The organism is Chelativorans petroleitrophicus, from assembly GCF_025398195.1.
Classification (GTDB): Bacteria; Pseudomonadota; Alphaproteobacteria; order Rhizobiales; family Rhizobiaceae; genus Chelativorans; species Chelativorans petroleitrophicus.
Genome location: NZ_JAODNV010000014.1, coordinates 56,917 through 114,587, shown reverse-complemented (window position 1 = coordinate 114,587; position 57,671 = coordinate 56,917). Strand labels below are relative to the sequence as shown.

At 62.6% G+C, this 57,671-nt stretch carries 42 protein-coding genes and 1 riboswitch (2 of these 43 only partly in view); of the genes, 28 read left to right on the top strand and 14 right to left on the bottom strand.

Annotated features, from left to right (window positions below):
• From NYR54_RS13820 to metE, 3 genes are all read left to right on the top strand, one after another.
• On the top strand, window positions 1-1,445 hold the 3' portion of the coding sequence (locus NYR54_RS13820) for a ribonucleoside-diphosphate reductase subunit alpha (protein WP_261516276.1). Its footprint begins 1,348 nt before the window's first position; 1,445 of the gene's 2,793 nt are visible here — the last part of the coding sequence; its start codon lies beyond the left edge, outside the window; its stop codon occupies window positions 1,443-1,445.
• A 290-nt stretch (window positions 1,446-1,735) separates the two neighbouring features.
• Window positions 1,736-2,848, top strand: a complete 1,113-nt coding sequence (locus NYR54_RS13815; RefSeq protein WP_261516275.1) for a ribonucleotide-diphosphate reductase subunit beta — start codon at window positions 1,736-1,738, stop codon at window positions 2,846-2,848.
• 364 nt (window positions 2,849-3,212) lie between these two features.
• Window positions 3,213-3,411: riboswitch (cobalamin riboswitch) on the top strand.
• A gap of 93 nt (window positions 3,412-3,504) precedes the next feature.
• Window positions 3,505-5,829, top strand: a complete 2,325-nt coding sequence (gene metE / locus NYR54_RS13810) for a 5-methyltetrahydropteroyltriglutamate--homocysteine S-methyltransferase (protein WP_261516274.1) — start codon at window positions 3,505-3,507, stop codon at window positions 5,827-5,829.
• Here the strand turns inward: metE and NYR54_RS13805 are convergent.
• Window positions 5,811-6,557 carry a sulfite exporter TauE/SafE family protein gene (locus tag NYR54_RS13805; protein WP_261516273.1) on the bottom strand — a complete coding sequence of 249 codons (747 nt, stop codon included), beginning with the start codon at window positions 6,555-6,557 and terminating at the stop codon, window positions 5,811-5,813. The genes metE and NYR54_RS13805 overlap by 19 nt on opposite strands.
• Before the next feature lie 89 nt (window positions 6,558-6,646).
• Window positions 6,647-8,368 carry a thiamine pyrophosphate-requiring protein gene (locus tag NYR54_RS13800; protein WP_261516272.1) on the bottom strand — a complete coding sequence of 574 codons (1,722 nt, stop codon included), beginning with the start codon at window positions 8,366-8,368 and terminating at the stop codon, window positions 6,647-6,649.
• Window positions 8,369-8,553: 185 nt separating this feature from the next.
• On the opposite strand from NYR54_RS13800, the gene NYR54_RS13795 reads away from it, so the two are divergent.
• The 16 genes from NYR54_RS13795 to NYR54_RS13720 all read left to right on the top strand — a co-directional run bounded on the left by NYR54_RS13795 (window position 8,554) and on the right by NYR54_RS13720 (window position 29,812).
• Window positions 8,554-9,510, top strand: coding sequence for a TAXI family TRAP transporter solute-binding subunit (locus NYR54_RS13795; RefSeq protein WP_261516271.1), 957 nt, complete (start codon window positions 8,554-8,556; stop codon window positions 9,508-9,510).
• Between the two features lie 18 nt (window positions 9,511-9,528).
• Window positions 9,529-11,460, top strand: a complete 1,932-nt coding sequence (locus tag NYR54_RS13790) for a TRAP transporter permease (protein ID WP_423738616.1) — start codon at window positions 9,529-9,531, stop codon at window positions 11,458-11,460.
• Entirely contained in the window at window positions 11,457-12,239 is a 783-nt protein-coding gene (locus tag NYR54_RS13785; protein WP_261516269.1) for an IclR family transcriptional regulator, read from the top strand. Before NYR54_RS13790 ends, NYR54_RS13785 begins: the two co-directional genes overlap by 4 nt.
• Before the next feature lie 169 nt (window positions 12,240-12,408).
• Complete coding sequence (locus NYR54_RS13780; protein WP_261516268.1) at window positions 12,409-13,425, top strand: amidohydrolase family protein; 1,017 nt, start codon at window positions 12,409-12,411, stop codon at window positions 13,423-13,425.
• Window positions 13,426-13,767: 342 nt separating this feature from the next.
• The gene (locus NYR54_RS13775) at window positions 13,768-14,646 is read left to right on the top strand and encodes a methylenetetrahydrofolate reductase (protein WP_261516267.1); all 879 of its coding nucleotides are present in this window, start codon (window positions 13,768-13,770) and stop codon (window positions 14,644-14,646) included.
• A gap of 55 nt (window positions 14,647-14,701) precedes the next feature.
• Window positions 14,702-16,111, top strand: a complete 1,410-nt coding sequence (gene ligM, locus NYR54_RS13770; protein WP_261516266.1) for a vanillate/3-O-methylgallate O-demethylase — start codon at window positions 14,702-14,704, stop codon at window positions 16,109-16,111.
• A 151-nt stretch (window positions 16,112-16,262) separates the two neighbouring features.
• A complete protein-coding gene (locus tag NYR54_RS13765) occupies window positions 16,263-16,994 on the top strand; it encodes a GntR family transcriptional regulator (protein ID WP_261516265.1) in 732 nt (243 codons plus the stop codon).
• Window positions 16,995-17,153: 159 nt separating this feature from the next.
• Window positions 17,154-18,251 (top strand): Zn-dependent alcohol dehydrogenase, encoded by a 1,098-nt coding sequence (locus tag NYR54_RS13760; RefSeq protein WP_261516264.1) that lies wholly within the window; start codon window positions 17,154-17,156, stop codon window positions 18,249-18,251.
• A gap of 15 nt (window positions 18,252-18,266) precedes the next feature.
• Window positions 18,267-19,481, top strand: coding sequence for a mandelate racemase/muconate lactonizing enzyme family protein (locus NYR54_RS13755; protein ID WP_261516263.1), 1,215 nt, complete (start codon window positions 18,267-18,269; stop codon window positions 19,479-19,481).
• 1,137 nt (window positions 19,482-20,618) lie between these two features.
• Window positions 20,619-21,413 carry a DUF7507 domain-containing protein gene (locus NYR54_RS13750; RefSeq protein ID WP_261516262.1) on the top strand — a complete coding sequence of 265 codons (795 nt, stop codon included), beginning with the start codon at window positions 20,619-20,621 and terminating at the stop codon, window positions 21,411-21,413.
• A complete protein-coding gene (locus tag NYR54_RS13745; RefSeq protein WP_423738619.1) occupies window positions 21,407-23,833 on the top strand; it encodes a DUF7507 domain-containing protein in 2,427 nt (808 codons plus the stop codon). Before NYR54_RS13750 ends, NYR54_RS13745 begins: the two co-directional genes overlap by 7 nt.
• A 40-nt stretch (window positions 23,834-23,873) precedes the next feature.
• Entirely contained in the window at window positions 23,874-24,944 is a 1,071-nt protein-coding gene (locus NYR54_RS13740; protein ID WP_261516260.1) for a hypothetical protein, read from the top strand.
• The gene (locus NYR54_RS13735; RefSeq protein ID WP_261516259.1) at window positions 24,868-26,193 is read left to right on the top strand and encodes a hypothetical protein; all 1,326 of its coding nucleotides are present in this window, start codon (window positions 24,868-24,870) and stop codon (window positions 26,191-26,193) included. The genes NYR54_RS13740 and NYR54_RS13735 overlap by 77 nt, the downstream gene beginning before the upstream one ends.
• A 57-nt stretch (window positions 26,194-26,250) precedes the next feature.
• Window positions 26,251-27,216: an IS1595 family transposase gene (locus tag NYR54_RS13730; RefSeq protein WP_261516258.1), complete on the top strand. Its 966-nt coding sequence runs from the start codon at window positions 26,251-26,253 to the stop codon at window positions 27,214-27,216.
• Window positions 27,217-27,661: 445 nt separating this feature from the next.
• The gene (locus NYR54_RS13725) at window positions 27,662-28,201 is read left to right on the top strand and encodes a hypothetical protein (protein WP_261516257.1); all 540 of its coding nucleotides are present in this window, start codon (window positions 27,662-27,664) and stop codon (window positions 28,199-28,201) included.
• A gap of 192 nt (window positions 28,202-28,393) precedes the next feature.
• The gene (locus NYR54_RS13720) at window positions 28,394-29,812 is read left to right on the top strand and encodes a TonB-dependent receptor (protein WP_261516256.1); all 1,419 of its coding nucleotides are present in this window, start codon (window positions 28,394-28,396) and stop codon (window positions 29,810-29,812) included.
• A 6-nt stretch (window positions 29,813-29,818) separates the two neighbouring features.
• On the opposite strand, the gene NYR54_RS13715 is transcribed toward NYR54_RS13720, so the two are convergent.
• The 10 genes from NYR54_RS13715 to NYR54_RS13670 form a co-directional block, all read right to left on the bottom strand.
• Window positions 29,819-30,904, bottom strand: coding sequence for a glycosyltransferase (locus NYR54_RS13715; protein ID WP_261516255.1), 1,086 nt, complete (start codon window positions 30,902-30,904; stop codon window positions 29,819-29,821).
• Entirely contained in the window at window positions 30,895-31,758 is an 864-nt protein-coding gene (locus tag NYR54_RS13710; protein ID WP_261516254.1) for a PIG-L deacetylase family protein, read from the bottom strand. Before NYR54_RS13710 ends, NYR54_RS13715 begins: the two co-directional genes overlap by 10 nt.
• A 4-nt stretch (window positions 31,759-31,762) precedes the next feature.
• Complete coding sequence (locus NYR54_RS13705; protein WP_261516253.1) at window positions 31,763-32,680, bottom strand: glycoside hydrolase 5 family protein; 918 nt, start codon at window positions 32,678-32,680, stop codon at window positions 31,763-31,765.
• Window positions 32,677-33,525 carry a nucleotidyltransferase family protein gene (locus NYR54_RS13700; RefSeq protein ID WP_261516252.1) on the bottom strand — a complete coding sequence of 283 codons (849 nt, stop codon included), beginning with the start codon at window positions 33,523-33,525 and terminating at the stop codon, window positions 32,677-32,679. The genes NYR54_RS13705 and NYR54_RS13700 overlap by 4 nt, the downstream gene beginning before the upstream one ends.
• Before the next feature lie 9 nt (window positions 33,526-33,534).
• Window positions 33,535-34,626 carry a CgeB family protein gene (locus NYR54_RS13695; RefSeq protein ID WP_261516251.1) on the bottom strand — a complete coding sequence of 364 codons (1,092 nt, stop codon included), beginning with the start codon at window positions 34,624-34,626 and terminating at the stop codon, window positions 33,535-33,537.
• On the bottom strand, window positions 34,623-35,246 hold the full coding sequence (locus tag NYR54_RS13690) for a histidine phosphatase family protein (RefSeq protein WP_261516250.1): 624 nt from the start codon (window positions 35,244-35,246) through the stop codon (window positions 34,623-34,625). Before NYR54_RS13690 ends, NYR54_RS13695 begins: the two co-directional genes overlap by 4 nt.
• Window positions 35,243-36,343, bottom strand: a complete 1,101-nt coding sequence (locus NYR54_RS13685) for an inositol-3-phosphate synthase (RefSeq protein WP_261516249.1) — start codon at window positions 36,341-36,343, stop codon at window positions 35,243-35,245. The genes NYR54_RS13690 and NYR54_RS13685 overlap by 4 nt, the downstream gene beginning before the upstream one ends.
• Before the next feature lie 237 nt (window positions 36,344-36,580).
• Window positions 36,581-37,558, bottom strand: coding sequence for a GNAT family N-acetyltransferase (locus NYR54_RS13680; protein WP_261516248.1), 978 nt, complete (start codon window positions 37,556-37,558; stop codon window positions 36,581-36,583).
• 7 nt (window positions 37,559-37,565) lie between these two features.
• A complete protein-coding gene (locus NYR54_RS13675; protein ID WP_261516247.1) occupies window positions 37,566-38,312 on the bottom strand; it encodes a TIGR04290 family methyltransferase in 747 nt (248 codons plus the stop codon).
• A 178-nt stretch (window positions 38,313-38,490) separates the two neighbouring features.
• Window positions 38,491-39,648, bottom strand: a complete 1,158-nt coding sequence (locus NYR54_RS13670; RefSeq protein ID WP_261516246.1) for a fumarylacetoacetate hydrolase family protein — start codon at window positions 39,646-39,648, stop codon at window positions 38,491-38,493.
• Between the two features lie 176 nt (window positions 39,649-39,824).
• Between NYR54_RS13670 and NYR54_RS13665 the strand changes: the two genes are divergently transcribed.
• The 9 genes from NYR54_RS13665 (at window position 39,825) to treY (ending at window position 57,040) form a co-directional block, all read left to right on the top strand.
• A complete protein-coding gene (locus NYR54_RS13665; protein WP_261516245.1) occupies window positions 39,825-40,946 on the top strand; it encodes a 5-methyltetrahydropteroyltriglutamate--homocysteine S-methyltransferase in 1,122 nt (373 codons plus the stop codon).
• 277 nt (window positions 40,947-41,223) lie between these two features.
• The gene (locus tag NYR54_RS13660) at window positions 41,224-43,218 is read left to right on the top strand and encodes an alpha-1,4-glucan--maltose-1-phosphate maltosyltransferase (RefSeq protein ID WP_423738615.1); all 1,995 of its coding nucleotides are present in this window, start codon (window positions 41,224-41,226) and stop codon (window positions 43,216-43,218) included.
• Window positions 43,215-46,544, top strand: coding sequence for a maltose alpha-D-glucosyltransferase (gene treS / locus NYR54_RS13655; protein ID WP_261516244.1), 3,330 nt, complete (start codon window positions 43,215-43,217; stop codon window positions 46,542-46,544). Before NYR54_RS13660 ends, treS begins: the two co-directional genes overlap by 4 nt.
• Window positions 46,541-48,751: a 1,4-alpha-glucan branching protein GlgB gene (gene glgB, locus NYR54_RS13650; RefSeq protein ID WP_261516243.1), complete on the top strand. Its 2,211-nt coding sequence runs from the start codon at window positions 46,541-46,543 to the stop codon at window positions 48,749-48,751. Before treS ends, glgB begins: the two co-directional genes overlap by 4 nt.
• 15 nt (window positions 48,752-48,766) lie before the next feature.
• Window positions 48,767-50,842, top strand: coding sequence for a glycogen debranching protein GlgX (glgX, locus tag NYR54_RS13645; protein WP_261516242.1), 2,076 nt, complete (start codon window positions 48,767-48,769; stop codon window positions 50,840-50,842).
• Window positions 50,839-52,656, top strand: a complete 1,818-nt coding sequence (gene treZ, locus NYR54_RS13640; protein ID WP_261516241.1) for a malto-oligosyltrehalose trehalohydrolase — start codon at window positions 50,839-50,841, stop codon at window positions 52,654-52,656. Before glgX ends, treZ begins: the two co-directional genes overlap by 4 nt.
• The gene (gene malQ, locus NYR54_RS13635; RefSeq protein ID WP_261516240.1) at window positions 52,656-54,470 is read left to right on the top strand and encodes a 4-alpha-glucanotransferase; all 1,815 of its coding nucleotides are present in this window, start codon (window positions 52,656-52,658) and stop codon (window positions 54,468-54,470) included. The genes treZ and malQ overlap by 1 nt, the downstream gene beginning before the upstream one ends.
• A complete protein-coding gene (locus tag NYR54_RS13630; RefSeq protein WP_261516239.1) occupies window positions 54,467-55,339 on the top strand; it encodes an alpha-amylase family glycosyl hydrolase in 873 nt (290 codons plus the stop codon). The genes malQ and NYR54_RS13630 overlap by 4 nt, the downstream gene beginning before the upstream one ends.
• A gap of 3 nt (window positions 55,340-55,342) precedes the next feature.
• Window positions 55,343-57,040, top strand: coding sequence for a malto-oligosyltrehalose synthase (gene treY / locus NYR54_RS13625; RefSeq protein WP_261516238.1), 1,698 nt, complete (start codon window positions 55,343-55,345; stop codon window positions 57,038-57,040).
• A gap of 13 nt (window positions 57,041-57,053) precedes the next feature.
• On the opposite strand, the gene NYR54_RS13620 is transcribed toward treY, so the two are convergent.
• Entirely contained in the window at window positions 57,054-57,380 is a 327-nt protein-coding gene (locus NYR54_RS13620) for a DUF2934 domain-containing protein (protein WP_261516237.1), read from the bottom strand.
• A 117-nt stretch (window positions 57,381-57,497) separates the two neighbouring features.
• Window positions 57,498-57,671: the 3' end of a Gfo/Idh/MocA family protein gene (locus NYR54_RS13615; RefSeq protein ID WP_261516236.1), read on the bottom strand. 867 nt of this gene lie beyond the right edge of the window; the window shows 174 of its 1,041 coding nt (coding positions 868-1,041); its start codon lies off the right edge, out of view; the stop codon is at window positions 57,498-57,500.

Sequence of the window (57,671 nt, the reverse complement as noted above, 5' to 3'; positions counted from 1 at the left end):
GCCGCCGCACCCATGACATGAATACGGCCAACTGGGTGCCGGATCTCTTCATGGAGCGGGTGGAGGCAGACGGGGAGTGGACCCTGTTCTCGCCGGATGAGGTGCCTGATCTGCACGATCTCTATGGCCCGGCCTTCCGCGAGGCCTACGAGGCCTACGAGGCGAAGGCGGCGCGCGGCGAAATCCGTGTCTTCAAAACGGTGAGGGCGGTGGACCTGTGGCGGCGCATGCTCACCATGCTGTTCGAGACGGGCCACCCCTGGATCACGTTCAAGGATCCCTGCAACCTGCGCTCGCCGCAGCGGCATGCGGGTGTGGTGCACTCCTCCAACCTCTGCACCGAGATTACCCTGAACACCTCAAGGGATGAGGTTGCAGTCTGCAACCTCGGCTCCGTCAACCTCGCCGCGCATGTGAGCGAGAAGGGGCTCGATCTTCAGAAGCTGGAGCGCACGGTGACCACGGCCATGCGCATGCTCGACAACGTCATTGACATCAATTTCTACACGATCCCCGAAGCACGCCGCTCAAACCTGCGCCACCGGCCTGTGGGTCTCGGCCTCATGGGCTTCCAGGACGCGCTCCATATCCAGCGCATCCCCTATGCCTCGGAGGCGGCGGTGGAATTTGCCGACCGCAGCATGGAGGCAATCTCCTATTTCGCGATTTCCGCGTCGGTGGAGCTTGCGCGCGAGCGCGGCGCCTACCAGAGCTTTCCCGGCTCGCTGTGGTCGAAGGGTGTGCTGCCGATCGATTCCAACGCCTTCGTGGACGAGGCGCGCGGCTTCGAGGGCATGGACCGCAGCACGACGCTGGACTGGGAGGCGCTGCGCGCCCGCGTGGTCGAACACGGTATGCGCAATTCCAACTGCCTGGCCATTGCGCCAACGGCGACGATCTCCAATATCTGCGGCGTCTCGCAGTCGATCGAGCCCGCCTACCAGAACCTGTTCGTCAAGTCGAACATGTCCGGGGATTTCACCGTCGTGAATGCAGCCCTCGTGCGCGACCTCAAGGCTCGCGGACTGTGGGACGAGGTGATGGTCTCCGATCTCAAGTACTACGACGGTTCGCTTGGCCAGATCGACCGCGTGCCCGATGACCTGAAGGCGCTATACGCCACGGCTTTCGAGATCGACCCCTCCTGGTTGATCGACGCAGCCTCGCGCCGGCAGAAGTGGATCGACCAAGCGCAGTCGCTCAACCTCTATATCGCCAACCCATCCGGGAGGAAACTTGATGAACTCTACCGGCTTGCCTGGAGGAGGGGGCTGAAGACCACCTACTACCTGCGCTCCCGCTCCGCCACCCATGTGGAGAAATCGACGCTCAAGCGTTCGGACGGGAAGCTCAATGCCGTGGCCGTGTCACCACCGCCGGCCCTGAACGGCGCGCACGTTCAGGCCTGCGCCATCGACGATCCCAACTGCGAGGCGTGCCAGTAAAGAGCGCCGCTCCCGCATCAACTCGCCCCCACTCCGGTTGCTTCGCAAACCACCTCTCTCCCGATCGACGGGGGAAGAGGAAACCCGGCTACCGCGTTTTGCGCTCCTCTACCCCTCCGTTTCGTGGGGCGAGGAAGCGCCGGCCGCTGTGAAGAGGACCCTTCCTCTCCCGCACATTGCGGGCGAGAGGTGGCGAGCGCAGCGAGCCGGAGTGGGGGCGACAGCCCAATCCGCAGGGGCGGACCAGTCGCCCGCAGCGCCGACATTGAGAAAAACTCCGGAGAAACATAATGCTCAACTGGAACGAGTTCAGCACCAATCCTTCCCAATCAGCCCCCGCGGGCGAAGCTGACGCGACCGGCCTTGGCGCCATCGACCGGGGCGCGGCGCGCGTATCCGTGGACGACAAGCGCATGATCAACGCGCGCGCCGACGTGAACCAGCTTCTGCCGCTCAAGTACCGTTGGGCATGGGAAAAGTATCTTGCCGCCTGCAACAATCACTGGATGCCGACGGAAGTCTCCATGCAGGCGGACATCGCGCTCTGGAAGTCAAGGGACGGCCTGACGGAGGACGAGCGGCGCATGGTCAAGCGCAATCTCGGCTTTTTCGCTGCCTCCGAGTCGCTGGTGGCCAACAACATCGTGCTTGCCATCTATCGCCATCTCACCAATCCCGAATGCCGGCAGTATCTTCTGCGCCAGGCCTTTGAGGAGGCGGTGCACACCCACACCTTCCAGTACATCGTCGAAAGCCTCGGGCTCGACGAGGGCGAACTGTTCAACATGTATCGCGAAGTGCCCTCCATCACCGACAAGGCGGCGTGGGCGCTGGAATACACGCGCCATCTGGACGATCCGAATTTCCGCACCGGCACACCGGAAGCAGACCAGGCCTTCCTGCGCGATCTGGTAGCTTTCTACGTGGTATTCGAGGGAATGTGGTTCTACACCGGCTTTGCGCAGATCCTTTCGCTCGGGCGGCGCAATCGCATGGTCGGCATTGCCGAGCAGTACCAGTACATCCTCCGCGACGAGAGCCTCCATCTCAATTTCGGCATCGACGTGATCAACCAGATCAAGCACGAGAACCCGCACCTGTGGACCAGGGAGTTTCAGGAGGAGGTCCGGCAGATGCTGAGGGAAGCCACGGAGCTGGAAGTCGCCTACGGGCGGGACACGATGCCGCGCGGGCTGCTGGGGCTCAATGCGGGCCTCTGCGAGCAGTACATGCACTTCATCGCCAATCGTCGGTGCTCGCAGCTCGGTCTCGAACCGATCTTCCCCGAGACGGAAAATCCGTTCCCCTGGATGTCCGAGGCCATGGACCTCAAGAAGGAGAAGAACTTCTTTGAGACGCGGGTGATTGAATATCAGAGCGGCGGCGCGTTGAGTTGGGATTGAGCCGTGTTTTGTTGATCCCCGCTCCGGTTTGCTTCGCAAATCACTCTCCCCCGCTTGCGCAGGGGAGAGCAATCACCGATGGCGCCCATGGCAAGCCGTGGGTGCTCTCCCCCGCTTGCGCAGGGGGAGAGCAACTGCTTGGTTTCAGACGGCTTTCCCTGCCGTTGTCGCGGCGACTCCGGTCAAGGCCCGAGACGGTGAGGGAGACGTTCGACGTCAAAGATTGTACCGGTTCTCCCCACGGCCCGAGCGGAGGATGGCGCGGCCTCTTCCGCGCACCCGCCCGAAATTCGGCGTTCCGGCAATATAACTTAAAGACATAAACATTTCTTTATATCTTTCTTGACTTGCTCCGGCCTTTGAAGGAACCTTTCCCTGTCGTGGTGCTCCGGCGTGCCGGAGCCAAGAGGGAATTCGGTGCGCCCGCATTGGCGGGCAAGGCCGAAGCTGCCCCCGCAACTGTAGGCGGCGAGCCCTGCTTCGAGATGCCACTGGGAAACCGGGAAGGCGAAGAGGGCGCAGGAGCCGCGAGCCAGGAGACCTGCCACGGCGAATGAACCGTCCACGGGCGGGGTGTCCCGGTGGCCGCTGCGAAGCGTGAGCCGCTTTGCAGGCGTCCGTGCGCCCATGCCCCTTGTCTTTGAAGGGGAGAAACCATGTCGCAAATTCCCGTCGCCACACTCGGCGTGCCGCGCATCGGCCGCCGCCGCGAGTTGAAATTCGCGCTCGAAGCCTACTGGGCCGGTAGGATTTCACAGGCCGAGCTTCTTTCCGCCGCTGCCAGGCTGCGCGAAGAGCATTGGCTCATCCAGAAGGCCATGGGCGTGACCGTCATCCCTTCCAACGATTTTTCGCTCTACGATCATGTGCTTGACACGGCCGTGATGGTGGGAGCGATCCCGCAGCGATACGGATGGGATGGGGCCGCTGTCTCACTTGACACCTATTTCTCCATGGCACGCGGCAGCCAGGGCAGGCCCGCGGGCTGCTGCCATGCCGAAGGCGAAGGCGTGCCCGCGCTGGAGATGACCAAGTGGTTCGATACGAACTACCACTACTTGGTGCCGGAATTCTCGCCAGATCAGGAATTCCGGCTCGTCTCGACCAAGCCGCTCGATGAGTTCAACGAGGCGAAGGCGCTCGGAATTCACACGCGCCCGATGCTTGTTGGTCCCGTCTCTTTTCTTAAGCTCGGCAAGCGCACTGATGGCGGCGATCCGCTGGCGCTCTTGCCTCGCCTTGTACCGGTCTATGCCGAGCTTCTTCGCCGGCTGGCCGAGGCTGGCGCGGCTTGGGTGCAGATCGACGAACCCTGTCTCGTTCTGGATCTCTCCCAAGATGAAAAGCGGGCCTATGCCTTTGCCTATGAGGCGCTTGCCGCCGCAGGCGGGCCGAAGCTGATGCTCGCCACCTATTTCGGAGCGCTTGGAGACAATCTACCTGCGGCTGCCGTGCTTCCGGTCGCGGGCCTGCATCTCGATCTTGTGCGGGAGCCGGAGCAGCTCGAGCCTGCGCTTTCCCTTCTGCCGGAGAATTGCGTGGTGTCGCTCGGCGTGGTGGATGGCCGCAATGTTTGGCGCGCCGATCTTGCCGCCCTTCTCGACCGGCTCACGCCGGTGATCGCCTCGAGGCCCGGCCGTGTCGAGCTTGCGCCTTCCTGCTCGCTGCTGCACGTGCCCTTCGATCTCGCGCTTGAGACCTCGCTCGATCCGGAGCTCAAGAGCTGGCTCGCCTTTGCCGTGCAGAAGGTGGAGGAGCTGGTAGCGCTCTCCCATGGCCTGACCTCAGGCCGAGAGGCGGTGCAGTCCCTGATCGACGCCGCCTCACGAGCGCTCGCTTCGCGCGCCTCCTCGCCGCGCGTGCACGATCCATTGGTCGAGGGGCGGCTCGCCGGCGTGACGCCGGAGATGGCCCGCCGCTCCGTTCCCTTTTCAGAGCGAAGGGCCTGCCAGCGGGAGAGGCTGAAGCTGCCTCTTTTCCCCACCACGACGATCGGCTCCTTCCCCCAGACGGCCGAGGTGCGCAAGGCACGCGCCGCCCACTTGAGGGGCGAGATGAGCTACGTCGATTACGACGCGTTCCTGAAGAGGGAGACGGAAAAAGCGATCCGGTTTCAGGAAGAGATCGGGCTTGACGTGCTCGTCCATGGCGAATTCGAGCGCAACGACATGGTGCAGTATTTCGGCGAGCAGCTTTCGGGCTTCGCCGTCACCCGGCAGAGCTGGGTGCAGAGCTATGGCTCGCGCTGCGTGCGTCCGCCGATCATCTACGGGGATGTGTCGCGTCCGCGCCCGATGACGGTGGGTTGGGCGCGCTTTGCCCAGTCACTCACCGACAAGCCGGTGAAGGGCATGCTCACCGGGCCCGTCACCATGCTGCAATGGTCTTTCCCGAGGGATGACGTTCCGCGCGAAACGGTGTGCCGGCAGATTGCCCTGGCGCTGCGGGACGAGGTGGCGGATCTGGAGGCTGCCGGCATTGCCGTGATCCAGATCGACGAGCCTGCGCTTCGTGAAGGCCTGCCGCTGCGGCAGGCGGACCGGTCGGCCTATCTCGATTGGGCCGTGGAGTGCTTCCGCCTCGCATCCAGCGGCGTGAAGCCGGAGACGCAGATCCACACCCACATGTGCTACGGCGAATTCAACGACATCATCGATGCCATCGCCTCCATGGATGCCGATGTCATCTCCATCGAGACCTCGCGCTCCCGGATGGAGCTTCTCAAGGCCTTCCGCGTCTTCCGCTATCCGAACGACATTGGCCCAGGTGTCTTCGACATCCATTCGCCGCGTGTGCCGCCCCTTGATGAGATGGCGGCGCTGCTCCGCAAGGCGAAGGACGGCCTCGATCGGCGGCAGATATGGGTCAACCCGGATTGCGGTCTGAAGACGCGGGCGTGGGAGGAGGTGCGCTCCAGCCTCGCCAACATGGTCTTTGCCGCCCGCAAGTTGCGCGAGGAAGTTCAGGCAAGCGCGTCATAGACGAGCTTCGTTGCCAGCAGCGCAAGTAGAATCAGTATCGCGCGGTCGAAGCTTTCCTTCGAAAGCCGCCGCGCGAGCGCCGCACCCACCGGCATGAAGGCGAGGATCGGGAGAACGGCGGCGAGGCTCACAAGCGCGCTCTGCCCGGAAAAGAGACCGAAATAGACGAGGCTCACTATCTGCAGCGCCGTGATCGTGACGAAGAAGAGGGAGATGGTGCCGATAAAGGTCGGGCGCTCCAATCGCATGGCGTTGAGAAACGAAATGGAGACAGGCGCCGAAATGCCGGAGGAACCCTGCAGCATGCCGGCGGCAAGTCCCGCAGGCAGGCTCAATCGGCTTGCGAGCGGATAGGCGATCTTCCAGTCAGGCCGCGCGAGCCGGAGCGCGATATAGATGTAGACCGCGCCCGCGACGAAAAGCATGAGGACCCGCTGCGGCAGGAAGGCGAGGATCAGCGTGCCTGCCACCACGCCCGCGGCACCCGCCAGCGCGAAGGTGAGCAGGAACCGCGCTGGCAAGAGATGTTTCCGGAAGTGCCAGCCCTGCCACAAATTGGTGAGCAGGTTGGGCATCAGCATCACGACCACGGCAACCTTCACGTCGAAGATCATCGCCATGGCGGGCACGGCAAGCACAGGCGCGCCCGCGCCCGTCGCTCCCTTCAGGATGCCCCCGGCCGCAAGGCAGGCGAAGATGATAGCAAGATCGGTCAGTTGCAGTGTCACGGATTCATTCCGGGCATGTCCCCGCCTCTTTAACCTTCCGCCACAGCGCCATCCACCTGTCCCTTCCGCCGCAGCGCTACAGTTGCAGATCAATACTTGTCCGACACCGCGATATTCAGCTCCAGCACCGCCTGACGCCGCTCCTTGCGGATCACTTCGACGGCACGCTCGAGGGCGGCGGGGAAATCGTCGCCATGGTCCACCCGTTCGACATAGGCTCGGCTTGCCGCGGCGATCTGGGTGTAATCGGGTGATGGCTCCAGCGAGGTGAGCGGCATGCGGTTCATCTTCACGGCAGCGCCATCGGGATAGCTGTTGGCGACCGAGCGGCGCACAGCATTCCACATACGGTTGTTCTTGATGATTGTAAGCACCGGCAACTCCAGCGCCTCCGCGATCTGATGGCAGGCGACGGGATTGGCGAAGATGTAGGAGCCGTCGCCCACGCAGGCGATGACGAGCCGCTCCCGGTCCGCAAGCTGCGCGCCGAGGGCGGCTGGAAGCGCCCAGCCGAGCCCACCCGAATGGGGGTTGTTGAAGAGGCGGTTCGGCCCCTTCAAATCCATCATATGCGGAAGCACGCCGAGCTCGCTGAAGACGATCGCCTGCTCGTCCATGATGTCTGAGATGCAGCGGCTCATCCATTCCGCCGACATGGGGCTCGACCGGCCTTGCGCGGCAAGTTCCGCCGCATCGCGCCTGCGCCGCTCGCTCGCCTGCCGGTAGAGAGCGCGGCGCTCCTCCGCGTGCGGAGACGGTGTCATGGCCTCGGCCAGGGCGGCAAGCCCTACTGCCGTGTCACAGGCGATCGCAAGATCCGCCTTGTGGCCACGGATGGGCATGCGGCGGAAGTGGGGATCGGGGCCGAGCTGGATCACCGTCGTTTCCGTCGCCGGCCGATGGAGCGATTCCATCCATGGCACTCCGCTATCGACGACGAGCACCACATCCGCCTCCGCGAGCGGTCCCTTCACGTCATAGCCGAGCAGCATGGGATGGTGCGAAGGCATGACATTGCGAATGGAATAGGGCTCGACTACGGGAATCGCGAATTTCTCCGCAAGGCTCGCAAGCAGCGCGCCCACGCTACCGGAAGGATCGCCCCGCTGGCAGAGGATGAGCGGCCTCCTGGCCGCGCTCAGCAGGCGCGCAGCTTCCTCGATTGCCGCAGGGTCGGGGTGCGGTGCAGTTGCCGGCGGCACCGGCGCACCGATGGCGATCTCCGCCGGTATGGTCTCCATCAGCGCCTCGCGCGGCAGGCTGATATAGACCGGCCCTCTCGGCTCGCTCATGGCCAATGAGACGGCGCGGGCAGCCAGAATTTCGCCCTGCTCGGGATAGCGCATCTCGTAGCGGAACTTCACCACGTCGGCCACGATGGACGACTGGTCGTACATCTCCTGCCCGTACTGGATCGGGGTGACGCGCGAGCCACGCCGGCCCCTTTCCGTAATTGGCGTGCGCCCCGACATCACCACCACGGGGACGTCGTCGCTAGCGGCGTTGATGACGCCCATTGCGGCATTGGCAAGACCGACATTCACATGCACCATGATTGCCTGCGGGCGGCCGGTCACCAGATAGTAGCCGTGAGCCATGGCCACGCTCGCCGTCTCATGCGGCACGGTCACGGGTGTCGGCACGTCATCCACATCGAGCGTGGCAAAGGCCTCGATGATGGGCGGGAAATCGGTACCCGCATTGGCGAAAAGATAGTCGATGCCTGCGCGCTTCAGCCCAAGCAGCAGCGACTCGGCGCCGGTCAACTGAGAGTCCGGACGGGAACCATGTGCTTCGTGATGTCGCGACATCCCTTCCTCCTTGAGGCGCCGGGAAAGGTGAACGGAAGCGCGCCGCTCTTCGACTCCCGGCTGCTTTGCTCAGAATGACCTTGAAAAATGCGCTCAAGCAAGTGCATGATGGAACAATAATCTCATTTTGAGGGATTTTTGTCTCATCCTTCAGGGCGAGTTATGCGGAGGAAAGGGAGGAAAAGATGAAACGCCATCTCGCTTTGGCCGTGCTTTCGGCCGTACTTGCCTTCGGCACTCACGCCTCGGCCCAGACCGTCGGCATCGCCACGTCGAACCCCGGTTCGATTTTCCACAACATCGGCACGGCCGTGGCCAACGCCGCAAACCAGGCGGGGCTGAATGCGACCATCCAGCCGGCCACCAGCCCCAATCAGTACATTCCCTTCGTGAATTCCGGCGGCATCGAGTTCGGCGTCGCCAACCTGCAGGAGGTGAACTACGCGCTGGAGGGCAAGGAGTGGTTCTCCGGCAGCGTCAATCCGGATTTGAGGATCGTCGGCCTCGTCATGCCGCTGGTGGAGGCGATCTTCGTGCGCGCCGACTCAGACATCCACACGATCGCGGATCTCAAGGGCAAGCCGATGGTTGACGGCTATACGGCGCAGAACACGATCCTGCCGCAGCTTGACGCCATGTACGCTACCGCCGGCATGACGCGGGCCGACATGCAGCCGGTCCAGGTGCCGAGCGTGGTGGCGGGCGCGGATGCCTTCATTGCCGGCGATTCGGTCGGCTTCATCTTCGCCCACGGCGCTGGCAAGGTGCGCGAGGCGGACGCCGCGGTTGGCGGCCTGCGCGCCCTGCCGATCGAGGCGACGGAAGAGAATCTGCGGCTTGCCCGGCAGTTCTGGCCGGTCGCCTTCTTCGTCGAACTGGAACCGGGGCCGAATCTGCCCGGTGTACTGGAGAAGGCGACCTACTTCGCCTATCCGCAGGTGGTCTTCACGCACGCCAATGTGCCGGACGATCTCGTCTATCAGATGACGAAGGTGCTTTATGAGAGCAAGGACGTCATGGCGAAGACCTTCCCGTCCTTCAACAACTTCAACCCGGACGACATGGTGGGTGAAATCGCTCCCTCGGAGTATCATCCCGGTGCGATCCGCTTCTACAAGGAATTGGGCCTCTGGAAGGACTAGGGCAAGCGGATGTCTGACGTGATCGAAGGGAAGGCCGGTTTCGGCCTTCCGCCTGCCGTTTGGCGTCCCGTAGCGAGCGTGCTGGCTATCTGCCTTACGCTCGTTGCTGTCCTCTGGTCGCTGAACGTGCCGCGCGCCCTGGGGCTGGCCTTTTATCCGCAGCAGTTCCTCGCGCTCATTCTTGCCCTGGCCATGCCCCTCGCATTCCTGATGCTGCCTTTCCGGCGGGGGGAGGAGCGCGATACTGTCCCATGGTATGACGCACTTTTCGCGCTGATTTCGTTCCTGGCCGTCGTCTTTATCGCCGTTCGCTATCCGGTACTCGTCAACCTCATCTTCTCGAAGCCTGCGGGCGCGTATGTCCCGGGCCTGATCTCTATCCTGCTTCTGCTCGAAGCCCTGCGCCGGACCACCGGCCTCTCGCTCGTGATCATCATCGGCGTCTTTTTGCTCTACGCGCTGTTTGGCGACCTCGTGCCTGGCCGTCTCGCCGGCCGTCCGCAGGACTGGCGGATGCTTTCCGGCTACATGGCCTTCGACGTGAACGGGATCTTCGGTATCCCGATGGCGGTGGCCTCCACTGTCGTCGTTACCTTCATCCTGTTCGGCAGCGTTCTGGGCATCACGGGTGGCTCGCGCTTCTTCACCGACGCCTCGCTTCTGGCCATGGGCCGCTTTCGCGGCGGGTCGATGAAGATCGCCGTTCTGGCGTCCATGCTTTTCGGCTCCATTTCCGGCTCGGCCGTCGCCAATGTGACGGCGACCGGCATAGTGACCATCCCGCTCATCAAACGGGGCGGATATCCGGCCCACAAGGCCGGAGCGATCGAGGCCGTGGCGTCGACCGGCGGCCAGCTCATGCCTCCGGTCATGGGGGCCGCCGCCTTCCTGATGGCGGAGTTTCTGCAGGTTCCTTACGCTGAGGTGGCGCTCGCCGCGTTCATCCCGTCGGTGCTTTACTATGGCGCCCTCTTCGTCCAGGCGGACCTGGAAGCGGCCCGTGCAGGCATCTCCCGCGTCAGCAAGTCGGCGATCCCGGAGAAAAGGGCGGTGCTCGGCGGCCTGCACTTCATCCTGGCCTTCGTCGTGCTGATCGGCGCGTTGTTCGTGCTTCTGTGGCAGCCCGAGCGCGCAGCACTTGCGGCGGCCCTGACGGCGGCGGTGACCGCGCTCGTCTTCGGCTACAGGGCAGTGCGGCCGAAGCTTTCCGCGCTCTTCACCGTGTTCGAGGACACGGGCAGATCCGTGGTCGAGATCATTATCATCTCGGCTGCTTCCGGCCTTGTCATCGGTGTTCTCAACGTCACGGGATTGAGCTTCAACCTCACTTACGCGCTGGTGCAGATCGGCGGCGGAAGCGCCATCGTCCTCCTGGTCCTGTCCGCGATCGTCTGTATCATCCTGGGCATGGGCCTGCCCACCCTCGGCGTCTACGTGCTTCTTGCAGCGCTCGTCGCGCCGGCGATGGTGCAGGTGGGCATCGAGCCGATGGCGGCGCATATGTTCGTCCTCTATTTCGGCATGATGTCGATGATCACGCCGCCGATCGCCATCGCGGCCTTCGCCGCTGCGAGCATCGCACAGGCGCCGGCCATGAAGACCGGCTGGGCGGCGGTGAAGTTCGGCTGGGTCGCCTTCATCGTGCCGTTCCTCTTCGTCTATTCGCCCTCGCTGCTCCTGATCGGCGATCCGATGGAGGTAACGATTGCCATCCTGACGGCGGGGCTCGGCGTGTGGCTCATCTCCGCCGCCCTTGCGGGATACTTCATGTCGAGGCTTTCACCGGTACTGCGGGTTCTCTTCGGGTTCTTCGGCCTGATGGCGCTCATCCCGGCGGGGGCTTTCCCGGGCGCCATCTATACCGATATCATCGGCGTCTGCGGCGGAATCGCGCTTCTGGCGATGGAGGCCGTTAGGGCACGGGGCGAAACGAAGAAGGCAGCAACTTGAGCGAAGAGCAGGCGGGAAACAGCCTAAAAAGGGGCCTCGCTATCCTGGAGGTCTTTTCGGAAGAACAGCTTGAATGGACTCCCGAGGAACTCATGGAGAGGCTGGGCTATAGCCGGCCCACCCTCTATCGCTATCTGAAGACGCTGAAGGAAGCCGGCTTTCTGAGTTCCAATCCGAATGCCGGCTTCACCCTCGGGCCCAAGGTGGTGGAGCTGGACTTTCTGCTGCGCAAGTCCGACGCGCTGATCCTTGCCGGGCAGAAGCATCTGAAAAATCTCACCCAGCGATATGCCTGCACTGCCCTTTTAGTGCGCCGCTACGGGAACCGCATTCTCTGCGTCGCCTCGGAACAGTCCGCCGTGAAGCCGCGCAGCAGCTATCCGCGCGGCCGGCCCATGCCGCTTGCCCGCGGCGCGATCGCCCGCTCGCTGATGGCCTTCCTGCCGCGCAGGCGTCTTATTCCCCTCATCGAGAACACGATGGAGGATCTGCGGGACATCGGTCTCGGCACAACGGTTGACGAGGTGCTGGAAAGCCTGAAGCGCGTGAGGAAGGCGGGTTATGCCGTGGCCTTCGGGGAGGTGACACCCGGCGTGGTCGGCATTTCCGCGCCGGTTTTCGATGCCGGCCGCAGCCCCATCGCCGCCGTCTGCGTCACGATCGCGGGACATCTGGTCGACGGCAACACGATCGACGAGATCGCCGCGCATATAAAGCAGGCTGCCGCCGATATCACCAGTGTTCTATCGGACCAGCGGCAGAGTATTGCTGCGCAATAATCTCATTTAGTGAGAAGAATGTTGACTTCTCGGCGCTGACTGCGCATCCTGTCTCGTGTTCCGGACGGGGCGCCCGCGGTGGCTCGCGGCGCGCTCGTGCCCGTTACTTTGGCCGCGTTTTGCGCGCGTGTGATCCATTCGGCAGAAAAGCCCCGGCGAGCGAGGAGCCATGAAGAAGATCGACATTTTCAACCACATCTGGCCGAAGCCGTTTTTCGATGCGCTGATCGCTCATGTCGGTCAGATGACTGACATCACTATGCGCTCGGGCGCCGTGCCGATGATGACCAATCTCGACCGGCGCTTCGAGGTCATGGACATGTTCGGCGAGGATTACGTCCAGGTGCTTTCGCTCGCCTCGCCGCCGCTGGAGAAGATCGCGGGTCCGGAGAAGGCTCTGGAGCTTTCGCGCATCGGCTCCGATTCCATGGCCGAGTTGTGCCAGAAGTATCCGGACCGGTTCCCCGCCTTCATCGGCTCGGCGCCCATGAACAATCCGGAATCGCTTGTCGCGGAATGCCGGCGCGTCATCGAGGAATTGGGTGCTGTCGGCGTGCAGATCTTCACCAATGTCTCGGGCAAGCCGCTCGATCTGCCGGAATTCGAGCCGTTCTTCGAGTACATGGCCTCCACCGGCAAGCCGGTATGGCTTCATCCAGCGCGGGGCGAGAATTTCCCCGACTATCTCACCGAAAAACGCTCCGAGTACGAGATCTGGTGGACCTTCGGCTGGCCCTATGAGACCTCGGCCGCCATGGCGCGCCTGGTCTTCTCGGGCATTTTCGACAAGTACCCTGGCCTCAAGATCATCACCCACCATGCGGGCGGCATGGTGCCCTTCTTCGAGGGGCGCGTGGGCCCCGGATGGGACCAGATGGGCAAGCGGACGACCGACCGCGATCTTTCCGCGGTGCTGAAGGCGCTGAAGCGGCCGCATCTCGAATACTTCAAGGACTTCTACGCTGACACGGCCTCTTTCGGATCGCGCAAGGCCATCGAGCACGCGATCGAGTTCTTCGGCGAGGATCACGTGCTCTTCGCCTCGGACGCACCTTTCGATCCCGAAGGTGGGCCGATGTATATAAGGGAGACGATCCGCATCCTGGATTCGCTCGACGTGTCCGAGGCGACACGCCGGAAGCTCTATCAGGACAATGCGGTGCGCCTCCTAGGCCTGTCGATCTGACGGAAGCATCGTCCTGCCCAAACCGCAAGAATCGGGTCTTCTGTTTGCAGCGGCAATTTTCGGTATACCGAAAATTGCCGCTTTCTTCTGAACCTGCCGCGACCCCTTGGCCTGTCGCCCCATTTCCGTGAAATGGGCGGAAGACCCCTCAATTGCCATCCAAATCATTGTTATAGATGGATTTTCATTGGTAATTGCCCGTCCAGTCGGCTTCCTCGTGACGAAAAAGCACCGCCGAAAATATGCGTGTTGGCAGCCTTGATCCTGCGTTGACAGGACCCATTTGAGATGCATGATTGTATACCAATGGAATTCTGAAGCCACGGAAGGCTGGGAGGTGCCATGCTGACGGCGCAGAAGCACGACGACCGGGAACGGGCCGCTCTGGCCGATCTTCTCCGGACCTATTCCGTCGAGATCACGGCGCATGACGAAAAAGCCCTGAAGGCGGTGGAGAGCACGCTTGCACCCGGCACGGAGGTTTTCATCGCCAATCTGCCGGACGAGCGCGCCGAGGTTCTGGTGGCGGCGGCATTGCGAGTACGCCGGGCAGGGCTCGAGCCGGTTCCCCACATCGTCGCCCGCAATCTGAAAAGCCGTGACGATCTGGATGGCATGCTTGCATCCCTGGTGAGGGACGCAGGTGTCAGCACGGCGCTGATCCTAGGTGGAGACCGGGACCGGAAGGCCGGGAATTTCGAGAACGCGCTTCAGATCATCGAAACGGGGCTTCTCGAGGCGCATGGCATCCGCCGGATCGCGATAGGCTGCTATCCCGAGGGCCATCCGCGCATTCCCGATGAGGTGCTGTGGCAGGCGCTCCGGGCAAAGCTCGATGCCGCCGCGCGCGTGGGGCTTGAGACGGTGCTCGTCAGCCAGTTTCTCTTTGACCCGCAGCCGCTCATCGAATTTGCCCGCGCCTTGCGGCGCGAGGGCATCGAGGCGCCTTTGCGCGTGGGTGTTGCGGGGCCTGCAGACCGCACGAAACTTATCAGATACGCATTGCGTTGCGGAGTCGGTGCGTCCCTGCGCGTGCTGCGTGAGCGTGGCAGCCTGGCGCGCAACGTGCTTGCGGGCGAGACGCCGGACACTCTTCTCGGCGCCGCCGCGGTTGCCCAGAAGGAGGAGCCGGAGCTCGGGATGGCCGGCGTCCATTTCTTCACCTTCGGCGATCCGGCAGGCTCGGCACGCTGGGCTGAGGAAGCACGCAGCGCAGAATGAAAGCCGGGACGGTCCCGGAACAATGATCGTCGGAAATCAGGCTAGGGAGAAAACGATGGCCGCCAAAAATCTGGAAGAGAAGCTTAAAGAAGCCGGCAATGCGGTGGAGATGCTGCGCAATTCGCAGATTGGCGCCTATGTCTACCCTGTGGTGCCGGCGGAATTCACCAACTGGCGTGACGAGCAGGCCGCCTGGCGCAAGACGGCCGTCCTGTTTGACCAGTCGCATCACATGGCGGAGATCATGCTGGAAGGGCCGGATGCGCTGAAGCTCATCGGGCGCCTCGGCATCAACAGCATCGAAAATTTCCCGGTCAACCGCGCCAAGCAGTTCGTGCCGGTGAGCTACAGCGGCCATGTTATCGGCGACGTGATCCTTTTCCGCCTCGCCGAGGAGCAGTTCCTGATGGTCGGGCGCGCGCCCACCATCAACTGGGTGGAGTTCCACGCCAAGACGGGCGGCTACAATCTGACGTACGACCGGGACGACCGCTCCCCCTCGCGGCCAATGGGCAAGCCGGTGGTGCGTCGCCGCTACCGCTATCAGATCCAGGGGCCGAACGCCTGGCAGATCCTGGAGAAGCTCAATGGCGGGCCGCTGCCGGAGATTAAGTTCTTCAACATGGGCGAAATCAATATCGGCAGCCGCAAGGTACGCTGCCTGCGCCATGGCATGTCCGGCGCGCCGGGCCTTGAAATCTGGGGCCCGTATGAGGAAGGCGAGGAGGTGCGTGCCACGATTCTTGAGGCCGGCGCTGAGTTCGGCATCGTGCCGGTGGGCTCGCGCGCTTATGCCACCAACACGCTTGAATCCGGCTGGATTCCCTCTCCGCTTCCGGCCGTCTACACCGACCCCGAGATGAAGGCCTATCGCGAGTGGCTGCCAGCCGACAGCTACGAGGCCACGGGTTCGATCGGCGGGAGCTTCGTCTCCGAAAGGATCGAGGACTATTACGTCACTCCGTACGAGCTCGGCTATGGCCCGTTCGTCAAGTTCGACCATGATTTCATCGGCCGCGAGGCGCTGGAGAAGATCCACGGTCAGCCGCACCGCAAGAAGGTGACCTTCGCCTGGAATGCGGACGACGTGGCCAAGGTCTTCCGCTCCATGATGGAGCCGGGCATCGACAACTACAAATACATCGACCTGCCGTTGTCGAACTACGCTTCCGCGAACTACGACATGGTCACGAAGAACGGCAAGCTGGTCGGCTTCTCCATGTTCTCCGGCTACAGCTTCAACGAGCGTTCGATGCTGTCGCTCGGCATCGTCGATCCCGACATCCAGCTCGGCGACGTGCTCACCCTCGTCTGGGGTGAGCCGGAGGCTGGCGGTGGTACGAAGAAGACCACCGTCGAGCGCCACAAGCAGATCGAGATCCGGGTCAAGGTCTCGCCGGTGCCGTACTCGCGTGACGCGCGCGAGAACTACGCCGACAGCTGGCGCACCAAGCAGGCGATTTGACCCGTTTTTCGGGGCGGGGGCAGCAGCAGGCCCGGGGCGGCGTTACAGCCCGCGGGCCTGCCGGCATCTGGAGACACAGGGGACCACACTTGACAAGCCATTGTGCCCGAACCGTATTTTCCGGGAAGCGGCAACCCTGAGCAACGATCCGATGAGACGAAAGCGCGACAGCCAGACCTTCAAGGCCCTCCTTGGCGTGCGCGATCTGGTGCTGGGCGGCGCCGTGGCCCCCGGAGAGCGCCTTTCGGAGGCGGCGCTGGCCGAGCGGCTCGGCATATCGCGCACGCCGCTGCGGTCCGCGCTCGCGCGGCTCGAGCAGGAGGGGCTCCTGGAGCAGATCCCCTCCGGCGGCTATGCGGTGCGCAGCTTCACCATGGCCGACGTCTTTGACGCCATTGAATTGCGCGGCGTCATGGAGGGAACGGCGGCGCGGCTTGCGGCCGAGCGCGGCGTGGCGCCAGCCCGCATGAAGGCGATCAAGCAGCTTGTCGCCGAGCTCGACAAATGCTTCCGCGAGCGGCCTGAAGATATGCTGTTCGACCAGTATGTGGAGCTCAATGCGGAATTCCACGCCATGCTCGCCGGCCTCTCGGGAAGCGAGATGATGCGGCGCGAGGTGGAGCGTGCTTCCAAGCTGCCCTTCGCTTCGCCCAGCGCCTTCCTCGAAAAGCAGGAAGACGTGCTTGCCTTTCGTCTTTCGCTGGTGCGCGCCCAATGGCAGCACCGGGAGATCGTCTCGGCCATCGAGATGCGCGAGGGAAGCCGCGCCGAAGCGCTGGCGCGCGAGCATGCCCGGCTGGCGCGTGACAACATGGAATTCGTGCTCGACGAGGACCGCAGCCTCATTCCCCGCGTGCCCGGGCTGGTTCTGGTTTCGGCATAGCCGTCGCCGGAGACGCGCAGGCCAAATGGGATAGCGGCTGATATGGCCGGGTGAGCGCCGCCGTTTCGATGACGAAGAAGCGACGTTTGGCGTCGGTTTCGCGGTGCTGGCCGCACGCCGTCCCATTTAGCTTGACGCTTCCAGAAAGGGAGGAGCGCCTTGCCTGTCATCCGTGCCGCCATCTGCCGCGCCTTTGGCGAACCGCTTTCGGTGGAGGAAGTCACCATCGCCAGTCCCGGACCGGGCGAGGTGCTGGTGAACGTCAAGGCCTGCGCGATCTGTCACTCCGACATCTCCTATGCGGAGGGCGCCTGGGGCGGCGACCTTCCGGCGGTTTATGGCCACGAGGCTGCGGGCGTTGTTGAGGAGGTAGGCGAGGGGGTCAAGACGGTCCGGCCTGGGGATCATGTGGTCGTCACGCTTATCCGATCCTGCGGCCGGTGCCACTATTGCAGCCGCGATAGCCTCGTCATGTGTGAGGAGGTCTTCCCGCTCGACCGGCATAGCCCGATCGGCGACGGCAGGGGAGGAAGCTATCATCAGCCCCTGCGCATCGGCGCCTTCGCGGAAAAGGTTCTGGTCCACGAGAGCCAGATGTCGGCGATCCCGAAGGACATTCCGTTTGCCCCCGCGTCCCTGCTCGCCTGCGGCGTCATCACCGGCTATGGCGCGGTGGCCAACACGGCGAAGGTTAAGCCAGGGCAGCCAGTGGCCGTCGTGGGCTGCGGCGGCGTGGGGTTGAACAGCATCCAGGCTGCCGCGATACTCGGAGCCGATCCGATCATCGCCATCGATCTGAGCGACTACAAGCTGGAGGCGGCTCGCCGCTTCGGGGCGACGCATACAGTCAACCCGTCGCGGGAGAATGCGAAGGAAGCCGTCAAGGCTCTCACCGGCCGGAGGGGCGTCGATTTCGTGTTCGTCACCGTGGGGGCGAAGCCCGCCTTCGATCGCGCCTTCGACTACATCACCAAGAACGGGGCAATCGTGGTGGTCGGCATGCCGCCGTCGGGCGTGATGGCGGAATACGATCCCGGCATCCTTGCGGCCTGGAATCAGAAGGTGCTCGGCTCCAAGATGGGCGAGGCGGTCATTTCGCGCGACATTCCCATGCTCGTGGAGCATTACCGCGCCGGCCGGCTGAAGCTCGACGAGCTCGTGACGGGGCGCTACCCTCTCGAAGAGATCAACGCGGCCATTGCCAGTGTGAAGGAGGGGAGGGCGCTCAGAAGCGTCATCGTCTTCGACGGGGCCTGAAGCCCGGAGGCTTTCATGAAGATCACCGACATCAAGACCTTCGTCGTCGGCAATCCGCCGCCGCAGATCGGCGGGCGCTACTTCATCTTCGTGAAGCTTGTGACGGACGGCGGCGTGGTCGGTTACGGCGAAGCCTACAACGCCAGTTTCGGCCCGCACGTGACCGCGAAGATGATCGAGGACGTGGCGGAGCGCTATCTCATCGGCCGCGACCCGCACGATATCGAAACCTTCTTCCGCCGCGCCTACTCCTCCGGTTTCACGCAGCGGCCGGACGTCGCCATGATGGGCTGCGTCTCCGCGCTGGAGATGGCCTGCTGGGACATCATCGGCAAGGAGGCCGGCAAGCCGGTCCATAAGCTTCTGGGCGGGCGGGTGCACGAGGCGCTGCGCTCCTACACCTATCTCTATCCCGCGACGGGCAGCGTCTATCCGGGCGAGACGGATTCGGAACGCAACGTCTACAACGATCCCGATCTCGCGGCGGCTGCCGCGGTCGAGGCGGTGAGGCAGGGTTTCACGGCCGTCAAGTTCGACCCGGCCGGGCCTTACACGGCCTTTGACGGCCACCAGCCGCGGCTGTGCGACATCGATCTTTCCGCCCGCATGGTGAAGGCCGTGCGCGAGGCGGTGGGAACGTCCGCCGACATCCTGTTCGGCACCCATGGGCAGTTCACGGCTGCAGGTGCGCTGCGCATGGCCCGCGCCATCGAGCCTTACGACCCCCTCTGGTTCGAGGAGCCCGTGCCGCCCGACATGCCGGAGGTGATGGCGCAGGTCGCGCGCGCCACCTCGGTCCCCATTGCCACAGGCGAGCGCCTGACCACCAAATGGGAGTTCATGCGGCTGATCGAGCTCGAGGCCGCCTCGATCCTGCAGCCGGATCTCGGCCGCTCGGGCGGCATACTGGAGACCAAGAAGATCGCCGCCATGGCCGAGGCGAAGCATATTCAGGTGGCGCCGCACTGCTATTGCGGGCCGATCGTGGCGGCGGCCAACATCCAGCTTGCCGTCACGCTGTCGAATTTCCTGATCCTTGAATCGATCAAGACCTGGGACGGCTTCCACGCCGAGCTTCTGAAGAAGAAGATCGAATGGCAGGACGGATATGTCATCCCGCCAACGGAGCCGGGCCTCGGCGTGGAGCTGAACGAGGCCATGGCCGAGGCGCATCCCTGGGAAGGGCGCCATCTGCATCTGGAGATGGCACCCGATCCGCTGTCGCGATAGACAGAAGCACCCCCACTCCGGCTTGCTCCGCAAGCCACCTCTCCCGAGAGGAAGGGCGGCCGCCCTGGGTCCCGCTCTCGCTTCGCTCGACCAGGGTGACGATAGAGAGTTGCCGGCCCCGAGCTTGCGAGGAGGAGGCGGAGGGGAGGATTTCGCCATCTGCAAATAGCGCTGCCCTCATTGAGCTGAAGGATCGCAGCGGCTTTCAGGCGTTCAAAATGCCTGCCACCTCTGGACATCCTATAGGTGCAGGTGTAAGCTTGCCTCAATTTTAAAGTGAATTTTCATCACCAATGCATGGATGTAAACAACGATGAGCCACATCCCTCGCGCCATTGGCGTGATCTCCTCCCTTCTATCCGCATGCAGATCGCTTGCCTTGCGCGGCAGGGCTTCACCGGGCGGGCATGAATGCCCGCGAGCACACCGGCAGTGGCAAACGGGCACTTCCGGCAGCGCGCCGGGCAACGAACTTCAGGCGAGGCGCTGGGGAAACCCCTTTCTGTGGCCGAGTCTCGCCTTTCGGGCAGTCGCAGATGCTGGAGCTTCGGTAATTCGGCGCGTCTGTCAGCCTATGGCGGCTCTGCTCATTATCAGTATAGCTGTGATGTTTCAGCTGGCGCTTTCATCAACGCCGGCGCTGGCCTTGTATATTCCGCCTACTTCAAACTGTACACCTGGCCTTAGCTTACCTGTTGCAGAGGGATGGGGTTTCATCGCAACTCCACATTGCTCAACGGTTTCCCTTAACGCAGGGCAATCCGTTTGGCTCCAAGGCAACGTACCGGCTCTTCCCAATGGTGATACACGTTTTGTTACACTTGTAGCTGTGCGTGATACCACAGAACTCTCTGAAGGAATATTCACAGAGCTAGAGGGCTTAACTATAGGCCAAAAATACTCGATACCTATATATATATAAATAACAATCTATCAACGGGCTGGAGAGACGATTACGCTATTGGATGCCAATTGAGGGTTTCGACGAACTCTTCATCAAAAACTCTTAATCCGAAGGGAAACATATGGTCATTAGAGGTATTTGAATTTACCGCGACAAGCGAGACAACGCGACTTACCCTCCTAGCCAATCCTCCAAATCACGATTGCCATGTAAACATAGCCCTTGGCATAACCATGGCACAGGTGGTCAAGACAGGTTCAATCGATCCGTCAGGAGGACGAGATGCGTCAATTATTGACGCCGGGGACATAGCAACGTTTACAATAGAAATTAAGAATATCGGCTCCAGCACCTTCACGAACGTTTCCGTGAGCGATAATTCGCTGAAACGCGGCGATGGCACATCGCTCCCTCTTGCCTCCCCACCAGTCTGGCTATCCAATAGCGCCGGATCACCCCAAGGCACGCTGGCGGCGGGAGAAACAGCCACCTATGAAGTGGTGTACCAGCTTCAACAGGCGGACATAGATGCTGGTGGGATCTCCAATCAGGCTTCAGTCACTACGACGTCTGCCAGCTATGGCGAACAAGTTACGTTATCACGCCCCAGTTCCAATAGCGCGCAAGGTCGAACAGTTCTCTCCATTTCCGCGCATCCAGATATGGCGGTCACTCGCGATGAAGGCAAACTCATCGATGCCAATGGGAATGGCATTGCAGATCCCGGAGAGGTGATCGAATATACATTCACCGTCGATAACACCGGCAATGTGACGCTTACCGACATCACCATCACCGATCCTAATCTTAACGTCTCGGGCGGACCGATTGCCAGTCTTGCGCCCGGAGATACCGATAGCAGCACATTAACCGCCACCTACACCCTGACCCAAGCTGACATTGATTCCGGAGAAGCGGTCATCCCCCCTCACCGGCGGAAGCTATTACCCCAAGTGGGGGCAAGCATAGCACCGACTCTTAGGACAGCGGTGGCAGCCCAGGAGATCCTTCAGTTGTTCCAATTGTAAGGCGCGGGGAGCTCATACTCACCAAGAGTGGCGCATGGACTGATGCCAATGGCAATGGTGATGCCGAGCCCGGCGAGACCATTGAATATGATTTCACGGTCAAGAATACCGGCAACGTTGCACTGACGAATGTGACAGTAGATGACCCGATGGTTTCCGTCAGCGGGTCCCAAACGCTTGCTCCGGGTGCAGTCGCCACATTCAGCGCCACCTATACACTTACCCAGGCGGATACTGACGGCTGGAGAGTGGACAACATTGCTACAGCGGTCGGAACTGCGCCTGACAGCTCCACGGTGGAAAGCGCGTCAGCCCGTTCCACTGTCACGCTACCCGGGGCGCCGACCATTTCCCTGACTAAGTCCGGGCAGTGGATCGATACCGACGGTGATGGGATGGTCGAGGCGGGTGAAAGGGTTGAGTTCACCTTCCTAGTGGAAAACACTAGTAGTGAAAACCTGGTAGACGTGACGGTTGACGATCCTATGGCAGCCGTCAATGAGGCGCCGAAGAATATCAACTCTGGCGCCAGCGCCACCTTCACCGCATCTTATACTCTGACCCAGAGCGACATCGATGCGGGCGAATTACATAACACCGCCACGGTGCATGCCAGCCTGCCGGGCGAAGATCCCTTTCCTGGCGACACGGCCGAGGCGACCGTCACATTTCCTGCAAGTCCCCGCCTGTCGATCATCAAGAAGGGCACGCTCATTGACGCCAATGGCAATGGCGTGGCCGATCCCGGAGAGGAGATCGAATACACCTTCGTCGTCGAGAACACCAGCAATGTGACGCTGACGGATATCGTCCTTGACGATCCGGAGCTCAACATCACCGGCGGGCCGATCCCGAGCCTCGCGCCTGGCGAGAGCGATAGCTCGACCTTCAGCGCCACCTATACGGTCACGCAGGAGGACGTGGACAATGGCGAGCATGTCTCTCCGCCGTCAAGCGGCGAAGGAACGGCACCGGATGGCAGCAAGTACGAGACCGAGTCCCATGACGGCAGCGGCAATAGCGGTGATCCAACCGTCATACCGGTTGAGAAGCGCGCCGCTCTCGCGATCACCAAGACGGGTGAGTGGCTTGACGCCAATGGCAACGGCATGGCCGATGTTGGCGAAGTTATCGAGTACACCTTCGTAGTTCAGAATACGGGCAATGTAGCTCTCACAAATGTCAGCCCCGTGGATAGTGGGCCGGTATTCGGCGGAAAGACTGGCGCTGGCACGCTTTCGGCCTTCTCGCCCGGGCCTGTAGCGCTTGCTTCCGGTGAGTCCCGGACCTTCAACGCCACCTATACGCTCGCGCAGGCCGATATCGATGCGGCGGCGGGCTTGAATGGAGGCGTGAGCAACACCGCAAGGGCACAGGGTACCGATGCGAGCGGCAGCATCGTGCAATCGGATGAGAGTATAGTGCAGATTTCGCTGCCGGCGCCCGAGCCAGTGAAAGTCACGCTTATCAAGAAGTCGGTATTGAAATCCGTACGCCGCGGCGACCACGCTCCGTTCGTGATCACCGCCAGGAACGCGTCCCAGGCCAATGCCGGGGCTGTGACCATCACCGACATCATGCCGGCGGGCTTCCGCTACGTGGAAGGCTCGGCTAAGGTGAATGGCGTCGCCTTCACACCCACCGTAAACGGCAACCGGATCGTCTTCAGCGATCTGGATCTGGGGCCGCAAGGCAGCATCGAGATCCAGCTCAGCCTGCAGGCTCTGAGCTCGGTGAATGCCGGCCAGCATGCTAACCAGGCAACGATCACAAATAGTCATGGTGAAACGCTGGCTCCCACTGCAACTGCGGCAGTGGAGGTCCTGGCCGACACGGCTTTCGAGTGCAGCGATATCATCGGTACGGTCTTCAATGACCTGAATGGCAACGGCTACCAGGATGCGGGTGAGCCAGGTCTGCCGAATGTGCGCGTGGCATCTGCCAAGGGCTGGCTGATCACTACCGACAGACATGGGCGCTTCCGTGTACCCTGTGCCGCCCTACCAGATGCACGGATGGGCACGAACTTCATTTTGAAGCTCGACACGCGCACGCTGCCGACTGGCTATCAGATGACCACCGAGAACCCGCGCGTCGTGCGGCTGACCGCCGGCAAGATGACGGAGGTCAACTTCGGCGCCTCGCTGGGCCGGGAGGTACGTCTTGACCTGACGCCCGAAGCCTTCCTGCCCGGCTCGGCGGAGCTGTCGCAGGCCTGGGCAGCAGGCATCAGCCAGCTGCTGGAGGTGCTTTCCGAGCGGCCCTCGTCGCTGCTGGTCGTCTATCGTGGCTCGGATGCGGACCGTTCGCTGGCCGAACGGCGCATCCGGAATATTGAGACGCTGATCGCCAAACAGTGGAGGCAGAGGGGAAGCACATATCCGCTCAATATCCAGACACGTATTGAGACCGGCTATTAAAAAGACGGAAAGTACCTTCAATTTCGAAGGTGCTTATACTATGAATATTTCAAGACGCTATTTTTATCTCCTCACCAGTACCGCTGTACTCAGCTTGGCATATATTCCACCCACACTTGCCTGGAGCGACTACTTCTACAAAAAGGTGGTGGAAAGCCTCTCTGGAAACAGCGCCACCGATGAAAACGGCCACGATAGCCCGAAGTTGGACATGCATGTAACCAATACAGTCGCACCCGCCGATAAGGCGGGTGCCCCCCACAAGATCCCCTTCAGGATCAGTGTCGATGGCGAAACCGTCGATGAAAGTCTCGCTCCCGCCGGGCTTCTTGCCCCGGGGGAGCCGCGGGCGGGCACGGCTGATCGGGAGAGGCTGACGGATGTGGGCCTCAGCGCGGTGGACATCCAGGTGAAGTATGACGGGCTGGACGTGAAGCCCATGCTCAACGTGTCGACCATGCCAGTCGAACGCACCTACCAGGCAGGCGAGGAAGTCCGCTTCCTCGCCACCGCCAACTACCCCGCCTTTATCCATCATGCCGAAATCCGCATCTTTCGGCTGGAAGACACGGCACGCCCGGTGGACGTCATCCCCATCCCCATTAATGGTGCCGCCTCATGGATGATGCCCAGCGAGGGGGAGGGAGAGTTTTCCTATGTATTGCGCGTCTATGACGGAGCGGGCCGGTTCGACGAAACGGTACCGCTGACGATCGCCCGCTCTGGCTACAATCTGCAGCGGCACGTCGCTGCAGAGGCCGTGGCGCCGGGCTGGGGTGAGGACCGCACCGCCTTCCGCAACATTCCGGTGCATGGCGGCGCGGTTACCGTCCATGGCGAGCATGTGCCGCCTGGCTATCTCGTCCATGTGATGGGAGAGGCAATCCCGGTCGATCCCAACCAGGCTTTTCTCGTGCAACGCATATTGCCGCCGGGCGCTCATGCGGTCGAGGTCGGCCTGGAGGGTTCCATCGAAATCCGGCGGACTCTCCTTCAGCCGCGATATCTACATTCCCGACAGCGAATGGTTCTATGTGGCTCTTGCCGACATCACCATCGGCAAGCGCATGGGCGACGATATGATCGAGGCCGTACGTCCGGGCGAGTATGATGAGGTGTATACCAAGGGCCGCCTCGCCTTCTATCTGAAAGGCAAGATCAAAGGCGAATATCTGCTTACAGCTGCGGCAGATACGGGCGAGGACGATCTCAAAAAGCTGTTCGATGATCTGGACAGCCAGGACCCGCGCCAGATCCTGCGTCGGCTCGACCCGGACGACTACTATCCGGTTTATGGCGACGACTCCACCTTTGTCGAGGATGCGCCGACCAAGGGCAAGTTCTACGTGCGGCTCGAGCGCGGCGACAGCCATGTCATGTGGGGCAATTACAAGACCGAGATCAGGGGCACGGAGTTCCTGCGCTCGGAACGCGCGCTTTATGGCGCGTCCGCCGTCTACCGCTCGGATGGAACCACATCCTTCGGTGAACGGAGAACGGAGGTGACCGCCTACGCAGCCCAGCCCGACACGCTGCCCGCGCGCGAGGAGTTTCTCGGCACTGGCGGCTCGGCCTATTTCCTGAAGCGTCAGGACATTGTCGAAGGGTCGGAAACCGTGACGATTGAGACCCGGGATCCGGTTACCGGCCGGGTGACGTCACGCCGCGTGCTCGCCTATGGCGAGGACTACTCCTTCGATTACATGCAGGGTGTCCTGCTCCTCACCGAACCCGTCACGTCCATGACGGGAACGGACGGCCCCGTGCGCAGCTCGGCGCTCGGCGGCGGCAAACAGTATGTCGTCGTGCATTATGAGTTCGAGCCGGTGGCGAGCGATGTGGACGGCTATGTCTATGGCGGCCGCGTCCAGCATTGGATTACCGACAACGTGCGTGTCGGCGTCACGGGCATGGACGACAGCACGGAGGCGGCGGATCAGCAAGCCTATGGAGCCGACATTGTCCTGCGCCGTACGGACGAGACCTACCTTGCCGCCGAAGTGGCCAAGTCGAAGGGCCGCGGGTTCAACTATTCCACGTCAACCGACGGCGGACTGAGCTTGGGTACGGATGGCGAGACATTCGACCCTGGCGCCGATGAAGGCCTGGCCTGGAGCGTTGAAAGGAAGGTGAACCTTCAGGATCTCGGATCGCCATTGCAAGGTCGGCTCGGCGCTTATTACGAAGAAAAAGAGCGAGGGTTTTCAACGCTCCATAACTATGTGGCCGCCGACCAGCGCATGTGGGGCGCCGATGCTGAGTTGGCCGTAAGCCCAAGCATCACCCTGGGCCTCGGCTATGACGACTTTTCCGCCGATGACGGCCGCGTCAAGAGAGACGGGATAGGAACGGTGTCCTAATTATATACTTGACAAAAGTAGCGCCTTGCCCGATATTGGGATCAAGGAGTTAGGCCAATGACGAACCTCAAAGACCCGATGTTCCACGATGAAGACGCAGCCCGCGAGGCTCTTGAAGCCCAGCGCTGGCCACATGGCCCGATCTGCCCGCATTGCGGAAACTCCGATCAGAGCAAGATTGCCAAGGTCGAAGGCCGGAAGCGTTCGCACCGTCCGGGACTCTACTACTGCAACGAATGCAAGGGGCAGTTCACCGTGACGGTTGGGACCGTCTTTGAGCGTTCAAAGGTTCCGCTCACCAAGTGGTGGATGGCAACCTATCTCATCGCCTCGTCCAAAAAGGGCATGTCAGCGCACCAGCTGCATCGCATGCTTGGCGTTACCTACAAGACCGCTTGGTTCATGGCGCACCGCATTCGCGAAGCCATGAAAGAGGACGTAGCGTCTTCCGGGCCGCTTGGTGGCGAAGGAAAGACCGTCGAGGCCGACGAGATGTATCATGGTCGCCGCGAAGACGGCTATGTCTCGCCCCAGCGCCGTGGCCGTCCGTTCCTGAAGCGTAAGAAGCCCCTCAAGCGTACCATCGTTGGCCTTGTCGAGCGCGGCGGCTCCGTTCGCACCTTCCATGTCAAGCACGCCACCAAGGACACGGTGCGCGACATTCTGGTCCGCAACGTGCCTCGCGAAACGATCATCTACACCGACGAGTCGAACCTGTATCCGGTGACTGGCCGCGAATATGCCGGACACGGCACGGTCAAGCATTCGGCCAAGGAATATGTCCGCTACGAGAACGGGATCGCCGTCCACACCAACACGATTGAGAACGTCTTTTCGATCTTCAAGCGCGGCATGGTCGGCGTCTATCAGCATTGCGGCGAAGCCCATCTTCACCGCTACCTTGCCGAGTTCGATTTCCGCTATAACCGCCGCGCCAAACTCGGATGGAATGACGATATGCGCGCTAATGCCATCATGCAGGCCGTCGAAGGCAAGCGCCTCACCTATCGAAGCGCTCACTAAGCCAAAGACGCCGAAGCAGAAGGCTAGGCGGCTTCTCAACAGGCGAAAGAAAAAGTGGCTGGACCCTAAGTAGGGGTCCAGCCACTATTCACGTTTGGTCTGGCGATTCGGACACACCTTCCGTGGCGATGCCTAAAGGCGGGGGCAACCAGCCCCGGAAAGGAGGTGATCCACATGGCCAAGTCCAAATGCGGCTGCAAAACGCAGCCTCGCGGGCCAAAGACGGTCAAGGTGTCCAGCCATACCCGTCGCAAGCCCCGCAACTGCTAGCTTGCGCTAGCCTTGGTCGTCCGGCTTCGCCGGGCGACCACCTTTGCGCTTCTCCTTTTGATCCGAGTCGCTTGCGCCAGCCTTGCGCTTCGGATCGGGAGGGGTCTTCACTAAGCGCCGCATGATGCGCTTGGTTTCGTTAAGGTCATTCTTGTCACTCTTGGAGGGGGGGACCATGGACACTTTCCATCTCAGAATCTTTCAGCGCCAGGTGCTAGACCAGTGCCACTTCCTGCTCGCTTCCGCAAACGAAGTGAACCAAGGTCTAGCCCAGCACGACAATAATCGGGTGTTCTACGGCATCCAAAACCTTCTCAGCGCGGGAGCCAACATCTCAAAAATGCTCTGGGGGCAAGGCGGGAAGCGGTCTGAACAAAGAAAGCGCCTGCGAGACAGCATAGGCATCTCAGATAATTCTCCGCTACGCGAGGTCACCATGCGCAACCACTTTGAGCACATGGATGAACGCATTGATCGCTGGTGGTCCGAGTCACAACGACACAATCATGCGGACAAGAACATTGGCCCTAAAGACAGAACAATTGTTGGCCTTGATACCATCGACATGTTTCGGCTCTTTGACCCCCAAACCACCGAAATCGTTTTTTGGGGCCAAGAGTTCAACCTTCAGGCGCTTGTAAACGAAGTCCAAACGATTCTCCCCTTGCTTCAAGCAGAAGCAAGTAAACCTCATTGGGATGAATCCGGTCCGTAATGATTGCCGGCATCAGCCATTGGCACTTGTTAGTTTGTGGCCAAGGTATATCCGCGCAACCGCAATGATCCGCATGAGCGTCAAGCCACTGCCGCAGTAGCTCTATTCTCAACTCGTGAATTTCGTCCGGCCTGTCACGCTCTTCCGGTATATGCGAATCTGTCACTTTTGTCATCTATATAATTAGGAACGGTGTCCTATGCCTTCGACCGGCATTGGGAGATTTCCTTCGGTGTCTCTTACACGGACCTGATGTCGCCCAATGCCGTCCGGTCAGGCAAATCCGGCTATGACGGCTCGCGCTTCGACGGCGGCGTTCGCGTCGATTACAGGTTCAACGACGATCGGCTCGTCTATGCCTTTGGTCAGGGAACGATCGACCGCTCCGGCGATATCGACCGCAATGACCGCGGCGGCATCGGCACGAAGGTGCGTCTCACCGACAGAATCGGGCTGGAAGGCGAGGTCTCCTACGGCACGCATGGGCTCGGCGCGCTGGCGGGGCTTACCTATGATCCGACCGCGGACGATCATTACTACCTCGGCTACAGGCTCGACCCTGACCGAGCGTTCGACCTCGATCGCAACTACGATCTCTTCGGCACCGACAAGGGCGTCGTCGTGGCGGGGCTCAGGCGAAAAATCAGCGAGTTCGCCTCTGCCTATAACGAGTCGAACTACGACATGTTCGGCGAGCGCAAGACGCTCACTCAGACCTACGGCGTCATCTACACGCCCGATGAAGCCTGGACTGTCGATGCCGGGCTGGAGATCGGCCGCGTGCAGGACGATACGGTCAACAGCGCAGGCGTGGAGAATGAGGACTTCGACCGTTACTCGCCCTCTCTCGCCTTGGCCTACAAGAACGAGGAGTCCGGCCTGACAGCGCGCCTACGCGGCGAAGTCAGGATCGAGCGCTCGGACAACGCCTCCCGCGACCAGAACACCTATCTGTTTACCGGCGGCGTGTCCTGGAAAGCGGGAGAGAGCGGACGGCTCATCGCGAAGATCGATGCGGTGCTGTCGGATTCCCAGTCGGCCTCCACCTCCTTTGCCGACACGGACTATGTTGAAACCTCCGTCGGCTATGCTTGGCGGCCGGTAGATAACGATAGGCTGAACGCGCTGTTCAAATACACCTGGCTCTATGACCTGCCCGGCAACAATCAGCTCATCGGCGCGGCGACGGGAGACATGTACGCACCGGCCCAGCGCAGCCACATCCTCTCCGCCGACGCCAATTTCGATGTCACGCCGTGGCTGACGCTGGGCGCCAAATACGGCTTCCGCATCGGCGAAGTCCGCTACCGCACGAATGGCGGCGCCGGCACGACATTCGAGAACGAATGGCAGGAGTCCTCCGCCCATCTTGGCATCCTGCGCGCCGATCTCCACATGATCAAAAGGTGGGATCTGCTGCTGGAAGGGCGCGTGCTGCACATGCCGGAGGCGGATACGACCGAATACGGCGCGCTTGCCGCCGTTTACCGGCACGTCGGAAACAACTTCAAGGTCGGCGTCGGATACAATTTTGGCCGCTTCTCCGACGACCTGAGGGACCTCACTTTGGACGATCAGGGCGTCTTCCTCAATCTCGTCGGAAAGTTCTGATAGCGGTCAAACAAGCTCCCTGCCCCGCCCCGTCGCGCCCCATTCGGCGCGGCGGGGCAAATCTTTCACGCCGGCGATACACTGGTAGAGCTCCAGATAAAGCTGTTCCATGCGGCCGGGCGGGAAACGCCGTGCCGCAGCCGCCCGGCAGTCCGAAGGATTCAGGCTCGCGGCCGCCGCAATCGCCTCCGCCATCTGCTCGACATTCCGGACGACATAGCCAGTCCGCCCCTCCTCAATGACATCCGGCAGAGCGCCGTTCGGGAAAACGACGACCGGCGTACCGCAGGCAAGTGCCTCGATGGCCGTGAGCGAACTGGTCTCAGCCACAAGGCTGGGCACCAGCACGCATTGCGCCGCCGCAAGCAGGCGGCGTTTGCGGTCAAAGCCGAGCGGTCCGAGAAAACGGCGGCGACCATCAAGAAGCGGCTCCACCTCCTCGGTGAAATAACGTTCGTGCGCCTCATAGGGAAAGACCTGCCCGCCGATAAGAAGGGGAAGACCGACCTTGTGACAAGCCTGGAGCGCCATGTGGATGCCCTTTTCCGGGCAGATGCGGCTTAGAACCATGGCATAGCCGCGCTTCCGCTGACGTGTCGTGAAGAGCCTTTGCGGAACGCCGTTGGCGATGGGCGGCAGGAGGCTGGCGCCGGCGGGCGCGGTGCGATGCTGCGCCTCCGACACGCAATGCAGCCAGAGATTCGGGCGCGGGTGAAAAATCCAGTCCGGATACCAGGCGAGCGGCAGGTGCAGCGTGGCGATCGCCGATGCGCTATCGGGCAGATAGGCATGGAAATCGATGCCATGCAGGTGCACGACGTCCACCTTCTCCGAAGCCAGCACGGCGGCGATCAGCCGGCGCAGTTCCTGCCACACCTGCTCGCGCACCTGCTCAGTGATCGCTTGGCGTGCAGGCGGCAGGGCGATCAGCCGGCCAGCCGTCGAAGAGCCCTCGCTGGCAATGACGAGCGAGCGGTGGCCGTTACTCACCAATGCATGATCGAGCGCAGAGAGCACCTGCTCGGCACCGCCCACCGCGTCCGGCCCGACGGGCGCGAAGGGGTAGGCGATGCTGAGCACCGTCAGAGCCATTGCGGCAAATCCAGCTCGCGGCTTGCACTCGCCGCCAGGGCAGGCCAATCGGCGGGCCGCAGACCCCAGTTGAAATAGGCGTAGTAGACCTCCCCGCCATTGGGCAGAGCGAGAAACCGGCGCTTCAAGGCGCGCCGCAAGCGTTCCTCCTCCGCCGCGGCAAAGGGCGACAGCGTCCGCCTCTGCGTGAGATATTGGGAAAGCATGCGCCGCTTCATGACGGCTGCGGCGTTGTCCAGCGGCAGCTCACGGCTTGCAGCGGCTTTTCCAGACGAAGCGAACCGCTGCACGATGAGGCAGCCCTTCCGAAGATGGTAGAGAGGAAATTCAAGCACCTTTGGTACCCTCACGCCGGCCTGCCGCACGAGATGGCATGCCGCGTGCACAGCGAAAGCCGTGGCGTCGTGATCGGGATGGCCGCCTTCGAAGTCATGAGAAATGACCCATCTTATGCGGTATTCGAGAAAGATCACGGCCAGTTTCCGCGCAAGCTCGACCATTCTGAATGGAACGGTCTTGTCAGCCATGGCGAGGGAAAGAAGTTGTTCCCCGTCCATGCCGGCCAGGGCCATGGCGGCGATCAGCTCCTTCCGCCGGGCATCGGCATAGTCTTCGCGCCTCCCGAAGCCGCAGGCGCGCGCATCCTCCATGTCGAGCGGAGCGCCATCGGTGACGTGCAGGATGCGGACACCTTCCATGCGGTGAAGCTGGCCGCCGAGCGCTATGGTTTCATCATCCGGGTGCGCAGCGACGATCATCACGTCGCGGCAGTCGCAAACATCCCTGCCGGGTGCGCACAGCCGCTGGAGCAAATCCGCCTCTGCGGGAATCGTCCAACTGCCGGCCGCAGACATGGGGTTACGCCGCGCCCTTTATCCGGTGCTCGGCACGGCCCGCATAGCGCTCGATCATTGCGGCGCAGAACGCCGCGAACTCCTCCGGCACCAGCGGCGCGCTCGTGTGATGCGGGGCAATGCCGCGATGCTCGGGCGTGAAGCAGAAGGTGAGCGTGACGTCGAAATCGGCGAGCTTTTCCATCTGCCGGTCGAACCAGCCGAGCGCGTTGGGACGGAAGCTGTCCGCCCAGGAAAGCCCAGTGCGCAGATGCTTCACGCCCAGGCGCTTCATCCACGCGACGGCTTCATCGAGGCGCGGATCTTCGAAGTGAAACCACTGGCATAGGCCGAATTCAGGTGTGTAGTCGCCGAATTTCTCGAGCGTGGGCTTGGGCGTTCCGTCCTCGCGGATGAGGCCCATATAGAAGTGGCGGTAATAGGATGAGCCTTCCGCCTCCTTGTGGCGGGTCGTGGCGCCCCATGCCTGGGGCAGATCGAAGAGGCTGTACCACTGGATGCGTGGCGCGCGCCCGCTGATCAGTTCCGCCGTGCGCTGCAGACCCCAAAGCTGAACCTCCTCGGCTCCGAAAGTCGAGACACCCACCTCGCTTATCCAGACGGGTAGATCGGTTACGGCATGAATTTCATCCAGCTTGTCGGGCCATTCGTCGACCTTCCACAGGTTCCAGTCGAGTGGGAAGCCATGCACCGCAACCGCATCCAAATGATCGAGCACGCCCTTGCCTTGCATGTTCCGGATGAAGAGCGCGTCGATGGGCGAGATGCCGCCCAGGACGCGAGTGACGTCCGGATTGACGCTGGCAATGGCATCGGCCGCACCGATGGCCATTTCGGCAAACAGGGTCCAGTCGGGATCGATTTCCGGGTCCCAGTGAGACTTGTTGTTCGGCTCGTTCCAGATCATCGCGGCTTCGATCATGGTCTCATTCCTCGTCCGGTTTCACTGAGCGGGAGAGAGGGCGCACGCCTCTGCGGCTGCAGCCGGAGTGCGTCGGGCGCGCGGGTAACGTGCAGGCCGGCGGCGGACGCGTCGGCGCGATCGGCTTTCTGCCGGAGGAGTTCGCTGGCCGCGCGGTAGCCTTCCAGCGTGCCGACATCCACATAGGCCTGGCCCGCCCTCACTCCCACGGCCTTTCCGCCACGTTCCAGCCAGGCGTTGACGAGCGTGCCTACATATTCGTCGATGCAATCCCGCTCTACCCACAGCGCCTTCAACTCGTGCAGGATGGCGGCGGGCATCTTGAAAGCACCCCAGATCCAGCCTGTTGACGGATGCTGCTCCTTGACCTCGATGCGGCGCACATTGCCCGCCGCGTCCGTCTCGACGGCGTCGAAAGCGGAAGGATCGTCAACCGGAAAAAGCAGGAAGGACAGAACTCCGTCCGGCAGCGCCTTGTAGCCATCGGCCGGTATCCAGATCGTGTCCGGCAGCCCGACCAGAACGTGGTCATCTGGCGCGGTGAGCGCGGCGACGCGAAAAATGGCGTCGCACAGGCCGGCAGGCTCGGGCTGGACTACATAGGCGATCGAAGCGCCCCCATAGCCGCTGCCGTAATATTCCAGGATGTCGGATTTTCCCGGCGCAATCACGAAACAGAGCTTGTCCGCCCCGCCGGCGATCATGCGCTCGCAGAGATATTCGCTCACCGCACAGGGGCGCTCACCGCCTTCCGTCAGGCGGCTGCCGACCGGTAACAGCTCCTTTGAAAAGGCGAGCGGCTGTATCCGGCTTCCGCATCCCGCCGCTGGTATGATTCCCCACATGCGGGCCTCCTACGCCCTCAGCGCCGCCGTGGCGGCGGGGGCCATCTCGTTGATCAGCGCCTCGAACGCTTCCGCGCGATGATCCGAGGTATGTTCGCCAAGCACGCGTTCGCGCGCGGCCTTCGCAATGCGCTGCAATTCGGACTGATCCATATCGAGCGCCGCGATCACGTCCTGCGATTTGGAAGCGACGAGGATTTCGCGGCCCGGCTCGAAGAAGGTGTCGAGCCCCTCCCACCAGTCGGAGATGACCGAGACGCCGCAGGCCGCTGCCTCGAACAGCCGCCCCGAAGGGCACCAGCCCATATCGGCCATGACGCGGCGGGTGACGTTCAGTGTCAGGCGGGAAGCAGAGTAGAAGGCCGGATGTTCGGATGGGGGAAGATGCCGGACGAAAAAGAGATTGGGGAGCCAGGGAAAATCATGCGGATATTGCGCGCCCGCTATGACGAAGCGCAGATCGGGCCGCTGGTGCGCGGGCTTCAGCAAAAAGGCGCCGACCCCGGCCTGCCGATCCTCGGCGTAGGTGCCGATGTAGGACAGATCGGCCGCGTATTGAGGCTTCGGCGCAGTTGGCCGGTGCACATCAGGGTCGACATGCCCATAGAGCGGCGCCACTCTCCGCGCACCGAGCCTTGTACAAAGCGCGTTCAGCGCCCGGCCGCCCGTATAGCTCAGCACCAGATCAAAACCGCCGAGACCGCACGGCCCCACATAGCTCGTCGCCTCTCCGCGCCCCAGCGCCGACAACGTCACCGGCGTATCGAGATCGTAGAAGATGCGCATGGGCCGTGGCGCGTCCAGCACCAGGTCGGTGGCCGCGATACCGTCCGGGCAGTAGGAGGACACCAGCGCCACATCGGCCTCAGCCAGATGGCGCCGGGCAGCAGGAAGAACATCCTCCCACTCCTCGTAGAGCAGGAACTCGCCGCCCTCGATTTCATGAAGGTCGCGCGCCCCGGCATAAAAGGGAACGTCACGCTCGAAGAAGACGGTGCGCCAGCCCCGCCGAGCCAGGGCCCGAACCAGCCCGCGCCACAGGGTGGCGTGGCCGTTGCCCCATGAGGACGAGATGGTGAGGCCGAAAATCACCAGCTTCATGCCGGCACCTCCTCGGCGTGAACCGGGGCCGGCGTGACGTTACAGGCAATCAGATCGCTTCCGCCATCTCTCAGGGCGAGCGTGGAAACCGTCGCCGGTCCGATCTCGAAGGAATGCACGCGGCTGAACGACCAGCCTTGATAGTGACAGATCGTAGCCTTGATGACGTCGCTGTGGGTTACCAATCCAAGAGCTCCGTGCGGGAACTCGCGCTGCAGGCGCCCGATCAGACCGGCAACCCTCGCCGCCACATCGCGCATCGTCTCGCCTGCGGGGGTGGAGGCCATGTCACGGGCTTCATTCCAGTGCCGCCACCTTGGATCCGACGACAGAGCGTCGAAAGTCATGCCCGTCCAGTCGCCGAAGTCGATCTCATCCAACTCCGGGGCGACACGGCATAGCGCACCGGTTTCACGGGCGACATGCCAGGCCGATTCGCGCGCACGGCGTCGCGGGCTTGTAAAGAGCACGTCCACGCCCAGCTTGGCCATGTGCCGCCCGAGCGCCTGCGCCTCGGCATGTCCGGCTGGCGTGAGCGGTATCCCAGGCTGCCGGCCGGTCAGCACCCGACCGAGGTGGCCGTGCGAGGCGTGCCGAAGCAGGTGCACCAGGGTGGTCATGACCGCAGGCCGGCCGCCGTTTCCTCACCGGAGATGAAGCGCTGCGTCCTTGCGCGCGCTTCGGCATCGGTGAACTGCTTGGGCGGCGACTTCATGAAGTAGCTGGAGGGGCCGATCAGCGCCCCGCCCTCGCCACGGTCCATAGCAAGCTTGGCGCAGCGCACGGCATCGATCACCACGCCGGCGCTGTTGGGCGAGTCCCAAACCTCGAGCTTCACTTCGCAATTGATCGGCACGCCACCGAAGGTCGTACCTTCCATCCGGATATAGGCCCATTTACGATCGGCAAGCCAGGGCACATGATCGCTGGGCCCCACATGAATATTGCCGGCTTCCATTGGCAGGCCGAGCTGGCTTGTGACGGCCTGCGTTTTGGAGATCTTCTTGGATTCCAGCCGCTCCCGCTCCAGCATGTTCAGGAAGTCGGTGTTGCCTCCGAAATTGAGCTGGTAGGTGCGGTCGAGGCGCACGCCGCGCTCGCGGAAAAGGTTCGTCAGCACGCGGTGCACGATCGTGGCGCCCACCTGACTTTTGATGTCGTCGCCGATGATCGGCAGCCCACGGTCCTCGAACTTTCTGCGCCATTCGGGCCGCGACGCGATGAAGACTGGCATGCAGTTGACGAAGGCACAGCCGGCCTCCAAGGCCCGAGCGGCATACCATTGCGCGGCCTCTTCCGAGCCTACGGGGAGATAGGACACGACGACATCGGTCTTGGTTCGCGCGAGAACTTCGGCCACATCTGCTTCAGGTTCGCCCGACTCGATGACCTCCTCGTGGAGATATTTGCCGATGCCGTCCAGCGTCGGGCCGCGCTGAACAATCACACCCGTGGGTTCCACATCGGCAAAGCGGCACGTGTTGTTCGGCTCTGCGAAGATCGCCTCCGAAACGTCACGGCCGACCTTCGAGGCGCTGACATCGAAAGCGGAGCTGATGACGATATCGTCGATCGCATAGCCGCCGATTTCGGCATTCATGATCCCGGGTATGGGCTTGTTGGAGTGCATGCCGCCGTAGTAGGCCAGGCCCTGGACGAAGGAGGAGGCACAATTACCGACGCCAACGATCCCCACGCGCAACTGAGCCTCCTGCATGTCCTGCTCTCCGTTTCCGGGGCTGACGCCGCCAGGGCAATTAAGCCGGCCGACTGACGCCCGTCCGGCGGGTCCCAAACAGGCGGCTTTCGCGATTGTTCCAGAGTAGATGCTTGCACGGGCCGCGGCGTTTTCCGGCTTCCCGTTGGAGGCAATCACCGCCTTCACGACTCCCCAATGGGGCCGGATTCCGGTAAGGTCATATGGCGATATTTTCTTCGCCCAGCCCGAGCGCAGTCATTCTTGTGCCATCCTCTGCCTTGGCGCGAGATAGCGCGCATGTGACGGCCGATCGACCGCACCCCAGCGGTATTTGTAGCTCTCCTGCCCGCGCAGGAAATCAAAAGAGGTCATGCCCGCACGCTCCGCCTCGGCAATGGCGTGCCCCACCAGGATCGTGCCAAGTCCGAGCCTGCCATGAGCCGGATCGAAGCCACCGATGAAGTAGAAGGCGCGGCCTTTGGCCGCCAGAACGTAGATGACGGCGACGACCGTCACTTCCAGCTGCACGACATAAAGGCGCAAAAACCCGGCTTCCTCGATAAGGGGCACGACCTCTTCCTGCCAGGCCAGGAAACGCGGATCGGCAAAGACGCCCGGCTGCCCGCGCTCATGCCAGCGGCGCGTGTGCAGGGCCGCCAAATCCCTTATGTGCTCCGGCGTGCCTGCCTGCACGCCAATGCCAAGACGTGCCGCGCGACGGCGATAGTAGGCGAGGTTCTGGCGCATGTTGGCGCTGAGGCGTGTGGGAAGGGAGAGCGCAGGACTGCTTTCAGAAAGACCTTTCCGCTCCTCCCAGCCTTCAGGCACAGGGCAGCTTGCCAGGAGGGAGGCTGGCGGAAGCTGGAAAAGGTCGAGCGGCTCGTCCAGCGCGGACAATGCGCGGCTCAGTGCCTGCCCTTCCAGCGCAGGATCGAACAGGCCGCCGAGCCAGTCGGACGTGCCTGCACCCCACAGCACGAGCCTGCTGTCGAGACGGAAAAGCGGAAGGAGGCCCACAAGCCTGCTCTCCTGGCGAAGGGTAACTACCACGCTCTCCCCTTCGGGGAAATGCCTGCGCCAGGGAAGCAGCCATCCGGGGCTGTGAAACGGCGTGGCTTCAGGATCGCGCCGCCACAGGTCCCACCATTCCTCGGTCGAACACTCCGCCTGCGTCGAGATTACGGTCCGGGTAGCCGGGGCGCGTGCGACGGTCGAAAGCGGCAGGCTGTGCACGGCCGCCTCAGATCGGCGGCGGATCGACCGCGAAGCCCCGTTCGGCCTTGCGGCAGAGATAGACTTCCCGCTCCGGATGGGCCTCGATGGCAAATCCCGCGTTGCGCAACATCGCCTCCACTGCCGCGCGATTGGGGAAGAACCAGTTGGTTGGGTCAGCCGAATAGGAACGTTCGACGAAGTGCAGCTTGGGGAATTCCGGACGGTCGAACACGTCCCATTCGGAAAAGGGATAGTCTTCCTCCAGCCACGGAACCGCGTCGGACCCCCGCTGCAGGCACTGGAACAGCATCATGTCGCCCGCGACATATTCGCGGATCAGATCAAGCGCGAGGAGCGGATGGCGCAAGTGATAGAGCACGCCCATGAAAAGAACGAGATCGAAGCGTTCCTCAAGGCGCGGCACTTCGTAGACCGACATCTGGCGCAGTTCCAGCTCGATCCCTGCCTGCTCCGCCGCAAAGGCGGCCTGGCGCAGATAGTGGGGATCGGTGTCGATGCCGACCACATGGCCGGCATTGCGCCGCTTCATTTCGATGGCATAGAAGCCGGCATTGCAGCCAATATCCAGAACGGTGCGGCCTTCAAGATCCTCAGGGATGACGTGCCGGAAGCTGTTCCACTTGCAGGTGGGATAGTCGCCCAGAAAATGGTCCGGTGCGGTCTCGACGCCGCCGATCTTCATGTTCTGGAACCAGGGGCCGAGTTCGACGATCCGTCGCGCGATGTCGCCCGGCTGAAAGTTCGAGTTCATTCCGTGCCGCTCCGTCTTGCCTGCCCGATGTCGGAAATCTTGCTACGTCAAAGGCAGGCGGAGACGCTTCCTCATCAACCGCGATTCCGGGGAAGACGGCGGCGCAAATCCGCCCGCCGCCTGCGCGGGGCAAACAATCCGGGAAGTGGAATGTTCCGTCTTTGGCAGAGGCGCCGGCCTAAAGAAGGCCGCGCGCCGCGAGATTGCGCATCAGGGCGGAGGTGCCGAAGGTCCATTCCGGGCATTCGGTGGAGAGCCGCACCGTGTTGACGAGAGCGCCCAACTGCTGGTTGGAAATGGTGACCACATCCCCCGGCTTGTGCGTGAAGCCCTGCCCCGGCGCATCGCGATCTTCGACGGGCGCAAACAGCGTGCCCAGGAACAGGACGAAGCCGTCGGGATACTGGTGGTGGCGTCCGCGCGTCTGGGACACGAGGTCAAGCGGGTCGCGGCTGATCTCCTTCATGGAGCTTCGGCCATTGAGCACAAAGCCGTCCTCACCCTTCACGACAAGCTCAAGCTCCGCGTTGCGCACGTCGTCAATGCCGTAGCTGTCATCGAACAGGCGGATGAAAGGGCCGATGGAACAGGAGGCATTGTTGTCCTTGGCCTTGCCCAGAAGCAGCGCCGAACGGCCTTCCACGTCGCGCAGGTTCACGTCATTGCCGAGCGTCGCGCCCTTCACGGCGCCGCGGCTGTCCACCGCCAGCACCACCTCCGGCTCGGGATTGTTCCAGCGGGAAATGGGATGCAGTCCGACCGCCGCGCCCCAACCCACCGACGACATGGGCTGGCACTTCGTGAAGACCTCCGCATCCGGCCCGATGCCGACCTCCAGATATTGCGACCAGACACCTTCCTCGATGAAGGCCTGCTTGACCCGCATCGCCTCCGGCGAACCGGGAACGAGGCTTCTCAGGCTTTCGCCTATGATGGCTGTCACCCGCTTGCGGATCGCCTCCGCCTTTTCTGGGTCACCGGCGGCCTTCTCCTCGATGACGCGCTCGATCATGGAGCGGGCGAAGGTCACGCCGCAGGCCTTCACGGCCTGAAGATCGCAGGGAGCCAGAAGATGGACGCGGTCCGGGCCTGCACGCCCTTCGGCTGAGTTCCGGGCGATCTCCTCCAGCGAGCCGAGATCTTCGCCCGCCGTACCGTCGGCCAGCGAAACGGGATCGTCCTGTTCCAAGAGGTCGCGCATCGTGGGTGTCTCGCGTGTGGTGATGTCGATCACGCGCCCCTTGCGCAGCGCCACGACCGCGGGACCTCCGGCATCCGGCCGCCAGACCCGTCCCACGAAGTGACCCGCTTCCATTTCCTCCTGGTTTATGATCATTGCCCGTCGCCTCCCGGTGAATCGCAGCAGCCGGACCCTAGCGCCCCGTGCGCAAATGTGAAAGGGGCGGAACCTGCGCACACAGCCCCGTCACCCTTTGCACGGGCCTGCCGAAATGGATAGAACGGAAACCATCGCGGACGGCCGTCCGCCTTCAGCCGAACAGCGAGGACGCCATGACAACAGAAACACCGCCCTATCGCGCAGACCATGTGGGCTCGCTGCTGCGCCCCGTCCCGGTAAAGGAGGCGCGCAGGAAGTTCTTCGAGGAAAAGTCCATCACGGCCGAGGAGCTGAAGAACGTCGAGGATGCGGCTATCGTCGACGTGGTCAAGATGCAGCAGAATATCGGGCTCAAGGCGGTGACGGACGGGGAGATGCGCCGCTCCTTCTGGCACTATGACTTCATGGGCGGGCTCACCGGAATGGACCTCGAGGAGCGCGCGGGCGAGCAGGGCCTGCAGTTCCACGGGGCGAGCGTGCGGCCGGTCTTCCCGGTGATCAATGGCAAGCTCGACTTCCCGGACGACCATCCGATGCTGGATCATTTCAGATATCTGGCGTCGGTCACGAAAGTGACGCCGAAGATCTCCATCCCCGGCCCGAGCTGCTGCCATTTCCGTGTGGCCAAGACGGATGTGCGCCATCCCGAGTACAAGGATGTCGAGGTGCTTTTCGCCGACCTCGCCCGCACCTACGCCAAGGCGGTCCGGAAGTTCTACGAAGCCGGATGCCGCTATCTGCAGATGGACGACATCTACTTCGCCTATCTCTGCGATCCCAAGATCCGCGAGGAGAAGCGGGCCGAGGGCCTCGACCCGGACTGGCTGATCGACCGCTATGCCTGGATGATGCACGAGGCGATCAAGGACCGGCCGGAAGACATGCTGATCGGCATGCACATGTGCCGCGGCAACTTCAAGTCCACCTGGGTGGCGGAAGGCGCCTACGATCCGGCGGCGGACGCCATCTTCAACAAGACCGGCGTGGACATCTACTTCATGGAATACGACACGGAGCGCGCCGGCGGACTCGAACCCTTGCGCCTTTTGCCCAAGGGCAAGAAGCGCGTGATGCCGGGCTTCATCAGCACCAAGGTGCCTGAGCTGGAATCGCTGGACGATCTGAAGCGCAAATTCGACCAGGCAAGCAAGTATGCCGATCTCGACCAGCTCGGCATCGCGCCCCAATGCGGCTTCTCCTCGACAGAGGAGGGCAATCTGATCACCGAGGATGACCAGAAGCGGAAGCTGGAACTGGTGGTCAAAACGGCCGAGGCGATCTGGGGCGGGGTGTAGTCTCTCTCCGTCCCGTGTCCAGCGATCGACAGCCGACTGCCGGACGCAGGAAGCGGCGAGCCGCGACTGTTCCGGTCAAGCCCCGGAGCCGCTCCGCGGCTCCGGGATGACCGGTGGATGTTTCGCGGCTTGCGGGATGACGAGTGTTAATAGCGCGGCTCCGAGATAACGCCGCCTCGCTCCGGGAACCTGCGCGCGATCCGCGACGTTGAAGCGCCGAGAGGGAACTTTCCCGCCAGAGAGCGCAGAGACTTCACAAGAGAGCGCCAGAGACAAAATGAATCGTCCCGGCCCGACGCTCCTCAGCAGGCTGGCTTCAAGCCGCATCGCCATCGAGGCCGTGGAACCCACGGTCGATGGCGGCCGCTTCGCCGCCAAGGCGATCGTGGGCGAGCCGTTCCGTGTGGAGGCGGACATCTTCTGCGACGGCCATGAGGCGATCGCAGCGGCGCTGCTTTTCCGCCGTCGTGGCGGATCGGGCTGGGCGGAGACGCCCATGCGCCATCTCGGCAATGACCGCTGGCGCGGCACGCTCGTCTTCGAAGAGCCGGGGCCTTACGAGTTCGCCATTCTCTCCTGGCGCGACCTGTTCGCCACATGGCGCCTGGACACGGCGAAAAAGCACGAGGCGGGCCAGAGCATTGCCCTCGAGCTGGAGGAGGGCAGGGGCCTTGCCCAACAGGCGCTTGAGCTCCAGGACGGCGCTTCCCGCGAGGAGCGCCGGGCGCTGGAAGTGCTGCTTGAGGAGATGGCCGTTTCCGCCTCGGAGGGCGACCGGCTTGCCGTGCTCATGAGCGAGGATATGGCCGTGTTCATGCGCCGCCTCGGTCCCCGCGCGAATCTCACGCGGTCCGACACCAGCTTTCCTGTTTTCGTAGACCGGGAGAAGGCGGCCTTTTCCGCCTGGTACGAGCTTTTTCCCCGCTCCCAGTCGGACGATCCCCAGCGCCACGGCACGTTTGACGACGTGATCCGGCGCCTTCCCTATGTGCGCGGCCTCGGCTTCGACGTGCTTTATTTTCCGCCCATCCATCCGATTGGCCGAACGAACAGGAAGGGCCGCAACAACGCGCTTCACGCAGGGCCGGACGATCCCGGCAGCCCCTATGCCATCGGATCGGAAGAGGGCGGGCACGATGCCATCCATCCCGAGTTCGGCACCTTCGACGACTTTGCCCGCCTTGTGGAGGCCGCGCGCAATCATGGGCTCGAAATCGCGCTCGACTTTGCCATCCAGTGCTCACCCGACCATCCCTGGATCAGGGAGCATCCGGAATGGTTCGACTGGCGGCCCGACGGCACCATCAAGTTCGCCGAGAACCCACCCAAGAAATATGAGGATATCGTCAACGTCCATTTCTACCGGCAGGCGCTTCCCGGCCTCTGGCATGCCCTGCGCGATGTGGTGCTGTTCTGGCTGGCAAGGGGCGTGCGCATCTTCCGCGTGGACAATCCGCATACCAAGCCCTTGCCCTTCTGGGAATGGCTGATCGAGGAGGTGCGCGCGGTCGACCCCGGCGTGATCTTCCTTTCGGAGGCCTTCACCCGGCCGAAGATGATGAAGCGGCTCGCCAAGGTGGGCTTCAACCAGTCCTATTCCTACTTCACCTGGCGCAACACGAAGCAGGAGCTGACAGAATACCTCTCGGAGCTTACGCGCGAGGAATGCCGCCACTATATGCGGCCCAATTTTTTCGTAAACACGCCGGACATCAACCCCTTCTACCTGCAGACGAGTGGGCGAGCCGGCTTTCAGGTCCGGCTGTTTCTGGCGGCGACGCTGGGCGGAAACTACGGCGTCTATAGCGGTTTCGAGCTCTGCGAGGCGGAGGCGCTTCCGGGCCGCGAGGAATATCTCAACTCAGAAAAATACGAGATCCGCGCCTGGGACTGGGACCGCGCGGGCAATATCAAAACCGATATCGCTTTCGTAAACAGGCTGCGGCGCGAAAACCCGGCGCTGAGGCAGTTTACCAACCTGAAATTCTACAACGCCTGGAACGACAGCATCCTCTACTACGGCAAGTTCACGGACGACCTGTCCAACTTTCTGCTGTTTGCCGTCAACCTCGACCCGCACAATCCGCAGGGGGCGCATTTCGAGGTGCCCCTGTGGGAGTTCGGCCTGCCCGACGATGCGACCATCGAGGCCGAGGATCTGGTGACGGGAGAGCCCTTCGCCTGGACCGGCAAGATGCAGCACATGTTCTTCGATCCGCGCCAACGCACCTATATGGCCTGGCGCCTGATCGCGCCGGGAGGACGCCGATGAATGCGTTCGGCAAGACGGGCGTGGCAATCCCGGGCGATGAGGCGGCGCCGGCAGAGGCCTCCAGCGCCGCGCAGCAGTCCGATTGGTACAAGGATGCGATCATCTACCAGCTTCACATCAAGGCCTTTCACGATTCCAATGGTGATGGCATCGGGGACTTCAACGGCCTTTTGCAGCGGCTCGACTATATCGAGCGGCTGGGGGTAAACGCCATCTGGCTTCTGCCCTTCTATCCCTCGCCTCTGCGGGACGATGGCTACGACATAGCCGACTACCGTTCGATCAATCCCGCCTACGGCACGATGCGCGATTTCCGCCGCTTCGTGGCGGAGGCGCACCGGCGCGGCATCCGGGTCATCACCGAACTCGTCATCAATCACACCTCCGACCAGCACCCGTGGTTCCAGCGCGCCCGCCATGCGAAAAAGGGGTCCGCCGCGCGCGGCTTCTACGTCTGGAACGATGACGACGAACGTTATCCCGAAACGCGCATCATCTTTCTGGACACGGAAAAATCCAACTGGACCTGGGATCCGGTGGCCGGCCAGTTCTTCTGGCACCGGTTCTATTCCCACCAGCCTGACCTCAATTTCGACAACCCCCGCGTTCTCGACGAGGTCATCAAGGTCATGCGCTATTGGCTCGACATGGGCGTGGATGGCCTGAGGCTGGATGCGATCCCCTATCTGGTGGAGCGCGACGGCACGAACAACGAGAACCTGTCCGAAACCCACGAAATCCTGAAAACGATCAGGAAGGCGCTGGACGAGCGCTACCCCGACCGCATGCTTTTGGCCGAAGCCAATCAGTGGCCGGAGGACACGCGCCCCTATTTCGGCGAGGGGGACGAATGCCACATGGCGTTCCACTTCCCGCTAATGCCACGCATCTACATGGCGCTGGCGCAGGAGGACAGGCACCCGATCTCCGACATCATGCGCCAGACGCCGGAAATCCCCGAAAGCTGCCAGTGGGCCATTTTCCTGCGCAATCACGACGAGCTGACGCTGGAAATGGTCACGGATCAGGAGCGGGATTATCTCTGGCGCACCTACGCGGAGGATGTGCGCGCGCGTATCAATCTCGGCATCCGCCGCCGCCTTGCGCCGCTCATGCAGAACGACCGGCGCAAGATCGAGCTGATGAACGCGCTTCTGCTTTCCATGCCCGGCACGCCCGTCGTTTATTATGGCGACGAGCTCGGTATGGGCGACAACATCTATCTGGGGGACCGCGACGGCGTGCGCACGCCCATGCAGTGGTCGCCGGACCGCAATGGCGGCTTCTCCCGCGCCAATCCGCAGATGCTCTACCTGCCGCCGATCATGGACCCCGTCTACGGCTATCAGACCATCAATGTGGAGGCGCAGGAGGCGGACCCATCCTCGCTGCTCAACTGGATCCGCCGCATGATCGCCGTGCGCAAGCAGCACCCTGCCTTCGGGCGCGGCGACTTCACGATGCTCTACCCGCGCAACCGCCGCATCCTAGCATATACGCGCAGCGACGGAGCCGAAACGCTTCTCTGTGTCGTCAATCTCTCCCGCTCGGCGCAGGCGGTGGAGCTCGATCTTTCCAGGCATCGCGGCTGCGTCCCGGTGGAGCTTGTGAGCCAGTCGCCTTTCCCGCCCATCGGCGAGCTGCCCTACATGCTCACGCTCTCCGGATACGGCACGTTCTGGTTCGTGCTGGCCAGTCAGGCGCAGGCGCCGGACTGGCATTCAAACGTGCCCGAGCCTCTACCCGAATTCGTCACGCTGACGCTGATCGGCGGCAATATCGAAAGGGCTTTGGAAGGACGCGAGCGCAGGCAACTTGAACGGGACGTGCTCCCACAGTTCCTGGAGCGGCAGCGCTGGTTCGGCGCCAAGGGCGAGGCAATCGCAGGCACCGCCATCCGTGAGATCGCGAAGCTGGATGAGGAGGCGGGGTTGCTTTCGATTGTCGAGGTGGAGCTCGCCTCCGGCCGGCAGCACTATCTGCTGCCCTTGAGCATTCTCTGGGGCGAGGAAAATGTTCAGTTCGGCGCGCCCAAGCTTTCAGCGACGGTTGCGCGCGTGCGCAAGGGCGCACAGCTTGGGGCGCTGATCGACGGCTCCTATGACGATCGCCTGGCTTCGGAGCTGATGCGGCGCATGCAGCAGGGGGGAGAACTTTCCTTGCCTGGAGGTGTTTTGCGCTTTCATGGCAGTGAAAGGCTTGCCTCCATGCGCTTTGAAGACCCTTCCCTGCCGCTTCAGGGCGAGCAGAGCAACGTGTCGATCGCCTTCGGGCGCCAGGCGCTCATGAAGATCTTCCGCCGGCTGCGCCCGGGCGAACAGCCGGAGGTGGAGGTTGCCCGCTTTCTGACGGAGGATGCGGGATATCCGTACACACCAGCCTTTCTGGGCATGGTGACCTTCGAGGACGAGGCGGGTGAAAACACGGTGCTCGCCAGCGTTTCGGCCTTTGTCGAAAATCAGGGCGATGCCTGGACCGTCTTCCTCCACGCGCTGCAGCGCCAAATCGAGGATGAGATTCTCGCACCGCCTGCCGACGGTGCGGCCACGCCGGATGGCGGCCCGATGAGCTTTCTCTATCCGCTCGATCTCGTCCGCAAGCTTGGCGAGCGCACGGGCGGAATGCATGCCGCCTTCGCCGTGAAGACGGACATGGAGGCCTTCCGCTCCGAGCCTGTCCGCCGCGCCGACATTGAGCAGTGGGTGAGAGAGACCAGGGCCGAGCTTGCCGCTGCGCGCGCGGCCTTGCTGCGGGCAGGCGGGAACCTGCCGGCGAGCGCTGCCGAAAGCGCCGACTCCCTGCTTTCGCTCCTGCCTGAAGTCGAAAAGCGTTTGACGGCGTTGCGGCGCATGAAGCCATGGGGCCGCAAGACGCGCATTCACGGCGACTATCATCTCGGTCAGGTGCTGATCGCGCAGCAGGAGGTGTACATCATTGACTTTGAAGGAGAACCGCGCCGCACCCTTGCCGAGCGGCGCGCCAAGAGCTCGCCCCTGCGCGATGTGGCGGGCATGCTGCGCTCCTTCGACTATGTGGCCTGGGCCGCAGCCCGGCAGGTGGGCGCGCGCCTTCCCGATCAGGCCCGGGACTACGGCGCGCTGGCCCGGCGCTGGCGCGAGCGCATGACAGCCGAGTTCCTGGGAGGGTATTTCTCCGCGACCGAAAGCCCCGATGCAGAGCGCGAGGAGCGGGAAGGGCTGCTCCTGAATCTCTTCCTGCTCCAGAAGGGCTTCTACGAAATCAATTACGAGCTTTCCAACCGCCCGGATTGGGTCGGCATTCCGATCCAGGGTCTGCTCGACCTCATCGAGGGGAGGGCCGATTGAGCGAGACGGCGGACATCGCCGCCTGGCGGCTCGATGATGCCCATGCGATCGGCGCGCTGGTGGCCGGGCGCTACAGTGATCCCTTTGCGGTTCTGGGACCACACAAAAGCCCGGCGGGCATTGTGCTGCGCGTGTTGCGGCCGGAGGCCGAGACGGCGGAGGCAGTCGATCCACAAACGGGCAAGGTGCTAGGCCGGCTTTTGAAGCGTCATGCGCGCGGCTTCTTCGAGGGATTGATCTCAAACACGGACGAGGTGCCGCGGTACCGGCTTCGCTTTACGCGTGAAGGCGAGAGCTGGGAGGAGGAGGACCCCTACCGCTTTCCAAGCATGCTTGGCGAGCTCGACCGGCATCTGATCGGTGAAGGGCGGCACATGCGCCTTTATGAGGTGCTGGGCGCTCATCCCATGAGCTTCGATGGTGTCGCCGGCACGCGCTTTGCCGTGTGGGCGCCGAACGCCTCCCGCGTCAGCGTGGTCGGCCATTTCAACCACTGGGATGGCCGACGCCATCCCATGCGCCTGCATCCGGGCATCGGCGTATGGGAAATCTTCATCCCTGATGTGGGAGTGGGAGAAATCTACAAATACGAGATCATCGGCGCGCATGGTGAGGTGCTGCCGCTGAAGGCCGACCCGCTCGGCTTCGCATCCGAACTGCCGCCCGCCACGGCTTCCGTCATCCACGGGCTGCAGGAATATGGCTGGCAGGACGTGGCATGGATGCGGGCGCGGCCCGTGCGGAACGACCGGACCGCGCCGATCTCGATATACGAGGTGCATCTGGGTTCCTGGCGAAGACGCGAAGATGGGAGCTATCTTTCCTATACGGAGTTGGCTGACGCGCTCATTCCCTATGTGAAGGGATTGGGTTTCACCCATATCGAATGCCTGCCCGTAAGCGAACATCCCTTCTCGGGCTCCTGGGGCTACCAGCCGATCGGGCTCTATGCTCCCTCAAGCCGCTTCGGCGCGCCGGAGGATTTTGCCCGTTTCGTCGACCGCTGCCATAGCGATGGCCTCGGCGTCATCATCGACTGGGTGCCTGCCCATTTTCCCTCGGACGCGCATGGGCTTGCCAATTTCGACGGCACGGCCCTCTACGAGCATGCCGATCCCCGACTCGGTTTCCACCGCGATTGGAACACGCTCATCTACAATTTCGGCCGGCGGGAGGTCGCGAATTTTCTCACCGCGAACGCGCTCTTCTGGCTCGACCGCTATCACGTGGATGGCCTGAGGGTCGATGCCGTCGCCTCCATGCTCTATCTGGATTACAGCCGCGAACCCGGCGACTGGGTGCCCAATATTCACGGCGGCAATGAAAATCTGGAAGCGATAGCCTTCCTGCGCGACACCAATATCGCCCTGTTCTCCCGCCACGAAGGCGCGACCTCCATCGCAGAGGAATCGACCGCGTTTCCAGGCGTCTCCCGCCCGGTTTACGCCGGCGGGCTGGGCTTCGGCTACAAATGGAACATGGGCTGGATGCACGATACGCTCGACTATATCGGGCGTGAACCGGTCTACCGCAGACATCATCACAACCAGATGACCTTCGGCCTGCATTATGCGTTTTCGGAAAACTTCATCCTGCCGCTCAGCCATGATGAGGTGGTGCACGGCAAAGGCTCCCTGATCGGGCGCATGCCCGGTGACCGCTGGCAGAAGTTCGCGAACCTGCGGGCCTACCTCACCTTCATGTGGACCCATCCGGGCAAGAAGCTTCTCTTCATGGGAGGCGAGTTCGCGCAGGAGCGCGAATGGAACCACGATCGGGGCCTCGATTGGCATCATCTGGATGACCCCATGCATCGCGGCGTGAGCGAACTCATCCGCGATCTCAACGCGCTCTACCGGAACCATCCGGCCCTGCACGAGTTGGACTGCGATCCTATGGGTTTCGAATGGATCGACGCCTCCAGTCCCGAGCTTAGTGTCTTCATTTATATAAGAAAGGCATCGGAAGCGCCGCCCATGGTTGTGGCCTGCAATTTCACTCCGGTGGTCCGCGAAGATTTCCGCATCGGCCTGCCGCACGGCGGGCGGTGGCGTGAAGTCCTGAACAGCGACCATCCCCGGTATGGCGGCTCCGGCATCTTAAACGAAACCGTTCAGGCGGAAGAAGAACCCTGGCACGGCCGGCCGGCCTCGGTGCGGCTCAGGCTGCCGCCGCTAGCCGCCATCGTGCTGGCGGGCGAGAACTGACGAAAGGACTTCATATTGCGCGTCGAAGCCGGCCTTCCTTACCCTCTCGGCGCCACCTGGGACGGCTCCGGCGTGAATGTCGCCGTCTTTTCGGCGCATGCCTCGAAGATCGAGCTTTGCCTTTTCGATGCCAAGGGTAAGCGGGAAATCCGCCGTGTTCCGCTGCCCGAATACACCCATGAAGTCTGGCACGGCTATTTCCCCGATTTGAGGCCCGGCCAGGTTTACGGGCTGCGCGCCCATGGACCGTACGATCCCGCCAATGGCCACCGCTTCAATCCGGCCAAGCTTCTGATCGATCCCTATGCCAAGCTGCTTCTGGGCGACCTGCGCTGGCACGACGCCTGTTTCGGCTACCGCGTCGGCTCGCCCCGGCTCGATCTCTCGATGGACCGGCGCGACTCCGCCTTCGTCATGCCCAAATGTGTGGTGACGGACACCGCCGCCACCTGGGGCAACGACGTGCGGCCGCAGACCGCCTGGCCCGACACCATCATCTACGAAGCCCATGTGAAGGGCATGACGGCCCTTCATCCAAAGGTGCCGGAGCAGCTGCGCGGCACCTTCGGCGGTCTCGCCGACTCCCGCGTCATCGACTATCTCGTGAAGCTCGGCATTACGGCCATCGAACTCTTGCCCGTGCAGGCCTTTTTCGACGACCGCTATCTCGTCGAGAAAAGGCTGACAAATTACTGGGGCTACAACACGATCGGCTTCTTTGCGCCTGCGCCGCGCTACATCTCGCCCGGCGGCGGACTCCATGAGTTCAAGCGCATGGTGCGCAAGCTGCACGAGGCGGGCATCGAGGTCATCCTCGACGTGGTCTACAATCACACGGCCGAGGGCAATGAAATGGGGCCGACGCTCTCCTTCCGCGGCCTCGACAATGCCAGCTATTACATCCTCGGAGACGACCCGCGCTACTATTACGACACCACCGGCTGCGGCAATACGCTCAATCTCAAGCATCCGCGCGTGCTGCAGATGGTCATGGATTCGCTCCGCTACTGGGTCGAGGAATGTCATGTCGACGGCTTCCGCTTCGACCTTGCCACCGCGCTCGGCCGGGAACGGGACAATTTCGAGCCGTCATCCGTCTTCTTCGACACCTTGCGGCAGGACCCGGTCTTATCGCGCGTCAAATTGATCGCGGAGCCTTGGGATCTGGGCCCCGACGGCTATCAGCTCGGCAACTTCCCTCCTGGCTGGGCCGAGTGGAACGGCGCCTATCGCGATTGGGTGCGGTCCTTCTGGCGCGGTGACGAGCATGTGGCGCCCAGCCTGGCGAGCGGCCTTTTGGGGTCGGCCTCCCTGTTCGACAAGCGTGGGCGAAAACCCTGGTCGAGCATCAATTTCGTCACCGCTCACGACGGGTTCACGCTGAAGGACCTTTATTCCTACAACGAGCGGCACAACGAGGCCAATCAGGAGGAAAACCGTGACGGGCACAGCGACAACCGAAGCTGGAATTGCGGCGCAGAGGGACCGACGGACGATCCCGAGATCCGCGCCTTGAGGGACAGGATGCGCCGCAATGCGATAGCCACCATGTTCCTGTCGCAAGGCACGCCCATGCTTCTGATGGGCGACGAGGTGGGCCGCACCCAGCACGGCAACAACAACGCCTACTGCCAGGACAATGAGATGAACTGGCTACCCTGGGAAGGGTACGAGCCGGAGGACGAGGAATTCCTGAAGTTCGTGCGCCGGCTGATCCTTTATCGGAAAGCGCGCGCGCGGTTGCGTACCAAACGCTTCCTGCACGGCGACATGATCGCGGACAAGTTCAAGGATGTCTCCTGGCTGCGCCCCTCGGGCGAGCCGATGACGGACGAGGACTGGACCAATCCCGACCTGCGAAGCCTCGGCCTCCTGCACTGCGACGAGCGGGGGCAGTGCATCCTCCTCCTCATCAACGGGTTTCACGAGCCGGTGGAATTTTCGCTTGCGTCCGAACTGGGTGCGGCCGGATGGAAGCTGGTCATGCGCACGGACAACGGCCGCTGGCCCGTTTGGGAAGCGATGCGCGTTCCGCACACGTTCGAGCTCGCGGATCGCTCCATGGCCGTACTGGAAGGGCGCCTGCGATGAACCGGGAACCTTTCAGAACCACCTGGGGCGCAAGCCTTGGTCCGGACGGTTCCGCTCTCTTCCGGCTCTGGGCCCCGGCGCTTGAGGAGCTACGGTTGGACCTTGGCGGCTGGCAGCGCCCGATGGAGCGGCGGGACGATGGCTGGTTCTCGCTCGAGGTGTCGGGGGCTGCGGCAGGAACACCTTACGGTTTCATCCTGCCTGATGGCATGATGTTTCCCGATCCAGCTTCCCGCGCGCAGCTTTCGGATGTCCATGGCCCCAGCGTACTGACTTCGTCTGCCTTCGCCTGGCAGTCACAGAGCTGGACAGGCCGCCCGTGGGAAGAGGCCATCATCTATGAGCTGCATGTCGGCGCCTTCACGCCCGAGGGCAATTTCGGTGGCGTGCTGAAGAGGCTCGACCACATTGCCTCGGCAGGCTTTACGGCGATCGAACTCATGCCGGTCGCGCAGTTTTCCGGCACGCGCGGCTGGGGGTATGATGGCGTTCTGCCTTATTGTCCCCATTCGGCCTATGGCGGCGCGGAAGGCCTGAAGCGCCTTGTGGACGCTTCGCATCAGCGTGGCCTGATGATCTTTCTCGATGTGGTCTACAACCACTTCGGTCCGGACGGGAACTATCTGAACGCTTACGCACCGGATTTCTTCGACCCTGGGCGGAAGACGCCCTGGGGACCTGCGATCCGCTTCGAGGAGCCTGCCGTCCGGGCCTTCTTTCTCGAAAATCCGCTCTACTGGCTCCACGAATTCCGCTTCGATGGGCTGCGTTTCGATGCCATCGACCAGATCAAGGATGAAAGCGAAACGCCCATCCTGGAAGAGATGGCAGCCGCCATCCGGGCGCAATTTTCCGGCCGGGAAATTCACCTGATGACGGAGGATGAGCGCAACATCGTTGCGCTTCATCCGCGCGATGAGCAGAACAGCCCGCTGCTTTTCACCGCCGAATGGAACGACGATTTTCATCATGCCGCCCACTGCATCGCCACAGGCGAAAGCTCCGGCTACTATGCCGCCTTCGCGGATGATCCCGTTAGCCATTTGGCAAGGGCGCTGGCGGAAGGCTTCTGCTATCAGGGCGAGTCCTATAGCCCGAGGGAAGGCAAGCCGCGCGGCGAGCCAAGCGCCGGGCAGCCGCCATCGACCTTTGTCGCTTTCTTGCAGAACCACGATCAGATCGGCAACCGCGCCTTGGGAGAACGGCTCGCGGCGCTCGCGGAACCGGATATAGTGGAACTGCTGACGGCAATTCTTCTGCTCAATCCGCAGATGCCGCTTGTCTTCATGGGCGAGGAGTTCGGTGAAACCAATCCGTTTCTCTTTTTCACCGATTTCCATGGCGAGCTTGCCCGTGCAGTGCGGGAAGGCAGGCGGCGGGAATTTGCCGACTTTGACCATTTCTCGGAGCAAAAGGCGGAGCACATCCCCGATCCCAATGCGCTTCCCACCTTTGAAGCTTCCATGCTCGATTGGGATCGGGCGGCAACTGAGGCCGGCAGGCAGCGCCTTGGCCTTTTCCGCCGCCTGATTGAGGCCCGCCGCGCCCACATCGTCCCCCATCTGGCCGGCATGAAATCCATGCAGGGCGAGGCCGTGCAGTATAGCAAGCAGGCCCTTTCGGTCCGATGGGGAACGGGGGAGGGCATCCTCCTCCTGTGCGTGAATTTCGGACCCGACGATCTTGCATCGGATGAAGACCTGGCCGGCTTCGACGCGATCTTCGAGAGCCGGGACGGCGTGTTTGCCTCCCTGGCGGATGGCTGGCTGCCCGCCTCCTGCGTGGCCGTCGCGGCGAAGCGGGATGGTGCATGATGGCGGGTGATCTCGACCAGCTTGCCGCCACTCACGGGATCGTCCGCACCTATCGGGCGCTCGATGGAAGCATTTCCCGCGCGCCGGACGAGGCGTTGCAGGCCATCCTCCGCATCCTGGGGGCGCATGGCAATGCCGGGGCGGAATCTACTGCAGGGGAGTGGCCCACGCTACCGCGCGCCGCTGAAGGGGCTGTCTGCTATCTTCCTGATTTTCTGGACCGCGGCCGAGCCTGGGGCATCACCTGCCAGCTTTATTCGCTCCGCTCCGGCAGGAACTGCGGAATCGGTGATTTCGAGGATTTGGCGAGGCTGGGAGAAATGGCCGCGCGCATGGGCGTCGATCTTCTTGGCGTGAACCCGCTGCACGCTTTGTTCCTGGCCGCTCCTGAAAGGAGAAGCCCGTTTTCGCCAAGCATCCGGGAATGCCTGAACCCGCTTTATATCGCGGTCGATCAGGTGGATGGCTTCGATCCTCCTGAGGACCGCGATGAAGCGGCGCTTGCCGATCTTGAGGGCGAGCTCGTCAACTATGAGGCGGTGACCCGCTACAAGCTCGCTATCCTGCGGCGGATTTTTTCCCGCATGCAGGAGGCGCATCGCGACAGGCTCGATGCGTTCATCGAAAGGGCCGGCGAACCTCTCCGCCTCTATGCGCTCTTCGAGGCGATCAGCCTCGAGATGACCCGCCTCGGTCGAGGTGCGGGCTGGCACAGCTGGCCTGAAGAATTTCAGGATCCGCACAGCGATCGCGTTGCGGCCTTTGCCCGCCAGAATGGGCACGAGGTGCGCTTTCTGCTCTGGCTGCAGTGGATAGCGGACGAGCAGCTTGGAAAAGCCGCTCGTCGGCTGCGGGATGCGGGCATGCGCATCGGCCTTTATCTCGACCTTGCGGTCGGCACCGCCCCGGATGGGGCGGCCACCTGGGGCGACCGTCCTCTTACCGTCGTCGGCGCGGAGATCGGCGCCCCGCCGGACATGTTCAATCCCACCGGCCAGAAATGGGGGCTTGCACCCGTTTCTCCTTCGGAGATCGCCGCGCGCGGTTTCCAGCCCATCAGGCGTTCCTACGAAGCCATTTTGCGCCATGCGGGCGCCTTGCGCATCGATCACGCCATGAGCCTTTACCGCCTGTTCTGGATCCCGGCCGGGATGAAGGCGGGGGAGGGCGCCTACGTGCTTTATCCGATGCCGCAGATGCTGCGCGTGCTTGCGGAGGTTTCCCAGAAGGCGAAAGCCATCATCATCGGCGAGGATCTGGGCGTCGTGCCCGAAGGATTCCGCGAACAGATGAAGAAGGCCAATCTTCTTGGCTACCGCATCTTCTATTTCGAGCAGGACGAGAACGGCTTCATTGGCCCGGAGCATTGGCCGCGCTGCGCACTCGCCTGCATCGGCAGCCACGACACAAGCACTCTGGCCGGCTGGTGGACGGGCAGCGATATCGACTGCCGGGAACGGATTGGATTGTTCGATACAGAAACTGCTGATCAGGAGCGCGCGCGGCGGAGAGACGAGAAACGCCAGGTCATCGAAACGCTCCATCTCCTGGGCGCTCATCAGGCGGGAGAAGCTTTCGACGAGGCCGTCGCAGCCGGAGTTCATCGCCTCGTAGCGCGAGCCCCCTCGCTTCTGTTCGCCACCCAGATGGAAGACCTGCTTGGGCTGATCGATCAGCCCAACATGCCGGGCACCGTCGATGAGCATCCGAATTGGTGCCGCAGACTTCCCGTCGCGATAGACGAGCTTGAAAGCTGCCCCATTCTGCGCGCGGTAATCGGGGCGATATCGGAGGAAAGGTCGCGCGCGCCATGACCATTCCCCGAGCTACCTACCGCCTTCAGTTCCGCGACGGCATGACCTTTGAGCGGGCCGCGGAAATCGTGCCCTATCTTGCCGATCTGGGCGCGAGCCATCTTTATGCCTCGCCCATGTTTACGGCCGCGCCGGGCTCCACCCACGGCTATGACGTGGCCGACCATCAGGCGCTTGATCCCGCGCTGGGCGGGGAAGCGGGTTTTGCCAGGCTGGCGGAGGCCTTGAGGCGGCACGAGCTTGGCCTGTTGCTTGACATCGTGCCGAACCACATGGCCGTTTCGACCGCCAACCCATGGTGGCGCGATGTGCTGAAGCATGGCCGCGCAAGCGCATTCTCGAACCACTTCGATATCGATTGGCAAGCGGCAAAACTGCTCTTGCCCGTTCTTGGCGAGCCCTATGGCGAGGCTCTGGAGGAGGGCAAGTTCGCACTGAAGCTTGACGAACAGTCAGGCGAGCCGGTCTTCAGCTACTACGACCTCAGCCTGCCGCTTGCCCCCGCGTCTGTCGAAGCTTTTCTTGTCGGCGAAAGCGGTTCCGCATCCGACAGAACGTCGCTCGAACAAGCCATTCAGCCTGCCAACGCCGACAAGAACCTGCTGCATCAGGTCCACGAGGCTCAGATCTGGCGGCTCGCCTATTGGCGTCTTGCCCGGGAGGCGCTCACCTATCGGCGTTTCTTCGAGATTGCAGACCTCATCGGCGTGCGGGTGGAAGACGCCGCCGTTTTTGCCGATGTGCACTCCCTTGCGCTGAAACTCGTTCGGGAAGGCATCGTGGACGGCCTGCGCATCGACCACATCGACGGTTTGGCCGACCCCAAGGCCTATCTTGCTGCTGTGCGCGAAGCGTCCGGCCTCGACTAAGTGGTGGTGGAGAAAATTCTCGGCCCCGGGGAGGAACTGCGCGGCGGCTGGGCCTGTGCCGGAACCACCGGCTACGAAATGGCACGGCTGATCACTGCCCTTCAGGTGGAGCCGGCGGGCCGTGCGGCGATGACGAGGGAGTGGTGCAACTTCACCGGCGACGATCCGGATTTTCATCATCAGGTGCTAGCGGCGAAGAGGCGTATCCTGACGGTGAACCTGGCCGGAGAGCTGGATGCGCTCGTGCGCCTTGCCCATTCCCTTGCCGTGGAAGACATAGCCACACGCGATTTCGGCAAGGACGCTCTGCGGCTCGCCATTGTCGAACTTGCCGCGAACCTCCTGGTCTATCGCACCTATATCGATGCAAGCGGCCCGTCCGAAGAGGATCGGGCGCTGATCGAGCGCGCAGCCGGCCGCGTTGAGCATGGACGTGAGGTAGAGGACGACCGCGTCATCGCCTTCATTGCATCCCTGCTGCTTGATCCCGCCGCAGGCTCACGCAGCCGTTCCGAGTTCGTCACGCGCTTCCAGCAAACCACCGGCCCGCTGATGGCCAAGGCGGTCGAGGACACGGTCTTCTACCGCTACAACCGGCTGATCGCCCTGAACGAAGTGGGTGCCGAGCCCGATGAGTTCGGCATCAGCGCTGACGCTTTCCACGTAGCCATGAAAAGGCGGGCGGAGACGTGGCCTTACGCCCTCTCGGCCACCAGCACGCACGACACCAAGCGCGGCGAGGATGCGCGCGCCCGGCTTGCCGTCCTGAGCGAGATGCCCGAGGAATGGGTGGCGGCCGTATCGCGCTGGCACGAAGGCGCGAGGGACCTGCGCAAGGATCTGCCAAGGGGGCCTGCACCAAGCAGGAGCACCGAATGGCTGTTCTATCAGGCTCTGGCGGGTGCCTGGCCGGCCGATCTTTCATTGCAGGACGAAGCGGGGCTACAGGAGCTTGCCGAACGGCTCGTTGCCTTCATGACCAAGGCGCTGCGCGAGGCCAAACGTCAGACAAGCTGGACGGACCAGAACGAGCCCTATGAGGCAGCGGTTGAAGCCTATGTGCGCGGCGTCTTTTCGCCCGAACGGCGCAGTTTCCTGCGCGAAATCCGGGCGCTTATCGCGGCGATTGAACCAGCCGGCATCGTCAACAGCCTGGCGCAACTGGCACTCAAGCTAACGCTTCCCGGCGTGCCGGACATCTACCAGGGTTGCGAGATTCTGGATTACAGCATGGTCGATCCGGACAATCGCAGGCCGGTGGACTTCAACCTGCGCCAAGACCTTCTTGAGGACGTGCGCGAGCTCTCTCCCGCCCAGGCGATGGAGCGCTGGCGCGAAGGGCTGCCGAAGCTCTGGCTGACCGAGCGGCTGCTTCAGCTGCGGCGCGCCGAGCCCGATCTCTTCAACCGCGGGGGGTATGAGGCGGTTGACGTTACGGGGGATGAGGCGGCCCATGTGCTCGCATTCTGCCGCGCGGCAGGCGACAAAAAACTGATCGTCGCCGTGCCCCGTCTGGTGCTCAGACATTGCGAGCCGGAAAGGCATTCCTGGATCGCGAATGCTTTTTCGCGAACGATGCTTGTGCTCTCTGACGGGCCCGCTTCCTATCGCACGCTGAACGGGGAAGCGTTTGCAGAAGGGAAAATTCCTCTCTCCGCGTTGTGGCGCGATCTTCCGGTCGCCGTTCTGACGTCGGCGTAGCTCCGGCGGGCGCCTATTCCTCGTCTGTGTCAGAGCCGGCCGGGCTCTTGGCGCGCTTTGCGTTTCCGGCGCCGCGCCGGCCGGCGCTCCCGCCGTTCCCGAAGCTGCCTTCGCTAGTGTCAGGGCTTGAACCGGGCATCGTGCCGCCAGCCTGAAGGTCGCCCGGCAGGCCGGAGCTGTCCGAGTCGGACCCTTTGCTGGCCGACTCACCTGCCTCTTCGGCCTCAATCTCGCGCGCGGCGCGCTCCCAGTGCTCCTGCTGCTTGCCGTCCGGGCGGCCTTCAGCCTCCCAGAGTTCGTATGCCCTTTGCCTGATCTTCTCTTCCCGGTCGGGTGTCATGGTCGTCCCTCCAATGGCAGGGACAAACCAGCATCACGGCGACTTGTTCCGGCCTTCAGCAAAGATGATCGGGAGGCCGGAACGTCAGGAATTTTTGGTGCAGCTTCCTTCGGCCTGTCAGACCCGCGCGGCCGCCGCCGCTTCTTCCGCCGACGCGGAATCGAGGATGCGCTGAAGGCCTGCGGCGTGGCGGAAGCTGGGCTCGGTCGCGATGTTCAGCCGCACGGCGTTGACGAAACGCTCGTAATTGGTTGCGACGGGCTCCGCCTTCATCTCCCGCCAGGTGGCCGT

Bases quoted from the DNA above. Each gene is read 5' to 3' on its own strand.
- NYR54_RS13685 (WP_261516249.1), bottom strand. From the start codon at position 36,343: ATGCAGGAGGCTCAGTTGCGCGTGGGGATCGTTGGCGTCGGTAATTGT.
- NYR54_RS13800 (WP_261516272.1), bottom strand. From the start codon at position 8,368: ATGTCGCGACATCACGAAGCACATGGTTCCCGTCCGGACTCTCAGTTG.
- NYR54_RS13695 (WP_261516251.1), bottom strand. From the start codon at position 34,626: ATGAAGCTGGTGATTTTCGGCCTCACCATCTCGTCCTCATGGGGCAAC.
- NYR54_RS13780 (WP_261516268.1), top strand. From the start codon at position 12,409: ATGAAGAAGATCGACATTTTCAACCACATCTGGCCGAAGCCGTTTTTC.
- NYR54_RS13815 (WP_261516275.1), top strand. From the start codon at position 1,736: ATGCTCAACTGGAACGAGTTCAGCACCAATCCTTCCCAATCAGCCCCC.
- NYR54_RS13660 (WP_423738615.1), top strand. From the start codon at position 41,224: ATGAATCGTCCCGGCCCGACGCTCCTCAGCAGGCTGGCTTCAAGCCGC.
- NYR54_RS13700 (WP_261516252.1), bottom strand. From the start codon at position 33,525: ATGTGGGGAATCATACCAGCGGCGGGATGCGGAAGCCGGATACAGCCG.
- treZ (WP_261516241.1), top strand. From the start codon at position 50,839: ATGAACCGGGAACCTTTCAGAACCACCTGGGGCGCAAGCCTTGGTCCG.
- malQ (WP_261516240.1), top strand. From the start codon at position 52,656: ATGGCGGGTGATCTCGACCAGCTTGCCGCCACTCACGGGATCGTCCGC.
- NYR54_RS13715 (WP_261516255.1), bottom strand. From the start codon at position 30,904: ATGGCTCTGACGGTGCTCAGCATCGCCTACCCCTTCGCGCCCGTCGGG.
- NYR54_RS13630 (WP_261516239.1), top strand. From the start codon at position 54,467: ATGACCATTCCCCGAGCTACCTACCGCCTTCAGTTCCGCGACGGCATG.
- NYR54_RS13795 (WP_261516271.1), top strand. From the start codon at position 8,554: ATGAAACGCCATCTCGCTTTGGCCGTGCTTTCGGCCGTACTTGCCTTC.
- NYR54_RS13740 (WP_261516260.1), top strand. From the start codon at position 23,874: ATGAATATTTCAAGACGCTATTTTTATCTCCTCACCAGTACCGCTGTA.
- NYR54_RS13730 (WP_261516258.1), top strand. From the start codon at position 26,251: ATGACGAACCTCAAAGACCCGATGTTCCACGATGAAGACGCAGCCCGC.
- NYR54_RS13690 (WP_261516250.1), bottom strand. From the start codon at position 35,246: ATGACCACCCTGGTGCACCTGCTTCGGCACGCCTCGCACGGCCACCTC.
- metE (WP_261516274.1), top strand. From the start codon at position 3,505: ATGTCGCAAATTCCCGTCGCCACACTCGGCGTGCCGCGCATCGGCCGC.
- NYR54_RS13620 (WP_261516237.1), bottom strand. From the start codon at position 57,380: ATGACACCCGACCGGGAAGAGAAGATCAGGCAAAGGGCATACGAACTC.
- treS (WP_261516244.1), top strand. From the start codon at position 43,215: ATGAATGCGTTCGGCAAGACGGGCGTGGCAATCCCGGGCGATGAGGCG.
- NYR54_RS13675 (WP_261516247.1), bottom strand. From the start codon at position 38,312: ATGAACTCGAACTTTCAGCCGGGCGACATCGCGCGACGGATCGTCGAA.
- NYR54_RS13775 (WP_261516267.1), top strand. From the start codon at position 13,768: ATGCTGACGGCGCAGAAGCACGACGACCGGGAACGGGCCGCTCTGGCC.
- ligM (WP_261516266.1), top strand. From the start codon at position 14,702: ATGGCCGCCAAAAATCTGGAAGAGAAGCTTAAAGAAGCCGGCAATGCG.
- NYR54_RS13705 (WP_261516253.1), bottom strand. From the start codon at position 32,680: ATGATCGAAGCCGCGATGATCTGGAACGAGCCGAACAACAAGTCTCAC.
- NYR54_RS13765 (WP_261516265.1), top strand. From the start codon at position 16,263: ATGAGACGAAAGCGCGACAGCCAGACCTTCAAGGCCCTCCTTGGCGTG.
- NYR54_RS13710 (WP_261516254.1), bottom strand. From the start codon at position 31,758: ATGTCTGCGGCCGGCAGTTGGACGATTCCCGCAGAGGCGGATTTGCTC.
- NYR54_RS13755 (WP_261516263.1), top strand. From the start codon at position 18,267: ATGAAGATCACCGACATCAAGACCTTCGTCGTCGGCAATCCGCCGCCG.
- NYR54_RS13670 (WP_261516246.1), bottom strand. From the start codon at position 39,648: ATGATCATAAACCAGGAGGAAATGGAAGCGGGTCACTTCGTGGGACGG.
- NYR54_RS13665 (WP_261516245.1), top strand. From the start codon at position 39,825: ATGACAACAGAAACACCGCCCTATCGCGCAGACCATGTGGGCTCGCTG.
- NYR54_RS13750 (WP_261516262.1), top strand. From the start codon at position 20,619: ATGGCACAGGTGGTCAAGACAGGTTCAATCGATCCGTCAGGAGGACGA.
- NYR54_RS13725 (WP_261516257.1), top strand. From the start codon at position 27,662: ATGGACACTTTCCATCTCAGAATCTTTCAGCGCCAGGTGCTAGACCAG.